This window comes from Vibrio sp. YIC-376 (assembly GCF_052353105.1).
Taxonomy (GTDB): Bacteria; Pseudomonadota; Gammaproteobacteria; order Enterobacterales; family Vibrionaceae; genus Vibrio.
This window is the reverse complement of record NZ_JBBWFK010000005.1, coordinates 288,357-346,027: the sequence shown is the minus strand read 5'-3', so window position 1 is coordinate 346,027 and position 57,671 is coordinate 288,357. Positions and strand designations below refer to the sequence as shown.

The window sequence follows — 57,671 nt, the reverse complement described above, 5'->3', positions numbered from 1 at the left end:
TCATTAATCGTAGTGGTAAAACGTTGCTTTCTATCATCAATGATGTTTTGGATTACTCCAAAATCGAAGCAGGTCATCTCGAAATTCGTCATTTGGGTTTCGATTTACATCAAATGGTACAAGACACATTCCAACTTATGCAAAGCAGAGCCAAAGAGAAAGATTTGTTGTTCTCATACCATTTAGAAAGCGATGTCAGTCAATATTGGAAAGGAGATGCTACCCGGATAGGCCAAGTGCTGAATAATCTAGTAGGGAACGCGATTAAATTTACCGAAAAAGGTGAAATTGATATCTATGTAAGCCTCAATCCAGAAGACGAAACTCAAGTGCTGTTTGAAGTTTCCGATACAGGTATCGGTATTGCAAACAAGGATAAAGCATCGCTCTTTGACGCTTTCACTCAGGGCGAGGGTGGCTTAAGTCAAACTGGTGGTACGGGGCTTGGATTAGCGATCAGTAAACGCATTATTGAAGCGATGGGCGGTGAGTTAGCGTTTGAATCAGAAAAAGATCACGGTAGTCGTTTCTGGTTTTCTGTACCGCTCGAAAAGAGTGAGCCAGTGGAAACGAGTGCGGTTGTGATCACTCAATGCAAAGTGAAAGCTAAAGTACTGTTGGTTGAAGACAATGAAGTCAACCGGGTGGTCGCAGAGGGCTTTCTGCAAAGCATGGGGCACGAGGTAGTGCAGGCTGAAAATGGTATTCAGGCAGAAGCACTCATAGAAGAGCAGGATTTTGATATAGCTCTCGTGGATATAAATTTACCTGATTGCAATGGTGCGGAATTAATGCAGCAACTAAAACGCATTGAACGTAATAAACCTGCCGAACAGGTGCTATCACCTACACCGATGATCGCGGTTTCAGCACATGTATTTGAAGAGGAAGTTGAACGATATTTGACAGCTGGATTTGATGGCTACTTACCAAAGCCATTGGCTAAAGAAGCACTTGGGGCACTGATACAAGAAGTGCTGGATGGTAAACCCTTGTTACTGCCCCAGAGTGAAGATTGTGTACCGTTCGAAAAATTAGGGAAGCGTGAACCGCCTGCTGAAGCTTCAATCATCAAAAGCATGTATTCGCCAGAGAACGACATTGAGCTCATTAACTCTGATGTGGTTTTGTTCGATATGAAGGTTTTAGGCAGGGATAAAATGCTTCACATCATTGATTTGTTTCGTCAAACAAGCGCAAATGTACTAGGGCAGCTAGAAACCTCAATGAATAATCATGATCCGCGCGCGGTGAAGTCGTTAGCTCATAAACTTAAAGGAAGCAGTGGTAGCCTGGGCTTAACTGCACTCATGAATACACTCCAGAGTATAGAAGTAGCTTCTGACCCAGTGGATGCCTATAGACAAAAACAAAATGTCCTTATTGAGCAAGTCGCCGCATCCATTACTGCACTTGATGACCTGATGGTCGAGTAGATCATCTGTCAAGCCAAAAACAAAACCTCCGGTAATAGCCGGAGGTTTTTTCTATTCGGTCGTGTCATCTTCCCACTCGAACCGAGTGTCTAGAGCATAAGGGTCATCGTCTAATGGATGTTCCACTCTACCACGTAAGTATTCGAGTTGATGCTCAAGCATATTGACCGTATCGTAGTCTCCCTCTGAACAAGCGACATAAATCTGTTGTTCCAGAGCGGCAATGTTGTCTCGGATACCCATGAGAACCCCCTTAAATCATCATCGATTCTCAAAACGATTATAGTCAAGTAATCCAAATTCGATCGGTTGATTCGCCTGATACCAATGATGAAGTCGATCGCTAAATGGCCAGAATTTTTCTGAGCTACGACGAATCGCAAAATGATCCAATAACTTAACGTAATCGTCTTCATTTTGAATCGCACTGAATTGATCGACAAAATCTGTAATTTGTTTCTCATTTATCGAGAAAAACGCAGCTGGGTAGCTTCCGACCACGCCATGTACAACGGTCATGTCATCTTCAGCAAAGTTTCGGTTGCTCTCTTCATTAAACAAACTAGAGATGTTGGTATGGGCATTATTGTGAAGCAGAGTAAACAGTTCATCTTTGCCTGATTTGCTACTCACCATCAGCATAGTGATTTGAGGGACTGTTTTTAGCCCTTCACCGCGTACTTCGCCAATACGTTTTATTTGTTGCTCACTCTCAGATGAAAGCACGGTGTCAGTGATTTCATAGCGGGGCAAAAGAACCGAAGTCAGGTGTTCTTGCAACATATTGAGCAGCTCAGACTTAGGGTCATCTGTTGCGTAAACAACACTTGTCGGTTGATTGAACGGCTTAACGTTTCTCAGTAAGAAGTCTCTTAATTGAGGATTTTGATCCTGATACCAGCTCGATTGCAACTCATGACGCATATGTGCTGGTAACAGAGCTATAAAGTTACTTTCACCTTCCATGCGAAGAAAGTCCATAAACATACGTGTGATGAGCTGATGGCCAAAGTTGCCATATACATCAAATCCCGCAACTAGCAGGTAATGAATCCGTTCGAGCAAGGCATAATCCATTACCCATGCTGTTTTTGGTTGGTCACCAACTAAACCTTGTACAACCGAAGCACTGTCAAAATGACGAAAAACTGTCAGCGCTGCGTTTGAATTAGAGCCGTTTCCATCCCAGATTACGTCGGCAGACAGATGCTCTCCATGCTTAAACCATTGGTTGGCAAAATCGGATTTCGCTGCTAGGTAGCGAGCTTGCTGACGTGCGTATTTAACCCAGTTTGCAACAGGTAATGTATTGCTTTCTAACTCGCTTGGTAATTTTAAGTTGTCGGCTTGCGAGCGATAAAACTCATTCACTGCAGGAATATCGCTTTTGTCGGGATCGAGGAAGAATACCCAGAAACGATCATTTATAACGTTCAGCGCTAATTGACCACGGCAAACCGGACCTTTAATGAACGCCATAATCGTGTTTTGCGCGTTATCGAGCATGAACTTAAAACGAGACTTCACAGGGATGTCAGTAAATGAAGTCATCGGGTTAGCGGCAACTTCTGGCTCATAACTCGGCAGTTGGGTAACTGAATATTCTGGTTGAATGAACCACTCCTTCCAACTAGCAATACGCTGCTGATTTAACGCATAAGGCATATGTGTTTTGTCAACAATAGTGCCTTGTTCCGGAATGATTCGGTAATAAACGCGATCCGTACTGGGGTCATCGTATGGACGACGAGTTGAAATGCGTTTTACAGGTTGTCCGGGTGGAGTCGAGGAACGAACCAGTGAGAAAAAGCGTGGCTTGAGCTTTTGGTGCAGCTCGGAAAAGTACAAATGAGACAAGAATAGATGCTCATAGATGTAACGTGCCATGAGCTGATTTTTGAGGCCTGCGTCATTAAGAAACGTCTCATACACATTAATTTGCGATTGTTCATGCTCACTAATTGGTGTGTGAACATTCATTATCGCGCCGTTTTCTAACCAGTTCATCAAAGTAAGGTATTCAGAGTCGGTCAGATTGGGCATTCCAAATGGCATCCCCCACGTCGGATTGTCCTTTTCGTATTGCTCATACTCTTCAATGGTTGGGCATGTCTGTTTGCGGTCTATTGAAAAATCAAACCCTTCTAACTGAACTTGTTCTGGTAACGGGTGGTTCTCTTTTTGTGCCAACAAGCGCGCAATTAATCCTGCATCGAGATTTGCTGCCATGCTTTGTTCCCGCTCGTTTAAAACAGGATGAAAGCCAGCATCGCGCCACTCTTGGGTCGTTTCTGCATCTTCGAATAGGCGGGTTGGTGCGACGGCAGTGAGACGAGTACCTTCGTATACCAAAGCTTTAGTTGCGCCTCTATCAATTCCTTCTACTGAAGATAGTTTCAATTGGCACGGTGCATCGTAGCACGCGTGACAAACCACACAGCGGTTATCCACAATTGGCTTCACTTTGTTCTGAAAAAAATTTGCGTGTTGTGTCTCAACACTGGCAGTACGTTCTCTTACGAATTGCTGACCAAATAGTAGGTCGTAGTTGAGACCGGCATAAGTGGCACAACCGGCAAACAAACTGGTTATGCATAGTATTAAAATTAAGCGTAAATTCATGGGGTTATTTGGAGCGAATTCAATTTACTTTTATTAAAGCAAATTAAAGGATGAAATACCAAAAAACAAAACGAAGTGTTTTCGTCGAGAGTGAAAACATGAAGATTTATTGCCATTCCCTAAGACATCTATGTCAAAAGTGTCGTCTTTACAATGTTAAATTACAGTGTCACAAAAACTGGAGGTTGAGATGTAACCACCTTCTGGTAGTTACTTATTGATTAAAAGCTCTAAATTTTATCTGCGGAGTAATTTTTAATCCTGACTTTGAAAATTCCAAGAAGTCGTTTACCGGTGCAAGTCAATTCTACTGATGGTTCTGTCAACTCTATTTCATTGCAAACCGTTAATTTTCATAATATAAAACCTGTTGCATTGTAATTTGTTTGATTGCGGTTTTATTTATATGTTCGCTAAACATAGGTTTAAGTGCTGTTCAAACAACTTTGTGATGGATTTTATCAACTCACAAAGTAGAAAGTTCGGCAACGGTGTCCTGGGATGAGTATATCTACCACGAAACCGGTTCGTTATGTGCGGCGACAAACAGCTCTTTAATTTTTTGGCGCAGGGCAAGGTGAGCAGGGTTGTCAATTTCACGTTTGTGATAGACGAACTTGTAGGGAATTGTGTGAATTGAAATCGGGCAAGGGAGTACTTGCAGTTTTAGCGTCTTACTCCATTTCTTAGCGAACGATTGAGATACCACTCCCAGGCAGTCTCGATCAGATACATATAATGCCATTCCAGCTAAAGACGAGGTAACCAGATCGATTTTTCGTTCTTGTATATTTTCTTGAGCGAGTTGCTCGAAACCTGTCATGTTTTCCCATTTTCCAGAAAACAAACAATGGCTCTCTTCATAAAATTGTTCTTTAGAAAGCGTTCCGTGAATTCTTGGATGATTTTGGCGGCAGATAACAACGGCTTCTTCCGAGTATGCGTCCTCAATCACAAATGCAGCGTCTTTTGTTATTACAGTATCAATGACCAGATCCACTTTTTGTTGTCTTAAATGTTCAAACAAAAGGTATTTTTCAGGTGGTGACTCATAAAACACCACGTTTGGAATAGGGGGCATGCTATGTAGCAAAATTTCCGAGCAGCATACTTCAAAATGGTTCTTATCGGATATTGCACTATCAATGATTGTTACCGCTTGCTGAAATTTAGGAAGCAATTGATGTGCGGTGGAAGTCAGGGCAATGCCGCGGCCTTTTTTAACGAATAACTGCTTATCGACGACTTGTTCTAAACGCTTTATTGCCGCACTCACCGCGGGTTGCGTCAGCCCGAGTTGTTCTGCCGCTTTTGTATAGGATTGGAACTCTGCGACGACCAGAAAAGTTTGGATAAGGTTTAAGTCCATAATGCTACTCATAAATTGAATTTATAGATTAACTAATTGTGACTGCATTTATCGTCTGAAATTAGTGCTTTATCTTATATCAGTAATGGTATTGGAAAGCGAATGCCATTTTAATGCATCAGCGAACTTTTGGAGACAATATGAAAAATGCGACCAAAACGAGCAGTAAAAAACTCGTACTTAACGCATGTACTTTAGCGCTAGGTGCTGCCTCTGCAACCGCATACGCAGCAGACAAACCAAACATTCTCGTTATCTTCGGCGACGATGTAGGTTATTGGAACCTTAGTACCTATAACCAAGGTATGATGGCTTATAACACACCAAACATTGATACTATTGCTCAAGAGGGTGCGAAGTTTACGAACTTCTACGCTCAGCAAAGTTCAACGGCAGGCCGCTCGGCGTTCATCACCGGTCAGATGCCAAAACGCACTGGTTTAACAAAAGTAGGCTTACCTGGTGCTGCTGAAGGCCTTTCGAAAGAAGATCCAACTATTGCGACCATGCTGAAAGAGTTAGGTTATGCAACGGGTCAGTTCGGTAAAAACCACTTGGGTGACCGAGATGAGCACCTACCGACTAATCATGGTTTCGATGAGTTCTTCGGCAATCTTTACCACTTAAATGCGGAAGAAGAGCCAGAGAATGTTGATTACCCTAAAGATCCAGAGTTCAAGAAAAAGTTCGGCCCTCGTGGCGTAATTCACTCTTATGCTGATGGCAAGATTGAAGATACTGGCCCTCTGACTCGCAAGCGTATGGAAACCGTCGATGGTGAATTCCTAGATGCGGCAGAAAGCTTCATTGAGAAACAAGTAAAAGCAGACAAGCCATTCTTTACGTGGTTCAACGCAACTCGTATGCACAACTTTACCCACGTACCAGAAGAATATCAGGGCAAAACGGGCGCAGGTTTCTACGCTGACGGTGTGAAGCAGCACGACGATGAAATCGGTCACTTACTGAAAAAGATTAAAGAGTTGGGTGTGGATGACAACACCATCATCGTTTACACCACAGATAACGGTCCAATGATCAACTTGTGGCCAGATGCCGGTATGACACCATTCCGCTCAGAGAAAAACACTGGCTGGGAAGGCGGTTTCCGTGTTCCTATGTTGATTAAGTGGCCAGGTCAAATCGAAGCAGGTAAGACATTTAACGGCATTATGTCGCTAGAAGACTTCTTCCCGACACTGGTTGCGGCAGCAGGTAACGATAAAGTGACAGAAGAGCTGCTTAAAGGTAAGAAAATTGGTGACATGAACTACAAAGTTCATATTGACGGTTACAACCAACTGCCTTACCTAACTGGTAAAACAAAAGAATCTGCTCGTACTGAGTTTGTTTACTGGAGTGACGACGGTGACTTGCTCGCTTTACGTGATGGCCGATTTAAGTACCACTTCATGGTTCAAGAGCAAGAAACAGGCCTGGAACTTTGGATGAAACCTTTCACTAAGCTACGTGTACCGTTGATCTTCGACCTAAGTATTGACCCATTTGAACGTGGTGATACGGGTATCGGTTACCACACTTGGATGTACGAACGAGAGTACATGCTGATGCCAGCGATGGAAAAAGTGCAAGAGGTGATGGGCACATTCAAAGAGTTCCCACCACGTATGGAAGCGGGTTCATTTGTTCCTAAGTAACGTTGCACTTAAGCAAAGTCTAGAATAAAAATAAATGGCGCTCTCAGGAGCGCCATACTTAAAAGAAACGAAAAGTAAAAAAGCCACAATTAAAAGAGAGGCTGCATGAGTAAAACTTCACCACGTCATTCTACGGCTATGCCAATTGTTCCTATGAAAACTGCATTCAAATCCGACCAGGGAAACGAACGTCGCTTTCATGTTATGGCTAAACCCGGCGGTGCGAAATGCAACATTGACTGCCAATATTGCTTTTACTTACACAAAGAAAACCTGCTTCATCAACCAAAACAACCCAAGATGGATGATGAAACATTAGAAGCGTTTGTTAAGAGTTATATTGAGAGTCAAGATGGCGAAGAAATTGTATTTTCATGGCAGGGAGGTGAGCCGACGCTGCTTGGCTTAGACTACTTCCGCAAAGTGGTTGAGTTACAAAAGAAATACAAACCTAGCGGCATTCGTATTGAAAACGACTTACAAACGAACGGCATTTTGCTTAATGACGAGTGGTGTGAGTTTTTATTAGCGAATAATTTTTTAGTTGGCTTATCGATTGATGGTCCAGAAGATCTGCATGATAAGTATCGCAAAACCCGCAGTGGTAAGCCGACTTTTTACTTAGTCATGAAGGCTGTTGAGAAACTTCAGCATTACGGTGTGCGATTTAATGCCTTAGTGACGGTTAACCGCCACAATGTTAAGTATCCACTTGAGATTTATCGATTTCTTACCCGAGAGTTGGGTGTAACTTACATTCAGCTTGCACCCGTTGTTGAAGCGAACGACTTCCATACGACCGCCCCACAGTTCTGGAACGAACAGATGATCCCAGTCATGGGGAGTGAACTGGCAAAACCGGGGCACCCTATGTCTGTGGTAACGGATTGGTCGGTTGACCCTGATGACTGGGGCAAGTTCCTTAGTGAAATGTTTGTTGAATGGGTGAACAACGATTTAGGTCGTGTACTCGTGAACCTGTTTGAAACTGCGGTGGCGCAAGTCATGGGTAAACCCGCACAACTCTGTATTACCTCGGAATTTTGTGGCAAAGGATTGGCAATCGAACACAATGGTGATGTGTACAGTTGTGACCATTATGTTTATCCAGAATACAAACTCTCTAATATTCACAAGCACTCATTGAACGAAATGGCGTTTTCAACTCGTCAGTTTAGCTTTGGTATGGCAAAACGTGATTCATTGCCAGATTACTGTAAGCAGTGCCCTTACCTTAAATACTGTTGGGGAGAATGCCCTAAAAACCGCCTGATTAAGACCCCAGATGGTGAAGAAGGATTGAATTATCTTTGCTCTGGTATTCGACGATTCTTTGATGACACGCTTCCGATGCTGGTGGGTTTATCTCAAATACTAAAACAACAGAATTATAAGTAAGGGATCACAATGAACAACGCGCAACAAGCGATCAACAAGTTGATTGAACAGACCGAGAAAAGCGTTATAGGTCAAAGTCATGTCGTTCAGGCTCTGGTTATCGGCTTGCTGACTAACGGGCATATCCTGTTGGAGGGCTTACCGGGCACAGCAAAAACACGTTCTGTGAAATCTTTAGCCAACTTTTTGAACACAAGTTTTGGTCGCATTCAGTTTACGCCAGACTTATTACCATCGGACGTGACTGGTACAGAGGTCTATCAGGAGTTTGAAGGTAAGCCTCAACTGCATTTTCAACGTGGTCCTATTTTCAACAGCATTGTTCTTGCGGATGAAGTGAACCGAGCGCCAGCAAAAGTGCAGGCTGCGCTGCTAGAGGCAATGGCAGAAGGTACGATTACGGTTGGTGATAAAACGCATGTATTGCCGGATCTTTTTATGGTTCTCGCGACACAAAACCCTATAGAGCAGGAAGGGACTTATCCGCTGCCAGAAGCGCAGATGGATCGCTTTATCATGAAGGTCACCGTGGATTATCCGGAAGACGCTGCAGAGCGAGAAATTATTCGTTTGGTGCGCAGTGAAGAGCTCGGGGCCGAAACAAGTTCCGAACTGGTTACGCCACAACATATTGAGCCCGAACTGGTTTTAGAAGCGCGTCGACAATTGCCCGATGTCGCAGTATCAGAATTGGTTGAAGACTACATCGTGGCATTGGTGATGGCGACTCGTAAGCCTGAACGTTATGCAGACTCACAATTATCTAAGTGGATTGAAATTGGTTCGAGTCCGCGAGCTTCAATTGCATTGGATAAATGTGCTCGCGCTTATGCCTGGTTACAAGGTCGTGACCATGTCACCCCCGATGATGTTCGCGCTATGGTTCCGTCAGTATTGGGGCACCGTTTCTCATTGACTTATGACGCTTTGGCAGATGGCGTGGATCATCAACGTATCGTTCAGGAATTACTCGACTACGTTGAAATTGGGTAAGAGGGAGGCAATATGGCAAAGCCGACCCATGCTCCTAAACCTCAGGACATAGATCCTCGTTTATATTGTGATTACGCTCGGCTCGTGCGACTACAAGCGCAAGCTGAATCTTTCAGTTTGCTTCCTCACCTTAGAGCTGGCAGTGTGCTTTCTGGCAGGCACAATTCACTTTTTCGTGGCCGTGGACTCAACTTTGAAGAGTTACGTCATTATCAACTGGGTGATGATATCCGTAATCTGGATTGGAAGGTGACGCTGCGCACTGGAAAACCACATGTGCGCAGTTATACAGAAGAAAAAGATCGCAATGTAATTGTCTGTGTTGATCAACGCAGTGCGATGTTTTTTGCTTCAACGGAGGTGATGAAGTCAGTTGTCGCGGCGGAAATCGCGGCGATGTGTGGTTGGCGAGTATTAAAAGATGGTGACAGAGTTGGGTTTATCATCGCTTCCCATCAGGCATTGTTTCATTCAAAACCGCAGCGTTCGCAAAACGACCTTCTTGCACAACTTAAACAATTATCGCTGGCGAACCAATCACTTAGTGTTGATTCTATTGATTCCGAGAAAGTGACCTTCAGTAAATGGATTGAGCTGATTAAGCGAATGAAGCTCAAACAATCTACCCTGATTTTTATTAGTGACTGGAGTGACTGTGAAGAACATCATCTCGACCACCTAAAACAGCTTCAACAGCACAACGACATTCTTGCGGTGATGGTCAGTGATCCTCTCGAACAAACGCTGCCAGTCGATTTGTCACAATCAAAGTGGGTAGTTGGCGATGGTCGCTATCAACTCAATTTAGACAGTAAAGCGAAAGTTGCGGCAGCAAGTGCGAAGCTCGAAGCCAAAACAGACTTACAACGTCAGTCTCTTGCGCAACTGATGGCAATAAAACATTTGACTTATATTGACCTCGATACAACAGGTGAGCACGTTAAAGAATTTCAAAAATTGGTAGGAGGGCGCTAAATGAGTGACCTGCCTAAGCCTCCTGGTTCTTATATTCTGAGTGAGCTGCATGATGTTACTGTGCCTCCAAGTGTCAGTTGGTATCCGCAAACACTTGGTTGGAAAATCCTTGCTGTCCTGTTTGTACTCACTTTGATTTATGTTTCCTATCGGCTTATTCGAAAGTGGTGGACTAATCGGTATCGAAACGAAGCATTACACGCAATTGCTCAACTTGAGCCACACGAAAGAGATATGCCCAAAACATTATTTTCTATATTGAAAATTGTTCTGATTCATATAGATAGCCGTAATGCAAAGTTGTTTGATGATGCTTTTCTGTGCAAGCTCAACGAGCTTAATCCTAATAGACAAGATTTTAGTGATGAGATTTCCATTTTTTGGCTCAAAAGCATTATTAACCCAAGGATCGAACTGACAAACGAGCAGCGAGTTTCTCTTATTAAGAAAGCAAACTGCTGGGTTAAGGAGCATTCAAAAACGTCTGGTTCGAGTACTTCAGCACCAATAAAAGGTGATGCAAGGAGGTCAGGATGAATGAATTTCTGTCATCAATGGGGCTGTCTGGCTTTGAATTTGTGCACCCTTTATGGCTGGTTATTTTACCATTGCCACTGGTGATCTATTACCTCGTTCCCGCTTATCGAACCAAGCAAACAGCGATTAAAGTGCCGTTCTTTAGCCAACTAGTAGAAGCCATTGGTGAAACACCTTCGGAAGGTGCAAGCCAGCTAACGCCAAGTTGGTGGCAGCGTGCGACTTTAATCCTTTCCTGGATATTGGTTGTCTGCGCGATAGCGAAACCCACCATTTTGGGTGAGCCTCAAGTGCGAGAAAGTCTTGGCAGAGACGTTATGGTTGCAGTGGATCTTTCTGGCTCCATGGCGGAACCTGATTTTACTTCTCGTACGGGCGCGAAAATTTCGCGATTGGCTGCCGCAAAAGAAGTATTGGCGGACTTTGTACAATCACGTCATGGAGATCGGCTCGGTTTGGTATTGTTTGGTGATGCTGCATTCGTCCAGACTCCATTTACTGCAGACCAAAGTGTGTGGCTGGCATTGCTTAATCAAACGGATGTTGCCATGGCAGGACAGAGTACTCACTTGGGTGATGCTATTGGCTTAGCGATTAAAGTATTTGAGCAAAGCGATAAGACTCGTGGCCAGTTTGAACAGTCTCAAAGACGTGAAAAAGTCATCATTGTATTAACCGATGGTAATGATACAGGCAGTTTTGTAGAACCGATAGATGCGGCAAAAGTAGCGAAAGCTAAGGGTGTGCGAGTGCATGTTATTGCGATGGGCGATCCCCAGACCATCGGAGAAACCGCGCTTGATATGAAGACTATCAAAAGAATCGCGTCCGAATCGGGTGGCGAGGCATTTGAAGCACTAAACCGTGACGAATTATCTGCAGCTTACGCTGAAATCAGTAAGCTGGAACCACAACTCTATGAAAGTACCACATATCGTCCGAAGCAAAGTTTGCATCACTACCTGATGGTATTGGTGGTGATTATGCACTTACTCGCGTTCAGTGCCGCGACGATTAGAAGAAGATCTAAAGCACGCTTTTCATCACGGGAAGGTTCGTTAGGAGAAAATGATGTTTGATTCTCTTAGCTTGACGCAATTTTTTACTCAGTTTCATTTTATTCGGCCTTGGTGGCTATTGGCGTTTCTTCCGATGCTTTTCCTTGTTTGGCTACGTTGGCATGAAGAGAGCCAGCCAAGTTGGAAAGATATTCTGCCGGATCATCTACGTGAGGTGCTGACAATCGGCGAGCGTGGCTGGCGTAAACAATTGCCCCTTAAGCTACTTATGGTCAACGTATTCATTGCCATCATTATTTGTGCCGGACCAAGTTGGGAGCGTGAGGCATCTCCTTTCGGTGAAGATAAAGCGTCAATGTTGGTGGTTTTGGATAACAGCGACTCCATGCTGCAAAAGGATCTGCCACCAAGTCGTTTAGACCGTTCTAAGCAAAAAATTCGTGATCTGCTAGCTGCAAGACAAGGCGGTAAAACGGGGTTGGTGGCTTTCGCAGGTACTGCGCACGTGGCTATGCCTGTTACTCAAGATAGTAAAGTTTTCGACCCATTCCTCGCTGCTATTACTCCGGATATTATGCCTGTCAAAGGCAAACTAGCAGAGCAGGCATTACCACTGATAGACCTTCAATTACAAGGATTAGCAGGTTCAACGGTGTTATTGGTGACGGATGGTGTTAACCCAACCACCATCAGTAAGTATGGAGATTATTTTGCCAATAAACCTTATCAGTTGTTGATACTTGCGGCCGGGAATCCAGATATCGTCAGCGACAATCCGATCGATCTCGACTCACTACAAACACTCGCCAGCAAGACTAATGGGCGTTTAGTTGAAGTGAGTGTCGACAACAGTGATATCGAACAGCTAAACCGTTATGTAGAGCGTAATATGCAGCTTAACGGCGAGTCTTCTATGCCGTGGAGAGACATGGGTTATATATTGTTGTTCCCGATCGCACTTATCATGATGTTGTGGTTCAGAAAGGGCTGGCTAGTGCAGTGGTGTCTGATCACGATGATATCGGGCAGTCTGATGATGCCTGCAAAAGCTCTGGCTGAAAATATATCGCTCAAAGCCGAAGAACACCAAGTAGTACAACAGATAGCTACTTTCGACAAAGTCACTCAATGGTGGTGGGACTTATGGCTGACGCCGGATCAACAAGGGCAGAGTCTGTTTAATAAACAAGAGTATTTAGAGGCGGCGAAGCATTTCTCTGACCCACTGCGCAAAGGTACAGCTTATTACTACGCCAGTGAATTTGATTTAGCGTACAGTGTGTTTTTAGAAATGCAGAATGATCCGTCGGGAAACGTTAGAGATTACGGTTTATATAACGCGGCGAGTGCACTTGCACGTCAACGCGAATACTTGGCGGCGAGAGATCTGCTCAAATCGTTGGCGGGCAAGCCTACACTAAACCAGTCATTAAGACCTGATGTCGAACATAATTTAAAGGTGATCAGTGGAATAGTTGATGAGATCAATCAGATGAGTGAAAGTCAGGCTGGGACGGAGCAAGAGTCCTCGGCGGAGCTTGGTGATAATCCTCAAACGGCAGAAGGTGCGGACGAAAAGACTTCTGCAGAATTGATGATTAAAGAGACATTTAGTGCCGCTGACATTCTAGGTAATCAAGATTTGGCTGATAAGTGGCTAAAACGTGTGGAGTCTGATCCTAAAGACTTTCTGCGCGCAAAATTTCAAATTCAATTGCGTTCACCAGTAGACGACGACAGCGCTGGTGAAAATGATGGTCAAAATGAGGAAGCGACGCAATGATGAGTTTACTACAATGCTTCACTTCTCCTCGACCGTCTGATTTGTTCATCTTGTTTGCTAGTTTATGGGTGAGCACCTTAGTTTACGCACAAGACATTCATGACTTACAGCGTAGTAATGATGTAGAGATAAAAGCTTGGGTTGGTAAAGCATCAAGCGAGGAAGAAAATCGCACTCCACCTAACTTCGTTGTTAACGAGCAAGTCATCGTGAGCATAGAGGTGGCAACGCCGCGTTGGTTTACTGGTGGTACTCGAATCGGCACAGTGGAAATTCCTGATGTGATTGCAAAACAGCGCAATCAACTGGCAACCAACTTCACGGAACGTAAGGGTGGGCAAACCTGGTCGCGTCAACGTTGGGAAGTGACGTTATACCCGCAAACATCGGGCGATTTTGTCATTCCCCCCGTTGCAGTAGGAGTGCAGGTCTCAGATCCGGATGGTAAAAATGTGTCGGGTACGCTTTACACCCCGCCTCTTAACTTCACAGCATCGTTACCATCGGGCTTATTGAGTGATAACACTTCCTGGTTTGCTGCGACGAATGTGGATGTGAAACAAGAGTGGGAAACTTCTGGTGAATCACTAAAAGTGGGTGATGCGATCACCCGAAAAATAACGATAACAGCGCAGGACAGTTTGTCTGTGTTACTACCTGACTTACTTAAAGGTGAGTCGACCACAAACTATCAAGCTTACTCGCAGCCTCATCGACTTACAGATAAGCAAACTCGTGGCGATTATCAATCAACCCGAACAGAAGAAAGCGTATACGTGATTCAGCAAGGAGGTGAGTTAACGTTACCTGCGTTTGAGTTCCATTGGTGGAACAGCAAAACGCAGCAGCTAGAAAGTATGGTTATTGAGGGGAAATCATTTCAGGCAAAACATACTTTAAAGTCGTTTGTTAAAGCCTATTCTGCATGGATTCTTAGTTTGAGTGCTGCTGTGGTATTCAGCGCCGTTTTATTTTTCTCGATCAAGCGCTACTACCGCACCAGACCCACGCCACCGTGGCTGACTTTCCATCGATTGCTTAAATCAAATCGTTGGGGCGAGGCTCGAGCAGCACTGTATAAACAACTCCGTGTGAATACTGCGGAACTTGAAATGAGAAAAGCCAACTCTGAAGAGGCTTGGCAGAAGCGCTCTGCGCGGTTACAACAAGGTGAAAAGAACTCGATCCTCATGAAATCCATGTGGCGTGAGATACAGAGTAAGCAAAAGCGGTTTAAGCTAAGAATACCCAAGGCATTGCCTGAGTTGGACAAGTTAAATCGAAGAGATGGCGTTGATTAAATCGCGGCGCTAATATAGCGCCTCGTTTTCATTGAAGAAAAGATTATATATGAGCCAAGAGTTTATGCGCCGCGCGTTAGAAATTTCGCGCAATGCACTTCCTGAGTGTCAACCCAACCCACCTGTTGGTTGTGTTTTAGTTAAAGACAACCAAATCGTCTCCGAGGGTCACACTCAAGCTATCGGTGGAAATCATGCCGAAGTTGAAGCGTTGAATGGATACAAGGGATCATTAGATCAAGTCACCGCTTATGTGACACTTGAACCATGTTCGTTCGTTGGACGTACTCCCGCTTGTGCGGTCACGCTGGTTAACTCTGGAATTAAAAAAGTTGTAGTTGCAATGCTTGACCCTGACCCTCGCAATAGTGGTCGTGGTATCGATATCCTAAAGCAGGCTGGCGTCGAAGTAGAAGTCGGTGTTTGCGGTGATGAAGTGAGTGCGTTTTTGACGCCGTATTTAGGTAAGTCTTAAAGTTATTGTAAAACAGAGAGTTTTGCCTGTCTTACGGATAGGCAACTTGTCTAAACTCTCGAGAGTGCCGATAAATACACTGACAGCAAACTTAGGGACGGTTAGAAATGAAAACTATACGAGCGATCCTAAACGGTAAAAGGCTAAATTCCTTTCTAAACCTTGTTATGCGTCGGTTATCGCGGTCACATAGCAGACTGAAAATGGTACATCAAGGCGGTTAAACTCTTTAATCCAGCGCAATTGGTTATCCTGTAACTTGTCACCCGGGCCTTTCACTTCAATCCATTCAAATTGTTCGCCCTTAAACGCAATCAAATCTGGCATTCCATTACGGTAGAGTTTGAGATCACTCAGCTGCACTTTGAACAGTTCTATTAGCATTGAAGTAGGAATGGTGCTTAGCGCGTGCTCAATTAAGTCTTTATTCACTACACCCCAATGTACAAAGGGATTACTGATCCCAAACTTAGTATCGTATTTTTCAAGTAAAGAACTTGTGTATCCAGCAGCGAGTTCTGTTAATGCCGATGTGATTAACTTTTCCCGTTTAGAGGTAAAATCACTGTGGTACAAATCGAGTGGTCGATGTTGGTATCCATTAATGAAAGCCCCTTCAATAGGAGAGAAAATAGCATCCCAAAAGGTTAGACCTAACAGAGAATTGAGCAGGGCGTTCTCCGCATAAAACACTTTCCAACCTAAGTGTTCGAAATACGCTTTGGTGGCAAGTTCGACGCGCTGTTGGGATAAATCTAACTCTATGCGATATTCGTTGCACTTAGGTTTCGCAGCCCTTGATACTTTTTGCCCAAGCTTGCGTTTTACACGCTGCTCCAGCTTTTGAGCCACTTCCCATTCGGATACGTCGGTAGGTGACATTAGCATTTCAGTGACAATGTCACTAAATAAAACATCTTTGTCCAACTTATCATAGATGCGCGCGCGACGTTCTTTGCTCGGTGGGAGATGGGTTTGTTCAAATAATGACAGGGCTATTTCAAGCTCATTGATACGCTCGTAGTCTCTAGCGATGTCATTTAGCATGTGTTCGCGCTTTCTATCTACGTAGTCATGTTTGACTGGCTCAGGCAGAGCCTTAATCAGAAGGTCAAGGTTGGTTTTGTCTTTCCTGTCACACTGCCAATAAACGTTGGCTAGTTGGCCGAGTTCAATCAATCTGTCAATTTGTACACGCGACTCGAAGAATCTAAGCTCTTTGCTTAATTGATATTTTTCGAACTGATGTAAACCTAGATCATCAAGTACAAATTGGCTCAAGTCTTGATGAGTATTAGCGAAGAACAACGTGAGTAGAACATCAATCATATGGGCCGAATTCAACCTGATAATGGCAAACTCAAGCAAGTGCAATAAGTCGAATTCGGTATTGCTCAGACGCTCTACCAAGGCTTCTTTTTTTAAGGATTTAGGCAGGTCGGGATACAGTAACAAGATCTCTGGTTTAGTCAGTAAGTTTGCGGCTAACTCTTGATGAGATAGTGTCGGAGAGATCTCGATAAGCTCGCGGTGGCTAAGCTCTGCAAGAGCTTCATCTATGGATGGTATTTCCTGATAATTGAGCTTATCGCTGCGAAACCAGCATCCTTTACGGCTGTATAAGCGCACTAAAAGGCATTGAACAGGTCTACTCAAATTTTGAAACGTGCAAAGCCACTTGTGTTCTTCTTCTATGAGTAAATCGCTGTACCACATTGTTGCATGTTGGGTAAGCTTTAAGAAATTCTCTAAATAATAATCTGGTGCGAGTTCGACAGGGTATTCCATCATATGGATATAATACCAATAACAAAAAAGGCTTAACCCATAGGTTAAGCCTTTTCGTTGTCAAATCAATTCGAAATTATGCGTTTTTTAACTGAATGACTTTTGCTTCAGTTAGTGGCTTAGTGATGAACGCTAAAACGATACATACTGCCATCATTGCAGCTGAAATCGTGTAAGCAAGCGTATAACCTTCGCCATTAGTCATTGAGTAACCAACAACCGCTGCACCGATAGCTCCACCAATACCCCATGCTGTGTATAGCACGCCGTAGTTAGTGCCGTAGTTTTTCAGGCCGTAGAATTCTGCTGTCAGAGTAGGGAACACCGCTAAAAGTGTGCCGTAACCTACTGCCGCGATCGCAGTACCAATGATTAGCGTGAACTCTGAGTTGAATGTTGCAAACAACACCATATTGATGCCTTGCAGAACGAAAGCAAGCAGAAGCGTGCGAACGCCACCAATCTTATCCGCAAGCATACCGGCAGCAACACGGCCACCTGAGTTGAATACCGCAAGGATAGAAGCTAAGTAAACTGCGTTTGGCAGATTTGCCTGAACACTTGCGATTGTCGTGATGTTACCGATGATCATCAGACCAACAGAAGCAGCAAACGCGTACATGATCCATAGTGCGTAGAACTGTGGCGTTTTTAGCATTGCCTTCCAGTTTAGATCGTCAGACTTCTTAAGCGCTTTAGGTGTTTGGCCTTCTTTTACTTTAGGCTCCGCAGGCGTGTAATCCGCAGGCGGATTGTTAATGGTTGCTGCTAGTGGAACTGCAATCGCAAGTACGCCCACACCAAGAATCAAGAAGCTTGTTTGAATGCCCATGCTTTCGATCAGCGCAGCCGTAACCGGCGCTAGGTAAATAGCTGCCAAACCAAAACCTGCAGCGATAATGCCGTTAACCATACCTTTCTTAGAAGCGTGGAACCACTTCATTGCAGAAGGTGACAAACACGCGTAACCGAAACCGATGCCTGCGCCAGTGATCACACCAAAAGTGATGTTCAACATAAGTGGAGAGTCAACAAAGCCAGATGCGATCATGCCCAGACCAGTTAAGGCCGTACCCAGGATAAGGATCAAACGTGGACCCATACGGTCCTGTAGGATACCTGCAACAAGAAGACAGATAGAGAAAGTGATGGTTGCAGTTGCGTACGGTGCGGAAGCTTCAGCAGCGGTCCAGCCTGATTCAGTTACCAGTGCCTTGTTAAAGACACTCCAGGCATACAGGATGCCAAGACAAAGGTTGATGCAGAAACCTGCTAGCAGGATACGCATTGCTTTATCAATCTTGCTCATTTTTTTTCTCGGTTATACCTCTTGGCGGAACCTGTAACCGTTTCGCTGTTGAACAGCGTAGGGAAAGGTAGATAGCCCGACATCAAAGAGGGGTTGGTTTAAAGGTGTTTTTTGTAAAAATTAGTTTGCGTTTTTCAACACATAACGCAATGAGCGCGGATTATAACCAATAAAGATGTGATTGGAATCTCTTTTTAACTTCCGGATTAAAAATAATTTGAATGTTTTAAATTATTTGTACATCCATCTTTGTGGAGATAGACAAAATGTAAAGAAACAACGGTCGTTTTGTTTTTTTTTAAAATTTGCCGTGGAATTATACGAACTTACGTGCTTAGTTCACATTTCCAGATAAATAATGCGGGATATTTTCATGTTAAAACATTGTGACAAAAGTTTATTAAATAAGCGCTTTCCATGCTAAGTATTGGATATAAAGGATTTATGAAATTTAAGTTGTTAACCTTTTGTAATGTGGTTGTTTGGTGGGTTTGCTTGTACACAAAACAAACAAAAAATGTGCTTGTAATTGCACACGAGAAGAGCAAAAATTAGCGAAAAATGAGTTTTCATTTATGAAGGGATGCTTTTTTCGATTTATTGTGAGGTAACTTATGAAACTGTTCCTAGTGCTTATGGCTTCTGTTTCTGCAGGTGTGGCATCGGCAGAGCATTTCCATTCATTTATGTTAGGTCTATCAATCGCTTCTTTAGCTGTAGGTAGTTGCTACTTTTTTGCTTTTCGTAGCTCTCGCTTCCCGCAACTTGCACTGTTCCTGCTGATATGTGGCATGCTGTCGAAATTAGCGATTACCGTCACTGGCGTACTATGGGGTATGTCAGCAGAGATAATTACTTCTCCAATCGTTTTTGCTATGTCTTATTTCTTCTTCTCTCTTGTGGTGACTTATTTGTGGTTCTCTTACCGTGAAAGTATTACGAAAATACCAGCGCGCTTTAAGACCGCGTAATAAAAAGAGATAAATGCAAAAACGCCAGTGATAATTCACTGGCGTTTTCGTTTCGTGATAAAAATGAAATGTATCGTCTGGACTTTATGCCGCTAAACAGACACCGTTAGTGGCGGTTCTGGCACCTCAAGGAAGCAAGCAACAACTCGATAAAGTTCTCCTTCAGCGACTGTGATTTTCCCATCAGATTCGATCGCGAGCCTGCATGCCTTCACAAACATCTCCTTCTCTTTTGATTTCAGTTGTAGCAGCAGTTCTAATGCCGCAAGGCTTAAGCTCCAGTTATTATTTGCTTGTTCCAACTCTTGTTCTGGAAAGCCCAGAGAAGTAAGGGCAGAGTTAAATGCGCGCTTTGCACTTTCTGGTTGAGAGTGGCTAACCCATGCAAGTTCCCGGAGTAACCAAAGCACGCTTTGTTTAAGTTGTTTTAAAGATTTATGTTGTTTGGTGTTTGCAAAAGAGGTGAGCAATTGTTTTTCTACCAGATTAATGACACACCACTCTGCGAGAGAGTAACGATTATCGGTCTGCGAAAGCTCACGAAGCACCTCACAAAGTCGATTTCTCTGACCTTCACTGAGAGATTTGAGTGCTGGTATTGCTAATTCAAGCAGTGGAAAGCGGAGATGAAGCGATAGCTCGTAATCCAGCCATGGGAGCAATGTGGCCTGAGAGGAAGGAGGCACGTGATTTTTTATCATCTCTCGTTGAATGTCACTACCATCGAAGATGATGAGGAGGGTAATAAAGCGTGCACTGTAGGGCTCTCGCGCAAGAGCAACCAGTTCTAAGGGCAATTGCTTGATGAGCTGTTGGCCTGCGTCACTCAACTGTGTAGGCAATGAGTCTGGTTCATTGGAAGTAAAGTTTGCACTTTCAGCAAATCCGCTTACTTGCTCATGCCCAAACGTCGAACTGCTATTTTGAAACCGCTGGACATAACTTCCATCCCAGCTAGGTTCTATGCGGCGAATTCTTTCATCAAGAGGAGGGTGAGTGGCAAATAAACCGGAAAAGCCGGAGAGTTTGCTTTGTCCAAACATCATATGGCTCATATCGTCGGTTGCTTTTGTATCCAGTATAGAGCCGTGAGAATGGCTGCCTATTTTCTTGAGTGCACCTGCAATGCCCTGATCGTTACGAGTAAATTGCACTGCGCTCGCGTCTGCTAAAAACTCACGCTGACGAGAAATAGCGGCTTTTATCATGGACCCAAAAAGCGTACCCAACCATCCAAGCACAAGACAGACGATCGCGATCAGGATAATGACTGCATAACCTTTACTGGAATCAGAAGATCTACGAGAAATTCCCCGAGTAGTATGGCGTGAATGATTCAGTACTAAATGGCCGAAATGAGCAATAGAGGTAATGCCGAACAAGACACCAATAAGTCGAGTGTTGAGGCGCATGTCTCCATTCAGAATATGGCTAAACTCATGAGCGATGACGCCTTGAAGCTCATCTCGATTGAAACTATCGAGCGCACCTTGTGTCACGCCAATGACGGCGTCGTCGATACTCATCCCTGCAGCAAAAGCGTTAATTCCACGTTCTTCCGTCATCAAGTAGACGGGAGGTACTGGGATACCTGACGCGATTGCCATCTCTTCAACAACATTAAGCAATTGCCTGTGTTTGGAGTCTAATGTATCAGGAGAAATAAGTTTGCCACCAATACTCTCTGCCACACCTCGTCCGCCATTTGAGCTAAGTTCGTTGAGGCGAATCAATGAGCTAATCGAAACAACCAAGACGACACCAACAAAACTCAACAGACTGTAGTTTATGACGCTTTGAGTATCGAAAGGCTTCCCTGTGGATCCAAAATAGATGCCAATCGATATAACGCTAACCAAGCCTGTTATTGCGAATACTGCCAGAACGAACAGCATCACTAAAAGCCCGGTTCGCTGGCGAGCGGTATCTTGATGGTGAAAAAAATCCATTAGAATTCAACCTTCGGCGCTTCTTGGATGGCTTCAGTGTCTGCAAATTCCAGCAATTTGCCATCCTGGAATCCAAGCATGTTGGCAAAAATGACTGGAGGGAAGGTTTGCTTGTAGGTGTTATAGCTTGTTACTGAGTCATTAAATGCCTGACGCGCAAACGCAACTTTGTTTTCAGTACTGGTTAGCTCTTCTTGAAGTTGACTGATTGTTTCGTTGGCTTTCAATTCTGGGTAAGCTTCGACAACGACATTGAGTTTGCCTAATGCGCTTTGCAACATACCTTCAGCTTGGCCTAATTGGCTTATTGCAGCATCGCTATCCGGTGCTTCACTGGCTGCCTTAAGGCCAGATATTGCTTGGTTACGAGCTTGAATTACTCGCTCAAATGTCTCTTTCTCATGCTCCATGTATCCTTTGGCTGTGTTGACTAAATTTGGAATCAGGTCGTATCGGCGTTTAAGTTGAACTTCGATTTGAGCAAAGCTGTTTTTGAAGCGATTTCGCAGGGTCACAAGCTTGTTGTAGATGCTGATGGCGTACGCCGCGACAAGTAGAACAATAACAATAAAGACAATCAGTGCAGTCATAATGAATTCCAATTTTAGAATGAGACAGATTTTTTATATAAATTGTTGAGATAGTAAGCAAACTCTAACGCAGATACTGTCTTACATTCGCGAAATATGTCACGTGTTGCGTAATGTTCTGAAGGTAAAAAGTGATATTTAGTAGGGCAGGAAGAAAGTAAAAGAAGAGGGGATGCTTAGATTGCTACCAATAAAAAGACCCAACTTTAAGTCGGGTCTTTAATGCATGATGAAAAAAGAGATTTAGATGCGTATTACGCACTCATTGGTACGAGAACCATTGTGCCTAAAATCACCGTTATTAATCCTGCTAAAACAGGAACTGAGGTACGTTTAACTACCTCGAATGGACTGATTTTAGCCATACCAGAAGTTGCTACAACCACGCCCGAAACTGGAGAAATTGTACGACCTAAGTTCGATGCTTGAAGCATTGGGATGATTAGGAACGCAGGGTTTAGTCCCATTTTCGCTGCCAGAGACGGGGCAAGCTCAACGAAGGCATAGAAAGGCGCATTACCAGAACCAGTTGCAATCGCTGCGGCAACCGTCAAAGCAGTCAAGATAAGCATGAGCGCCACACCGCCTGCACCAGCTTGGTCAGCTAGGTGAAGTAGGTTGTCGATTGCGCCAATTGACATAAGACCTTGGGCAAATACACCAGCGGCAACTAATAGCATGACCACGCCTTTAAATGCATCCGCCATACCTTCATAGCAAGCATCCAAATCTTCAAGAGACTTTTTGCCGTCAAACTTATTCACAGCGTAATGAATAATCGCGCCCAAGAAAATAGAACCAACAACGATGGTGTAGATATCGAGACTTAATCCAGGGATGGTGCGACCGTTGAATAGGAATACACCGAAGATTGGCAAGAATGGCAGTGCCGCATAAAACGCTGGAGCATCAGCTTTGATTTCTGATACGTCAATTTTTTCCATTGGCGTATTTTCTTTCTTATCTAGATATTTGTTCCAGAAAAACGCCGCTACCGCCATAACGATGATTGCACAAATAGAAACAGGTAAAACCGTTTGAACGGCAAAGACGTCAAGCGCGAGTCCTGATTTCTCAGCTGCGATAACAACGTCTCCGGAAGTTGGAGAAAGGATGATTGCTGCAGGAGAAGCACAAACTGCAACTGCCGCTGGGCGTGAAATACCCATCGCGACCATCATTGGGAATAATGTCGCCATCAAAAGCACACCCAAACCAGTCGCTGAGCTTACGGCTAAAGACATTAGACAGGCTACGATATAAGCCGCAACTAAAAGGACATAAGGAGACTTAATAACAGAAAGTGGTTTAGAGAACTGTTTTACCACAACATTGTTTGCACCAATGTGTGTCATGTAAGAAGCAAAACCGCACAGCAACATAATCTGCATGCCTAGGCCGCCACCACGGTACTGAAGCATATACTTAACGTATTCCAATGAATCTGTCACAAGGTTACCAGTTGAGGTGATGCTTGATGGCAAAACTTGGTGGCCTAAAACGCCAGTCATGAGAAGCAAAGCAATACCTGCGGTTAAAAGTACGCCGGCAGCCTTGTAGCCTTTGACAATAAAATAGCCCACAGCAATGGTTACTACTAAGCCAATTAAGAGCTCTAGCATAGGGGTCTCCAGATGTTATGAAAAAAAGAAAAAATCCGTATCAATTTATGTCAGGGAATTTACAGAAATCTTTTCTGTGGCACGAGTTGAATCTGGGGCTTGCATGATCTAAAACAAATAATAATTTAATAAATAATCACGTTAGAATATTTTGTTTAACTTTCTATTATTAGGTGATATGTGCTGGTAACTAATGGTTGGATTGAAATTAAATGTCGGGCTAAATTCGAGGTGTTAAGCCGATTGCGGATGAAAAATGTTCAAATTGAACTGTTGGAATAAAATTATTATGCAGATGCATTGAATAAAAAGAAAAGCTGCGAAATATCGCAGCTTTTCTTTTACTTCATCATCAATGTTAAGCGTATCGTCGAACCATCTGATTCCAGTTGCGTTCTTGCTTTTCAAACTCGGCTTTGATCTGTTGGTACTTCACTTTGCAGATCGAATATTCATACTTTTTAACAACATCTGCGGTCTTTTCGCCTAAGAGTGCTTTGCGAGCTTCATAATATTCCTGCATATGATGAACAAGTGAATCAAATTCCTGCTGAAGCTGTTCGAGGATAGTTTGCGTATTTGGTTTCGATTCGAGCTTTTCTTTCGTTTTTTTCAACAATTGTGTGGCGCGTGCTTTTTCGATTCTGAACGTCGAGGTGGTACGTAGCTTTGATGTTAATCCCAACCACGTGCAGGTTTTTATCAACCATTTCGTTGGGTCGTATTGCCACCAGTAAACGCCATTACGGTAATCGTTCTCGAAGATGTGGTGAAAATTATGGTAACCCTCGCCAAAAGTGAAAAAGGCTAAGATTCCGTTATCGCGTGCGGTATTTTTGTCGGTAAACGTCTGCTTACCCCAAACATGAGCTAATGAATTGATAAAGAAAGTAGTGTGGTGACTCATGAACAGACGAACCGCTCCAACAATCAACAACATACCCCAAACATCACCATAAATCAGACCTAATGCTACCGGAAATCCGATATTAGTAGCGAGCGCGAGCGGTACATAGTACTTGTGTTGCCACATTACGACGTTGTCACGTTTCAAGTCACGACAGTTTGTATATTCGTTTTCTTTCGACTTGTTGTAATCCCGTAACATCCAACCAATGTGGGAATACCAGAATCCGCGTTTAGCCGAGTAAGGATCAATGTCGTTATTGTCCACGTGTTTATGGTGTACTCGGTGATCAGAAGACCAATGTAATGCGCTATTTTGCAGTGAAAATGCGCCACCGAGAGCAAATATATAACGGAGAAACGAATGAGCCTCATACGTTTTATGACTCCAGAGGCGATGGTAACCTGCGGTAATGGATAAGTTGGTAAAGCTGAACGCAATGATACACCATACCAAGTGTTCCCAACCCAGTCCAAAATGGTTGGCGTACCAAGGTGTCACGATAAACGTAAGAATGAAGCTGGAAGAAAATATCAGTATATTCAACCAGATAAAAGGTGGCTTGCTTTGATTCACAACGTGTCCCTAACTTTAAGCTAACAACTGTGCGCTAGAATATCAGCGTACACGTGTAAGTCAAATTAAAGTTAGATAAATGTGATAATTCTTGTTGGTTATAGCGCATAATGTGGATGGTACATTTTGCTTTTAATTAAATAATGAGTAGTATTAAAAAATAGGCTTTGGCGTTAGATATGGAAAATCCACCAATAAACTAGGTTTCTGATGGTGGAAAATGCCAAGGATCTGCACAGAAACAAAAAATGTAAGAAAATAGGAATACGTAATGGATTTACGATCAGCAGAATATAGGGATTTCGAACGCATCGCACATTTGCATGCAGAGAGTTGGAAACGTCATTACCGAGGCATTTTGAGTAACAGATATCTGGATAAAGAAGTTCTGGATGATAAGTTATTGATTTGGCAAACCCGTCTAACCAATCCTCCTTTTAACCAACACATCGTACTTGCAGAAGAAGGGGGACTTTTACTTGGCTTCGTCTGCATGTTTGGTAACCACGACTTTGAGCGCGGTACTTTTATTGATGCGTTACATGTTGATGAGAGTTATCGTGGACGAGGCATTGGCAAGCAACTTTTACTAGCTGTAGCCGAGTGGCACCAGCACTACTTCAAAGATAGTGGCTTGTATCTGGAAGTGGTTTCGCAAAATACGTCAGCAATTGAGTTTTATCGTCATATTGGTGGCCAAGAGTGCCATGAACGTATGTGGCAAGCGCCAGGTGGGACCGAAGTGATGGAAAAAGTGTTCCGTTGGTCTAATGCACAATCGCTGGTGAATGGCATTGAATCACATGTGGTTTATTCTTAGCCACAGCATCTTAAAGTGATATTTGTATCAGAAGAGCAGCTAAGGCTGCTCTTTTTTGTTAGATAACAGTAAAGCTATTTAGCATTTATAAGAATTGATACTTTTTATCGCTAGTGACTTCTATATAATCAGCACCCCGGATGAGAATAACAATGATAGCTAGTCATGGTCATAGGAACTCAAGCTAAAACAGGCAAGTTGGATAAAGTGGATGCGGTGCGTAAAGTTTATCAATATGCAGAACCAAACCTGACACTTGTTGGTTGGATGGGGTTTATTGGTTATCCGATCTATTACATGGTTTGGGCATTCCTGTTTCCGCAACCGTATGAAAATGTATCTTTGCGTTTATTCTGTTCTCTTCTATTTTTGGGGATTATTTGCCGAGATCGTTTAGCATTCCCGTTGCGTCGCTACATTCATATTTATTACCAACTCACAATTACGCTCTGTCTACCATTTTTCTTTTTCTTCATGCTACTGATGAACAATTGGAACGAAGTATGGGTGATGTCATTTATGTGCGCTATTTTTCTGCACATCTTGTTGGTATATAAAACAAGGGTGATGTTTGCTCAGACGCTTGTAGGAATTGGACTCGCAACACTGTTTGCCTGGATTTCTAAAGGGTTTCAGCTAGAAATAACAATGGAATGGGCGCATCTACCTATCTTTTTGTTTATCTATGTTTTCGGTAATCTTTTTTGTGTTAGGAATCAGGAAGAACATGAGTCAAAGGTGTCTCTGGCTAAATGTTTTGGTGCGGGAATTGCTCACGAAATGCGTAATCCTCTCAGTGGTCTTTCAGCATCAATTGAACTGATTCAGTCTGTTTTACCACCTAAGCAGATGACAAATAAACAGCAACATATACTGAGTGACGCGAACATCGCGTTATTGAGAGATGTTAGTTCAGATGCCATGACCATCATCCATTCTGCGAATGAGACGATTGATTTACTCCTGACGTCTCTGGATGAAAATCGAATTTCTCGTTATACGTTCAAAAAGCACTCGGCTCAAACCGCAATAGCACAGGCTATTGATAGCTTTAGCGACAAGCGAGCCACAGACAATCGTGCCATATCGTTAGATGTTAGGGATGAGTTTTATTTCTTGGGGAGTGATACGTTGCTTCAGTATGTCATGTATAACCTCTTCAAAAACTCATTCCACCATCGTAGCTCCGATGATTTTCATATCCTTGTAGAGCTAAAGAGTGAAGAATCCGCTAATAAAATAGTGGTAACAGATAATGGATGTGGCATATCGTCTGACGCGATTCGAAATATATTTGAAGACTTTTACACCACAGGAAAGTCCGGTAGCTATGGTTTAGGGTTGCCGTTCTGTAAAAAGGTGATGCATTCATTTGGCGGCAATATAGAGGCTCAGTCTGTTCTGGGCGAATGGTCTCAATTTACTTTGACGTTTCCTTCTTTTCACTCTGATGTTGTCAAAAGCATTAAAGAAGACCTGACCAAGTCGAAGAAAGTACTTTTCGTGACCAATCAGGGTATTCTGGCGTCGAAAGTGTCAGAGAGTAGTTGCAGTATGGGTTTCTCACTAGACTGTCTGCAAGTACATGAAGTGCTCAGAAGAAAACAGCATGAATTTAGCTATGATGCGATATTCGTTGATGTCCAAAGCCTCGATATCAGTGATGGTCATCTCGATGAACTCGAATCTCTGCTCGCCTTTAGTCAAGCTCGTATCGTCTACCTGTTTGAGCGTCATCCTGCTCCTCGTGTAATACAAGCGGGTAGTGAACCTTTGTGGATTGAGACTCAAGCGTGGCTGCTTAATACCGAGCAAACTATTGACCAAATACTCTATGATTCATGTGATTCGAGTTTTACATCAACGATCAGTCCAGTAGTGAAGTTAGATCCTTCAAATAAGCGCAAAATCATGGTGGTAGACGACAATGCGTCACTGCGTAAATTTACTGCGATTCTTTTGGAAAAGCATGGATTTGAAGTTATACAGAGAGAAGATGGTCAGCAAGCGGTAGAGGCATTAGAACAAGAAAACATCGACGTTATTCTGATGGATATTGAAATGCCTGTGATGGATGGGATTGAAGCTTCAAGAATGATTCGAAACTCTGATAAGCGTTATTCATCAGTACCTATCATTGCCTATACAGGGGATAGTACGGCAGTCACTTTGGATAAAATAGGTTCTTCTGGTATGTCAGATTTTATTGTGAAACCTGCGGATAAGAACCGATTGTTCGACAAAATAGCGAACTGGATATAAAAATCACAGTATCGATATAAAAAAGCTCAGTATTTCACTGAGCTTTTTGATGTTCGTTTGTACCGAAACTTAACGTTTGTTACGCAAGTAACGCTTACGTCGTTCTTCCTTACGTTTTGCTTTTTCTTCTTCTTTACGAGTAGTTTCGATTTCCACTTCGATAAGCTCTTGAGTGATCATTTCAGGACGCTCTAACGTGATCTGTCCCAATGTACCCTGACGAAGCTCGTGAAGCAGAATCTCTGATACTTTATGCAGGTCAACACGTCCGCCCGCGCGCAATGCACCGCGACGACGACCAATTTCTTCCATAATCTCGATATCGGATTCTGGAAGCTCTTCGATCTGGTAACGCTTTTTAAGATTTTCTGGGTATTGAGCCGCTAAGTATTCAATGGTGTAAAACGCCACTTCATCATATTCCATTGCGGTATCTTTCACTGCACCTGTCGCCGCGAGACGAAAACCACTGTGCGGGTTCTCTACTTTTGGCCACAGAATTCCAGGTGTATCCGATAGCACAATGCCGTTTTGAAGATTAATACGTTGCTGACGACGAGTAACCGCAGGTTGGTTACCTGTAATGGCAATGGTACGACCCGCAAGTGTATTGATGATGGTTGATTTTCCTACGTTTGGAATACCCATGATCATAGTACGAATGTTTTTGCCGATCTCTTCACGGTGAGGAGCAAGCTTACGGCAAAGTTCCATGATTTTATGAACTTCCTGAGGCTCAGAAGTCGTGATCGCCATGGCTTTAACGTTTTGCTCTTTCTCAAGATGGTCAATCCATAGTTGAGTGAGCTCAGGATCAGCCAAATCGCGCTTGTTTAATACTTTAACGACGGGTTTGTCGCCACGAATTTGAGAAATCAAAGGGTTTTCGCTACTAAAAGGAATACGAGCATCCAGTACTTCAATGATCACATCCACTTGCGGGATGGCTTCTTCGATCTCTTTACGTGCTTTGTGCATGTGGCCAGGAAACCACTGGATTGAGTTGTTAACCATTTGAAATGTTTACCTTTATTTTTCTAAATTTAAGTTGAACAACAAAATTTAGACTTTATTGAGTGTTTTAATCGCCCATATTGTACTGAAGAATAGGTGCGGTATCCATTCTGATAACTTCGTTACATGTTGGGGGAATTCTGGTGGAAGCGAATTTTAATGGCGTTTACGGCTAAATCTCGTTCTTACGCTTGCTCTTTAGGTGATACTTTTCTTCGGCGAAAGTGCTTAAACAGGGGCATATTTGTGGCAAAGGCATCAAGAACGTCTGAAGGATTTATTTTACGTTGTCTAATCGTTCGTCTTATATTTGTGAATGTGAGTGAAAGCGTCGATGAAACAAATATTATTTGCTGAGATTTAGAGCGCAAATAACATGTAGTCTAAGGTGGAAGATTCTGTAGGAATCTGCTTACGTAATATAAATTAATCTTTATAAATCAGTAATATATTTGGAATTTTCTTAAGGGCTGAAATTTGACATTTGAGCTGTTCAGATTAGTCTGACTTCCCAATCAGAGGAAGTCTTTATGTTCAGCATTCTAAGAAAACTATTTCTGCTAGCCGTTGCGTTTATCAGCGTCGCGGTTTCTTTAAATGCATCTGCAATCGAAGAACCAAAAGACACGATCGTGGTGGGTGTGATCACACAACGCGATTCATCAGATTCTCTTCAAGATAGTATTGGTCCGTTTTACGGTATTAATCTCGATTACTTAGCCAACATTGCTAAAGTACTCAATCTAAAGCTTGAATTTCGTGCCTACAGCCATATTCCACCAATGTTACAGGATGTAGAAAATGGTGTAATTGACGGTGCGGTAGGTTTTAGTAAAACAACAGAAAGAGAAAAGCGTTTTCTATTTTCACAGCCTTTCTTTTCCAGCACGATTGCGGTTTGGTACAGAGATGCCAACCAAAAGCAGCGAGATCACAAAGACATCAAGTGGGTGTGTGTTGAAGGCAGCTCCTACTGTGACAACCTTATAGCCCATGGTTTCGATAATATTCACTTTGTAAAAACACGTTTAGACGCTTTCGACGAAGTCCGCAGTGGTCGCGCTAATGCACTGATTTCTACGTACGTTGCGATCAACCAGTACTTGGACCAGCACAATATTATAAAAGGCGTGTTGGACGTTCCTGAATGGCTTAATCATGAGCAGGTGAGTTTCATCACCTCACATGGTAATCAGAATCTGGTCAATCAGATAAACAAGATTCTGAATTGGGAAAAAAGCGGTAAAAATATTCGCTCTGTTGCTTCTCAAAACCCTTACCACATTAACGACAAGATGTTGGTGGAGTATCGCCGCAGCATCGGAACTGACCACAAAATTACCTACAGCAGTAGCGAAGAAGCATACCCGTTTCTATTTAAGAATGAACATTCAGGTCTTTTAGACGGCTTTCTTCCTGACTTCATAGAGTTAATTCAGTCCCGAACCGGGCTGGCGTTCGAATTTATTAAGCCTAACGCGAGTCTAAGCAGCGGACTTACATCATTTAATTCTGATCTCGTTCCAGTGGCTTTTGTGGATGAAGTTCCAGTATCCGATTGGCTCGTGACAAAACCCTTTATGCGCAACAACTTCGTTTCTATCCGCTCGGAGGAGCGAAATGTTGACGTGACTGAAAACTCAAAGCTCGGCATTTTGATCAGTTTAAAAAGGCAGGGGCTAGTGCATCTGGACTCTTGGCAGCATGATCGTTTCTCTCGTTACGATGACGTAAAACAGCTACTGCTGGACTTGAAATCCGGCAAGTTGGATATCGCTTATCTTCCCGAGGACGTCGTCCACAGTTTGATAGCGCAGGATCAGGTGGATGGTTTTGTCGTTAATGAGCATGATGTACTGACATTTTCTATCGCTTTTGCCGTATCGAACCACAACACGCAGCTTAAAAATATGCTCGACAGCGTTATAGATACGATTGATTCAAATGAGATAGAAAAGCTTCTTCGCTCACATAGAAACTTTAACCTTGTATATGGCTATGACAACGAACACATGACAAAAGTCTTTGTGTCTGCGGCTGTCGCTTTCGCCGTGCTATTAGTGGTGGCTTACCTCGTATTGGAACGCATGAGATTAAAGGTGAAGCTCGCAGAGCTAAATGCGAATAACGAAGAAAAAGAAAAACAATGGTTAGTGGAGATCATGCAGGAAATCAATAGCCTGGTATTTATCCATGATGAAGATAACCAACTTGAGATGAGCAACTGCGCGCGCTACAAAAATCAGCAATGTAAAGAGTGCTGTCTTAAAAACTGTGCAACTGGAATAGGCCTTGTTGATAACGAAGATGAACTAGAGAAGGTAATCGGTGGGCGACGGATCGTGGAGGAAGTGGCGTCATCGGGCTGTAAATTAGGCATCAATCATGTTTCCCGGGAGCGTAAAACTATTTCGTCCCCCAGTGGTAAGAAAAAGTTTGTATTAACGGTAATTCAAGACATTACGCAGCAAAAAGAGCGCGAGCAAGCCCTCATTGAAGCGCAAGAAAAGGCTCAAACAGCAGTACGTGCACGTGAAAATTTTTTGGCGACGATGAGTCACGAGTTGAGAACACCACTGGCTGCTGCGCATGGCATTCTCGATCTGCTCGATCGCCAGATTGACGATGAATCTAATCGAGCGCTGATCGCTCAGGCGATGCGCTCACTCAATCACTTAAATGCTCTTGTTGATGAAGTTCTGGATTATTCAAAACTCGAATCAGGACAGTTAAACATAGTTCCAGTAAAAACAGATTTGCTTTTAACGCTTTGTGATGTTTTCCGTAGCTTTGAGCCTAAAGCCGTTGATAAAGGATTGGACTACAAGGTGATGATTAAGCCCTTAAGTAACCGACTGGTGGAAATCGATTCGTTAAGGTTAATCCAGATCATCACTAATTTAATGTCGAACGCGGTCAAGTTTACCTTAGAAGGGGAAATAGGCATCAGTGTGATGATGCATGATAATCAGCTGATTCTAAAAGTAGCAGATACCGGTATCGGGATGACAGAAAGCCAACTTGCTGGTGTTTTAGATCCTTTTGTCCAAGCGGATGACACTATCACTCGTAAGTTTGGCGGTACTGGTTTAGGGCTAAGTATTGTTGACCGCCTGATTCAATGCATGGGCGGCGAGCTTTCGATTGATTCGCAATACGGATTGGGCACCTCAATAGTTGTGAAGTTACCTGTGACGTTGTGCCAGTATAACAGCGAACACTACCCACAATGGACTTACAGTCACGAGCTTCCGTTGAATGTACGTCAGTGGTGCGATCTCTGGAAGATGCAGCCTTTAGTTGGGGAGTCAAATGTATCTGCAAATCTAACCCCAGAACTTGATCTGAAAGGGCGTTGCAAAGGTGTGAAGTTTAGTCAGCACGGTATGCCGCCAGTCTGTCTGGACCTGCGTGAGATACATTACCCTGACGCTCTCCAAAGATTGTTAGACCTAAGCCATCAGGATGTTACTCCAGTTGACATGCAACAAGATAACGTCTCTTGGGTGCAAGGAACCGTTTTAATAGCAGAAGATAATCCTATAAACCAGAGCATCATGGCTATGCAGTTGCATGAGCTAGGCATCGAAGCAGTTATCGTCAATAACGGTTGTGAGGCTTGGGAATATATTCAGCATAACGATCAGGTTGTTGCTCTTCTTACCGATTTCCACATGCCAGAGATGGATGGCTATGAGCTCGTCAAGCGCGTGAAGTCTTCATCTAAGTCTTGCGCTTTACCAGTGATTGGCGTAACGGCAGAAGACTCTCGATTGGCAAGTGAAAAAGCGAAAGCGTGCGGAATGGATGATGTACTTTTTAAACCGTACGACTTAAGTAGATTGAAATCCGTATTGATTCCGTTCATCGGCCGGAAAGATAAAGCGTTATCTACTAGCTGGCTAGAGAAGTTTACCTCACAGGATGCCAAAGAGATTGCTCAGGTTTTCCGCCAGTCAATGGCGGCGGATGTTACCAAGTTGAAGAATGCTTCAAGTGATAAAGATAAAAAACGCGTGATTCATGGAATTAAGGGCGCGGTAGGAGCCATCGGTATTTCGATGTTGACCAACCTCTGCATAGAAGCAGAGAAGGTCACTGCTGAGGACCTTGATAATTATGCGGCAGAGCTGATTTTACACATCGAGAAGGAGATCGAAGAGATAGAGAGTTGGGCAGAAATAAATGAACAGACAGTTTAATGCGATGGTGATCGATGATCATCCTCTTCAAACTACCTTGCTAACACATGCTTTGCGCAGGCATGGCGCTCATGTCGCGTCTTTTAATTGTGTTGATGAAGCAATAATATGCGCGAACACAGCACATTTTGATGTGATATTTTGCGACATCATGATGCCGGGAAGAGACGGGGTCGACATGATGGATCTACTTAATCACATCCAGTACAAAGGTAAAGTAGTGATTGTCAGTGCGATGGATCTCACGATTATCTCTGCGGTAAAAGCCATGTGTAATGATTTCAGTTTTGAGGTGGTTGGGAAACTACAGAAGCCTTACGACCAACTTGAAGTCGCTGACATCATTCGCAAGATGCAGAAAGAGACTCAAAAGAAAGTGACGTTTTCTCGACCGATTGATGTTGAAGATCATGAGTTTATCTCTGCTTTAGCTGAAGGACGTATAAAAAACTATTATCAGCCACTGGTCGATACAAAAAGTGGTGAAGTGTCAGGCTATGAGGCACTGGCTCGCTGGATTCACCCGACTCATGGTGTACTGTCTCCTTATCATTTTTTATCCATCGTCGAGCGCTGTCGTCTGTCTACTGAGCTGTTTAATGCTGTTTTCAGTAATGTCATCGACGACATCAAACATCGTGGTTTCACAAAGAAAGTTTCGGTCAATGTTGATCATGCGAACCTAGGAGATGGTCTCTTTGCTAACCGTTTTTTTGAGCAATGTCATGAGCACGGTATTGAACCGGAACAAATCAAAATCGAAATTACTGAGCGGGATACGTATCAAGCCAGTTCTTCTATTTATAAGAACTTACTAAAGCTTCGTATGAACGGCGTCACTGTATCGATCGATGATTTTGGAACTGGTTCATCGACTTTTGAAAAGTTAGCGCAATTGCCTTTCAATGAACTGAAAATCGACCGTTCATTTGTGCATGGTATCGACAGCGACCCGAAAAAAAGAAATATCGTTGGTGCAATTCGTGCGTTAGCCAAAAGTTTGAATATTCATGTTGTTGCTGAAGGGGTTGAAGACGAGGCAACGCTGAAAGTCATGCGCGAGTACGGAATCGATCTTTGCCAAGGTTTCTACATCAACAAACCAATGCCCTTAGAAGCAATAACCATACTGAATTAAATTATGAATAAATTGAACTGTTTAATCTTTGACGATCACCCACTCGTCTGCGTTGCTATTAAATATCTGCTTGAAGACTTAGGAGTAGCAGATGAAGTGGTGACAGCGACTTCTTCAAAATCCGCACTGACAGCGATAAAAGAGGGAAGTATTGAATTACTTATATTAGATGTCAATTTATCAGACTGTGACGGCTTTGATTTCTATAAACGAATTAAATCACATGGTTACGAAGGGAAAGTTATCTTTTTCTCTGCAGAAACGAGCCAAATATACAGCCAGATGGCTTTTCGCTCGGGCGCCGACGGTTATGTCTGCAAGTCAGAAAATCACGAGATTCTCAAAGATGCTATCGAGGCAGTGTCAAAAGGTTACTCTTTCTTCAAATTCAAGCAAGTATCGAGCGGAACCATAGAAACACCTCAGCTATCGAGCAGAGAAAGTTCCGTTATGAAGTACTTGCTGCAGGGGAAATCTAATCGCGATATTGCTGAGGTATTATCGATAAGTGACAAAACGGTAAGTACTTATAAGCGACGTGTACTCGATAAATTTAATGTTAACAACATTGTTGAATTAACAAGAGTTGCGGGAGACATAAAGGACGCGATATGAGCGTGAATCTAAGAAATCTCTCGTTGTCGTTGTTTATTGCAACTACATTGTTTGTTACCTCAGTGGTTACGATTGGCGCAGTGCTTCTGTCTTATGAGACAAAGCAGTTCAACTCTTATGTGGAAGGGGTGTCAAAAGTAAAACAGCAGGTGATTTTACTGGGGTTACTCACGGAGTCACAACTCAAGCAATATGAAGGATGGCCTGTAGAAGAACTTGAATCTATAACGGATTTTAGTTTTCAGGACGCGATTTATTCATTAAACCCTAATGAAAAACTGAATTATGTAGAAACCGTCGCGCGTAAAGTATTCCATCAAGCGGAAGAGTATTTATCGAATGTTTATAAGGAGCACTCTTCAATACTTTATTTTCGATCCTATACAGGAAATAAACTCATATTGGAACGCCCGATAGAAGGTCTGGAAAACAACAAAAGTGCGTTTGACGTAGAAGTATGCAAAGTCACCATCTCTTGTTTATTGACCGCTTGGAAGGGGCAATTATCGGATCGAGTATTGTTCTCTAAGCCTTTTAAAAGCCCTGCGACCAATGAATTCGCAGTAAGTATTATGAGTCCGATCTATTACAACGATGAGTTGGTTGGAGAGTTCTCTAGTCAAATGCATCTGACTGAGCTTTATAAAGAAGGTAAAGCGGTTGAGTCTGTCATTGATAATGGTAACAAACAACTCATCATTTACTTCCCAGATTATCCCTGGTCTAACATTGCATATACCCAGTCTTTTATGGCAGACAACAATAACTTAATTGTTTATCAGTATCCTTTTAGCAAAGTGTTGGTGGATTATAGCTATCTTTTCTTTATCTTTTTTATTGTTAGCTTGGCCTACTTATCTAAGGCTCATGAGTCGAAAGAGAGCCGAACGCTGTTAAAAGATGCGCTGAATGAATCAACAACAGATGAGTTAACCGGGCTATCTAATCGAAAACTGTTTAAGGATGATTGTTTCCATAATCGACTAAACGAAGGTTCTTACACTGTAATTGCGATAGATGGTAACCGAATTAAGAGAATTAATGATCGATATGGGCACCATGTGGGTGATGACGCCATTGCAATTATTGCTGAATCAATGCAAAAGGTTTTCCGAAATAGTGATTATCTTGTTAGAACCGGAGGAGATGAGTTTCTCGCCATCTTGCAGCCTAACTCAGGCCTCTGTTCTGGCAAATAAACTACAGGGAGTGGTAAAGGATAGCCGTTTAAAGACACTGGATATCGAAATTAGTGTCAGTACCGGCTTAGCATCCAATTTGGAGTATGAAACTCTTGAAGAGGTGATCATCAGAGCGGATGAAGAGTTGTATGAAATGAAAAAAAGGCGAGATTGAGGCACCAAAGTAAGCGTATATAAAACAGTCATCGAAGCGTTGTTAATTTAAACGGTTACATAACCATTTGATAAATTTGACCTAACGGTAACTTTAGTCTTTTATATTAGGGCAGCCGCTTATTTGCAAAGGTGGCTGCCTTACTTTTTCTGCTTAAGAATATTTGACGTAAGTGGTGTCTCATTTTGAATAAAGAACTCGACCTGAATTTATTAAAAATACTGGTGCTGTTAGAAAAACATCGTCAGCTAAAGCCTGTTGCAAAAGCATTAGGGAAAAGTGAAGCGTCAATCAGTAAGTACCTTACTCGATTGAGACTTCAGCTTAACGACGAGCTTTTTATTCGCCATCCTCACCATCTGGAGCCCACAGACTTCCTTAAAAGACAATTACCTGAAATCGCTGAATCTCTTGATCAGTTAGACAGGTGTTTAATTCGTTCTGAATTCCAACCAGAAAATTACGATAAAGAGATTACAATTTCCTTACCGCAAGTCGCTCAGTATTCATTTGGCCACCATCTGGCTAAAGAACTCATGACGCTGTTTCCCAAAGCTCATATTACGATGATGACCAACAATGATCATACCGTTGAAGATATATTACTCGGCAAAGTAGATATGCAATTGCATTACTTTAATGATGAGTTGCCGAAATCCATTTATCAGCACTTTATCGGTTATGCACCGGTTGTAGTGGTGGTGCCAGAAGAGTTGGATGTTACTACAGTGGAGCAAGCGACACAGTTATCCTTTGTCATGCTAGGGATGCTAGGGTGGAAAGACAAGGATCCCATTATCCAGCGAGTAATGGTAGATAAGGGCATACCTATCAATCGCGTTGCCACGTTTGATAATGTGAGTACCGTTTTGAAATTAGTAAAAGAGATGGGAGCTGCAACGGTTCTTCACGAGTTTCAATCTCCAATAGACGGGTATCGTTTTATACGTGTTCCTGAATCGTATTATCCACATGGTCGGCCGAAGGTGGTTTTACAGATGAAACAAAGCCACCGTTATGATGCAATGCACCAACTGTTAGCTGGTGCAATTGCCAAATATATGCCTATTCAACCGTAAACCTGAGCAATCTCTGACTTTGGAAGGGTATGCAGTAATTCGATAAGTGAAGTTGCATGGTACTTTTTCAAAATTCGTGTTTTGTAAGTACTGATGGTTTTTGCACTCAAAGATAGCTGTTCAGAGATTCGCTTGTTCGAGTAGCCTTGAGCGAGATAGTGAAACACCATGGCTTCTCTTTTCGACAAGGCGATACTGTTTGAAGATTGTGTGTGTCTTAGTTTAAACATCGAGTAGCCACGAGCAACGCTGACAATAGCGTCCATGATCGTTTGCTTAGCCTCGTTTTTGTTCAAAAAGCCATTCGCACCAAGCTCATAAGCGGCTTTAGAAAGGCTCGAATAGTCTTTTGAAGAAATGAAAAGGATCTTACCCTGGAAGCCAGTAGCCAAAATATTTTTGGCTAGTCGCATGCCATCCCGGTTACCTATCACGACGTCTAATATAATTAAATCAATCCGTTGATTTCGAACTAACTCCATGACTTCTGAACCATTTGTTGACTGTGTGACGTCAGCATTGTTCATGACACTGTTAACCAGAGAAGCAAGTGCTTCACTGTATAGTGGTTGAGCATCAATAATAAGTACGTTTTTCACTCTGGACCTCATTTAATTTTTTAACTTAATTGTCTGTCCGGATACAACCTCATCGGATTGATTAGGATTGTAGGAAAAATCTGGTTCAAGTGAAGGAAAATGACATTTTCAAAACATGAAATTCACCTGTAAGAGGATTTCAATATGTTGGGGAGACTTGTAATACCTCTTGCAGAATGGCGAGCTCTTGTCCCATGGTTTCGAGGTGCTAGTTTGCCATCTGAATTCTCATATCTTTAGGGAAATTGAATCATCATCGGGTATTTAAGCAAGGGCAGCTAAGTCACTTAAGAAGTTATAAATACATTGTCTTTTCATTGACTTTAATGAATGCTACGCATAGTTAAGTAAGCCATATACAACTAAGTATGTGGTTAGCTTTTTTTGTCTCGTTAAATTAAGATTGATCTCGATGGAATTCGACTCTATAAACCTGGTAGCGATAGGACTCATTTTCTTGGGCTCCTATGTTCAAACGGCGATTGGCTTTGGCTTGGCGATTGTTGCCGCACCTTTACTGATTATCTGGTCTCCAGAATATGTCCCCGCACCAATCTGTTTGGTTGCACTGTTTATTTCACTGATGAATGCCATGAAGCATCGCAGCAGCGTTGAAATTGGCGGTTTAAAAATGGCGTTGGTAGGTCGTATTCCTGGCTCTATTGCTGGTGGAGTAATGCTGTTCTTCGTGTCTACGGAAGCTCTGACATTATGGATTGGTGCACTGGTGCTGTTTGCCGTTATAGTGAGTGTACTTCCATTTCGAATTGAACCAACGCCACAACGAATGACTTTAGCCGGTTTCTTTTCCGGGCTTTTTGGTACTAGTTCTGCGATTGGTGGCCCGCCAATGGCATTATTGCTACAACATCAAGAAGCCAATCAGTTACGTGGTAACTTATCGGCATTCTTTGTCTTTAGTTCGATCATCTCACTTATCGTCCAGATTCCAGCAGGTTTTTTTACGCTTCACCATCTGATTCTTACGGTTCCACTTTTACCTGCTGCCGCTCTTGGTTACTGGCTAGCGATAAAAACTACCCAGTCATTGCCTAAAGAAAAAATCCGTGTTGGTGCGCTTTTGCTGTGTTTTGTCAGCGGTTTTACAGCGGTCGTTCAAGGACTGAGTCAATAACGTTTACGAGCAGCAGAGAAATGTAACTTGAGTATACTTAGGTTACATTTTGTTAGGCTCATCAAAAGGAATAGATATGATCACCGCGCTCTATGCCTGTGTCTTAGCTGTACTGCTTGTTTGGCTGGCTATTCAAGTGATAAAGCAGCGACGAATTAATAAGGTCGCCTATGCTGACGGTGGGGTGGAAGCACTTCAAATAGTGCGTACCGCACAAAGTAATGCCAGTGAATATATCCCAATTACTCTGATCTTAATGGCTTTATTGGAGTTTAATGGAGCAAAACCAGTATGGATTCACCTCACTGGTGTCATATTCGTTATTGGACGAATGAGTCACGCTAGAGGCATTCTTAAAGAGAGTTTTAAAGGGCGGGTGAAGGGTATGCAATTGACTTTTCTTATTATCGTCGCCCTAGTGGTTTTAAATTTGATTTACCTTCCGTATGGGAAGCTATGGTAAGTGGCTCAAAATGAATATCAGCCACCGTGTAATTCGTTCTTAACACTCTTAACGATAACAAAGCTAAGTTTGCTAATTGCTAAGTTTGATTTGCAATTTGCAACAAAATGCTTAAGCAAGTTATCTCTATTGATGAAGATTCAATAAACTTAGTTGAATATCAAGCACATGTTGCATGAGCAATAATTGGCATAGATAGTGCTTTATTTAAAGTGACCCTTTTTAAGCCGAGGGTCACCTAGCCAACTGACGTTGTTAGTGAACCCGATTGTTCACATATACATACCGCCAATCACAACATTGTGGTTGGCATTTTTTTGCCTGTCATTCAGTACTTACGAGTTTTGTCTTTATCTCATTTACTAAGCGCTTCTGCGTACAAATGGTAATCGTAGGTGTCGACCAAACGCGTTAATAAGTGCACCTGTCACAATCAAACCAGCGCCAATATAAGTCCATACTGAAGGCAATTCTTTGAAGATGACAATACCTATGAGTCCCGAGAAGATAATTTGAATATAAGAGTACGCTGACGCTTTGCCTGCTTCCTGAGTTTGCATGGCTTTAGTCATACCCAACTGACCGATTTGTGTGAAGATACCGATCAAAACCAGCATGACAGTCAGGTAAAGGTCTGGCATAACGAAGTTATCTCCCATTAAAAAGATGGATGTAGGCAGAGCCACCAATGGGAAGTAGAAAATAATAACTGAACTGTCTTCTGTTTGACTCAGTTTTCTCACAATCACGTAAGCGACAGAACTGCCCAACGCACCTGTAATCGCAGCGATCACACTCAGTGTTGGGAGCGCATGTTCTGCCGAGGCTCCTGTCTCTGGACGTATCATTACGTAGACGCCGAGTAAACATAACGCGATACAGACGAATGTAGAGGGTTGAATGCGCTCTTTTAAGAAAAACACAGCAAGTAAAGCAGTAAAGGCAGGGTGAATATATTGGAAGATGGTTGCTTCTGCCAAAGGTAACGTAGTCACTGAATAGTAGACACATATCAGTGCTACAGTGCCGACAGCACCGCGTGTTAGTAACAAGCCTTTGTCGTTTCCCCAGATTGAAATACGCTTACGTTTTACATCTAAGTAACTGATTATCAGAGAAACTAATGCCCTTGCTGCCACGATCTCAAAGACTGGAATACCATATTGGCCGACATGCTTCACTGTCGCAGACATAAGTGCAAAACCAAAGGCAGAAAGAACCATAAAGCGCACACCAATAGGAATCATGGTGCTTGATGAATTAGACATGCGAATGCTCATTTGTTGCGTTAGGTCTCATTTTAACATACTAAATGATCAAATTAATCTACTAGATAAAAACATATCCACCGATAAAATAAGAATGTATTTACATAATCAATTAACCATTAATTACTGATAAATTTGTTTACTGACTTTTGAGTAGTACAACAAGGTGTGAACTTAGCGTTGAAGGTATAGCCATGATCCCAATACAAGCTTCTCATGTATCAGGCGTAGTCATCTCTGAAATCGACGGCAGTCAGAAGATGCTGCTATTAAAACGCGTCAAAGGTGGTTACTGGTGTCATGTCGCCGGAGGTATCGAAGAGGGAGAAAAAGGGTGGCAAACTATTCTCAGAGAACTCAAAGAAGAGACGCAAATTGAGGGTGTAGAACTGCACACGGCTGACTTTCTGGAGCAGTTTTATGAAGCTAAAAAGAACCGAATTATGGTTATCCCTTGCTTTGTGATGTTCTGTGCTCCCAACCAAAGCGTGACGCTGAATCATGAGCATACGGAATATCGCTGGTGCTCTCTCGCTGAAGCCAAACAATTGGCGCCCTTTGCTAATCAACATCAACTATACGAACATGTGTGGATGCACTATGTGGATAAAACACAGTTGACACCATTTACGCTTATAGAACAAAAATAGAGGGACCTATGTTTCAAGCTGATCAATTACAACAACGTTTTTGGGTCTCAGACAGAATATCGATAGAACCATTGTCCAAAAAACACGCTTCGGTGATGTTAGAGGTGGTGAATGCAAATCGAAAGAGACTCGCTGGTTACTTGCCTTGGACCGATTTTGTAACAAGCAGACGAGAAGCTTGTCACTACATATCTCAGAGAGTTAATACTGATGCTGTTGATGCATACTGGTCTGCAATTTACTTTGATGGCCGTTTTGCTGGTGTTATTGGTTCAAAAGGGGTCCACCCAGAAACTCGAGTAACAGAAATCGGTTACTGGTTAGCTGATCAGGGTCGAGGGCATAATGTTATTGATCAGGTTCTATGTGTCCTCATTCATTACCTTAAAGAAAAAGGAAACGCTGAGTCGATCCAATTCCACTGCTTAGAAGAGAATCGGGCAAGCATTAAAATAGCGGAGCGAGCCGGAGCGAAATTCAAACATTTCGTAGATCATGATTATGATATGTTGGATCGAGCCCAGAGAATTGGTGTTTATGAGTTGCCGTTAAACGTGAATGAATAAAAACCGCCAATTACGGCGGTTTTACTTTTTAGGGTCAAACTAAGGCTTTACCAAAGACCGAGTAGTTTCCACCATGCGCCGCCCACGAAGATAAATACCGGGATGACGATGAGTGAAAAGATGAAGCCAATTTTCCACCAGTTTTGCAGAGTGTGGAAACCAGCACCAAACAGAATCGGCGCAGGGCCTGATGAATAGTGTGTCGTTGACATGTAAAGGTTACTGAATATAGCCAATACGATAGCGGCGAGCATAGGTGGAGCACCAGCAGAAATTGCGATGGCCAGGAAAGCAGAATACATAGCGCTGATATGAGCCATTGCACTTGCCATTAGGTAGTGGCTGTAATAGTAAACCAGCAAGAGAATGACGACTGTCGTGACCCAACCGAACCCAGATAAAGACTCGCCCATTGATTGGCCGAACCAGCCGATAAAGCCAAGGCTGTTCAGTTGAGCTGCCATCATCACCAATACAGCGAACCAAGTAATGGTGTGCCACGCTTCTTTTTCTCCAAGTACTGCGTCCCATGTGATGGTACGAGTAAGCAAGAGGAACACAAGACCTAATAACGCGGTTACGGTTGCGTGAATATTGAGTGTTGGACCAAGCACCCACAGCATTACCATACCGATGAAAGTAATGCCTACCATGATCTCATCCCGCGTCATTTTGCCCATTTCTGCAAGCTTTTGACGAGCAATCTCCCGCATTTCCGGAGTTTTCTTTAACTCAGGTGGGAAGACAAAATACATGACCAGCGGGATAAGGAATAAACACAGTAGTCCTGGTACGATCGCAGCTGTTGCCCAGCCTGCCCACGTAATCTCAACACCTTGTTCCTTTGCAAAGTTAGCTGCCAGTGGGTTACCTGCCATTGAGGTCAGGAACATCGCACAAGTAATCGCATTACATTGGAATATACATTGAACCAGAAATGCACCAATTCGATTCTCTGTGCCTTTTTCAGGGTCAGAGTCATACGCATTGGCAACAGAACGGAAAAGAGGAGAAATAATGCCACCACAACGTGCTGTTGTACTTGGAGTCGCAGGTGCGAAAAGCAAATCGGTTAGTACCAAACCGTATGCAAGACCGAGTGAATTATGGCCTAATCGTGAGATAAACCAGTATCCAACTCGACGCCCGAATCCTGTGGTGATAAACCCACGGGAGATGAAGAACGCTGCTGCAATCATCCATATAGTAGGGTGAGCAAAACCGGTCAGTGCAGTTTTAATCGGTAATACACCAAGTAGTGTTGCAACCGTTAAACCAGTTAACGCCATCGCGCCAAGTGGTAAAGGGGCAAGGATCAAACTGAGAACCGTAGTGACGAATATCGCCATCATCTGCCAAGCCTGATCGGTAAGTCCTTCTGGTGTCGGCATAAACCACAATATACAGCCTATCGCCACCAGTAGGAGCATCTTCATTTTGGAATTATTCATACATCCATCTCCAAGTTAAATTTTGTTTCATCATAGTGTTTGGATGTATAAAAAAACTGAGAAAAATCAATTTCATGAGAGAGTTGATAGAGTGCTTATTTAACTTGCATGTCAAGGCAACTTATTGCTGAAAATTTACTGTGAAAAAAAGCATTAAATTAATAAAAATCATAAAAGTCATCACTGAGATGTGGATCAAGTTTTGTTGTGCGTGAACCGATAATTCTTGGTACTTTGCGGTAAGCTTGCACCACGCTACCTTTAGGAATCCCATCGTGTCGTTCACATCTTTTTCTTTCACCAAACAACTGGCCGCATTACTCAGTGGCGTAATGCTTTTCGGCATGTTGAGCTGGTGGAGTTACAGCGCTTACCAGTTGGATGAAATACTTACACAGCAAATCAGTTTGCGTGCTCAAGTGCAGTCTCAGCAGTTGTCTCAGTTACCAAGCCTCGTAGCCGCGGTTCAGTCCGGCAGTGCTGACGCGGTTTCTGAGATTATTAATGCCGTCCAAGCGGTGAGTGACGCAGATTTTATTACCGTTAGCGATCGCGAAGGCATTAGGCTGGCCCACCCGGTAGAAAACAGAATTGGTTTGCATGTCACTGGTGGGGATATTGAAAAAGCACTAGAGAGTGGCGAGTCTTATCTGTCTTATGGCGTCGGTTCATTAGGTCCATCCATTCGTTATATTTCACCGATTTTTTCCAGTGATGGCGTTGTTATTGGCATGATCAAAGTCGGATACCTGATTGATACACTCGATCTATGGACGAGTGAGCGACTCATTCCCTTACTTTTGTGTGGATTCGGCGCTATTTGTATCTGTATTTGGTTGTCCTGGAAGTTCTCACACTATGTAAGAAAGCAAATGCAAGAGATGGAACCATGGCAGCTTAAACAGGCATTAAAGACCTATCAGGGGGTTCTAGAGGCCACCTATGAAGGATTGGTTGCGATAAACTCTGAAGGCCATTTGTACCTCATTAATGATTCCGCTCGTTCAATGCTGAACTATAACGATATGCGGGGTGAGGTATTTATGGACCGTGTTGATAATCCGAGCAGCTTCTCGCTTGAAGGAGAAGATTACATCAATGGCTTAATTCGTGTGAATGGGAAAAACTTGGTGGTTAACCGAGTGACATTACGCACCTCTACTGGCGAGCCTTATGGTGCGGTGTTTAGTTTGCGCGACCAAAATGAAATGCATGTACTCTCAGAGAAAATAAGTCAGGTAAACCAATACATGGAGAACATGCGAGTCACTCGGCACGAATATCAAAATAAACTATCAACCATTTCAGGTTTATTGCAAATGGGGGCATACGAAAAGGCATTGGCCGTTTGTTTGTCTCAAGCCAAAGCCAGTCAGTCACAGCTCGACTCATTAAATGCGCTTCATAATAGACCTGCGTTATCTGCTTTGATGTTGGCTAAAGCAAGCAAAGCAAATGAACTAGGCGTTGCGTTTAGCATCAATTGCCAAAGCGATTTAGGTCGCCTTTTGAAACGTTTGTCAGAAGAGCAATTGTGTGGCTTGATAGGTAACTTAGCGCAAAATTCATTAGATGCTGTGAAAGGTCGAGATAGTGGTCGTGTAGATATTCATATTTCAGAATGTGCGATGGAATATACTATTCAAGTTGTCAACAATGGGCCGATGGTCAAAAGTGACCTCAACATGCTGTGTGAACTTGGTTATACCACCAAACCAATTAAATCTGAACATGGCGTTGGCATGCATATCGTCCGCTCAATTGTTGAACAAGGCCTTGGTCATATGGAACTTGATAGCGACGAGCTAGAAACCGCATTCACCGTGTATTTTCCCAAGGAGATCGCATGATCAAAGTTGTCATCGTAGAAGATGATCCTATTATTGCTGAGCTTCATCACCACTTTGTCGAACTCGCTGATCAATATCAGGTGGTGGGTATCGCTGCCAGTATCCATATTGCACAACAATTGGTTGAAAGGATTCAGCCTGATTTAGTCATCGTCGACAATTATCTTCCTGATGGCCAAGGTGTTGACTTGGTTTATCGCTGGCTCAATAGCGATCACAGGCCAGAATGCATTTTAGTGACGGCTGCAAATGACGCTGCTACTGTTCAAAAAGCGCATCGATTCGGTGCGTTCGATTATTTGGTTAAGCCCGTTGACTATTCGCGTTTGACAGAAAGCTTAGAGAGATTTGCAAAAGTTAAAATTCACATGAGAAGCCAAGAGACTTTTCGTCAGTCTCAGTTAGATGATCTTTTTCATTCAGGAAAAACGACGCAAATTGATTTGGCTGGGCTTGACCCATTTATGTATCGTCAGGTTGTTGAATTATTTACTCATGTTCATATTGAACATACCGCCGCCAGTATTTCTGAACGGCTGCCTATCAGTAAAAGTACAGCTCGCCGTTACTTGGACAAAGCGGTTGAACAAGGTGAGTTAGTGGCGTTCTTAGAACACGGGAAAGTAGGGCGGCCAACGCGGGTTTATCGAAATAAACATCTATTAGAAAATTAGAATGAAGAGAAACTAAGGCATTCGTGTTAACTCAAAGCAATGTTAGGCTTGCGGTACATAAAATAAGGCTCTTAATGAATATTCAATAAGAGCCTTTTTCACTCTAACAACGACAGGCTTTGAGGTTACTTTAGTGAAGAACCTCGCTACTAAACCTTAGGTATTTGCAGTCGTTCATCAGTTCTCTAAACGATTGCCTGTCGAGTTTGATCAATGTTTCATGATCGCCCGCTTCGAGATAGACGTGATCCAGATTAGCTAATCTTTCATCGCAGACAGTTGCCATGTGATATGGGCTACCAACTGGCGGAACCGCACCGTGTTCACAATCCCTAAATAGCCGGTACACCATACTTTCTTTAACCAGATGGAAGGTAGCGTTGAATTCGTCATTTAATCTCGACAAACTAACTTTGTTATTAGCAGGTAATACAGCCATCATGTGATGACCTTCGTGATCCTCAAGAATGACTGCTTTCGCCAAGTTCATCAAAGGTATACCTGCTGATACACCACTTTGAAGCGAGCTATGACTATGGCTGTGATTCACTATTTGAAAGTGAATATTGTGATCAGTCAGATATTGATCTAATCGGGTTGCGATTGTCATAAAGCCTCCACGAGTATAAAACCCATAAGAAGTATAGGTGAGAAGTCGGGTAATATCTTATTTTCCCGGAGGTCAATGACGCTGATATGCACCTGTTCTACGCTTACGTTAAAGCTTGTGATAGCGACAAGCAAAACAGAACAGGAGGCAACATGAGTAAGCCAATTATCGCCGACAATAAACCGATTAAAGTCGAACTTGTTGAGGGGCAAGAATATTATTTTTGTCGTTGTGGTCGTTCGAAAAGTCAGCCGTATTGTGATGGTTCACATTCCGGAACAGGCATAAAGCCGATGAGATTTGTGGCGGAAAAAGATGAAGAAGCGTACTTATGCCGCTGTAAACAGACCTCCAACGCCCCATTTTGCGATGGTACTCATAAACAATTTACCGCGGAGCAGATAGGGCACGAAGCGCCTGAATCGAAGAAAGAGAAAAGCGGACAACCGATGGCGGTGTCGACACAAGAAGAGCCCACTTTAGAATTTATTCATCAATTAGCCAGAGAAGGCTTGTCTAAGTTAGGTCATCATGGACCTATGGCTGCGATGGGCGTACCAAGGCATCTTCTACCACATTGGGATGCGATACAGATCATGGTGGCGCAGATGGCAACTCAACCGCTGATGGAAGATATACCCGTGGCAACCGAGTTAGTTGTTGGTCCAAATGCTCGCAAACCACTCAAACTTGATATCCCTTTATTGGTGTCAGACATGAGTTTTGGGTCATTATCTCAAGAGGCTAAAATCGCGCTTGCTAAAGGTGCTGAGTTGGCAGGAACAGGAATCTGTTCTGGTGAAGGAGGCATGTTACCTGAAGAGCAGGCCGCCAATTCAAGATATTTTTATGAATTGGCCAGTGCAAAATTCGGCTATACAGAGTCGAAATTACATAATGTACAGGCATTTCATTTCAAAGGTGGTCAAGGGGCTAAAACCGGTACAGGCGGACATCTCCCTGCCAGTAAAAACGTAGGAAAAATATCCGAAATCCGCGGTATTCCGGAAGGGCAGCCTGCAATTTCACCACCGACATTCAAAGACCTTCATACAGTACGTGATTTTCGAAAGTTTGCCGACAGAGTTCGCGACATCACTGGAGGTATACCCATCGGTTTTAAACTCAGTGCCAACCATATTGAGCAAGATATTCAGTTTGCCCTGGATGCCAGTGCTGACTATATCATTCTCGATGGTCGTGGTGGTGGTACAGGTTCTGCACCAGCTATGTTCCGTGATCATATCAGCGTACCGACGATTCCTGCTCTAGCTAGAGCTCGTAAATACTTAGATGAAAAAGGCATGAGTGACAATGTCACGTTAATCATCACTGGTGGATTGAGAGTACCGATGGATTTCGTAAAAGCCATGGCGTTAGGGGCAGACGGTGTCGCTATTGCCAATAGTGCAATGCAGTCGATCGGTTGCGTAGCCGCACGAATTTGTAACACCAACAATTGTCCGGCGGGTATCGCGACACAAAAAGCAGATTTAAGGCAGCGTCTTGATATTGATAAATCTGCCTATCAATTAAAGAACTTTTTTGATGCATCGGTTGAGCTAATGCAAGTGATGGCAAGAGCATGTGGGCATGATACTTTGAGCCGCTTTAACATTAATGACTTAGCAACTTGGGACCGGAATATGGCGCACTTATCGGGGGTTAAGTATTCGGGTGTTCTCGATATCGGCGGGTAATGTTTCTTCAACATAATCATTACACGTTTGGCAATACTTTCAGTGTAGTTACCAATCAAAATCGTTGGTCAAAAAGTCAACAGCAATCTAGCGTATGAACTACGCTGTTATAAATGAATATTTTCTATTCATTTGATGGAGTGAACATTTTATTGGCGGCTTCTGTGCCCCTAACAAAGGAGTACTTTATGAGCGACACAAGTGGCGGTTTGGTAGGTAAATGCCCGGTTATGCATGGTGGGCAAACATCTACAGACAAGTCAGTGATGGATTGGTGGCCGAATGCCTTGAATTTAGACATCCTGCATCAACATGACACCAAAACAAACCCATATGGAAAGGAATTCGATTACAAAGAAGAATTGAAAACGTTAGATTTTGATGCGTTGAAAACAGATTTAAAAGCCCTCATGACAGACAGCCAAGACTGGTGGCCAGCAGACTGGGGTCATTACGGCGGTTTAATGATTCGAATGGCATGGCATGCTGCTGGTAGCTATCGTATTGCAGATGGTCGTGGTGGTGGTTCAACCGGTAATCAACGTTTTGCTCCTCTCAATTCCTGGCCAGATAACGCTAACCTCGATAAAGCACGACGACTACTTTGGCCAATTAAGAGAAAATACGGTAATAAAATTAGTTGGGCTGATCTGATTCTCCTTGCCGGTAATATGGCATATGAATCGATGGGCTTCAAAACGTTTGGTTTTGGTTTCGGCCGGGAAGATATCTGGCATCCTGAAAAAGACACTTATTGGGGCTCAGAAAAAGAATGGCTCGCACCGAGTGGTGGTGAAGGAAGTCGCTACTCTGGCCAACGTGATTTGGAAAACCCTCTTGCAGCGGTAATGATGGGTCTTATTTACGTAAATCCAGAAGGTGTGGATGGCAATCCTGATCCATTGAAAACTGCAGCAGATATGCGCGTCACTTTCTCGCGTATGGCGATGAATGATGAAGAAACGGTTGCGCTTACTGCTGGTGGACATACTGTTGGCAAATGTCACGGTAATGGCGATGCAGGAAACCTTGGGCCAGATCCGGAAGGTGCTGACCTTGAAGAGCAAGGTCTTGGCTGGATGAATAACAAGGCTCGTGGTGTTGGCCGAGACGCTGTGACCAGTGGCCTTGAAGGCGCGTGGACAACCAATCCTACTAAGTGGGATAACGGTTACTTCCATATGTTGTTTAAGTACGATTGGGAACAAAAAATGAGCCCAGCTGGCGCTCATCAATGGGAACCGGTCAACATTGCTGAAGAAGATAAGCCTGTTGATGTTGAAGACAGCTCGAAACGTTACAACCCAATCATGACAGATGCCGATATGGCACTGAAAATGGATCCGGATTACCGCAAAATCTCAGAGCGATTCCAAAACGATCAAGCGGCTTTCGAAGATGCCTTTGCTCGCGCATGGTTCAAGCTTACTCACCGTGATTTAGGACCTAAATCTTGCTACTTGGGCCCTGACGTTCCAAGTGAAGATTTGATTTGGCAAGATCCTACTCCAGCAGGTAGTACTGGCTATGATGTTAACGCGGTCAAAACCAAGATTGAAGCCAGCGGCTTATCCATCGCTGATATGGTCAGTACTGCTTGGGACAGTGCACGTACCTTCCGTGGTTCGGATCGTCGTGGCGGTGCTAATGGCGCGCGAATCCGCCTTGCTCCTCAGAAAGATTGGGAAGGCAACGAGCCACAGCGTTTAAGTCGAGTCTTATCTATTCTTGAAAATATCGCATCAGAATCAGGCTGCAGCGTCGCAGATGCTATCGTATTGGCTGGTAATGTTGGTGTTGAATTGGCTGCTCGTGCTGCTGGTTACAACGTCACGGTTTCTTTCTCACCGGGTCGTGGTGACGCGAGCCAAGAGATGACTGACGTGGATTCTTTCGACGTCCTGGAACCATTGGCAGATGGATACCGAAACTGGTTGAAGAAAGATTATGTGGTTAAACCGGAAGAATTGATGCTCGACCGTACTCAACTCATGGGACTGACTGCGCCAGAAATGACGGTGCTTGTTGGTGGTATGCGTGTAATGGGAACCAACTATGGCGGTAGTGCAGATGGTGTATTTACCGACCGAGTTGGCACCTTGTCGAATGACTTCTTCGTCAACTTAACTGATATGGCATACAAGTGGGTACCGACAGGTGAGAATAAGTATGAAATCCGCGACCGTAAAACGGGTGCTGTGAAGTGGACCGCAACAAGAATCGATCTTGTCTTTGGCTCAAACTCCATTTTACGCTCGTACGCGGAAGTTTATGCACAAGATGATAATCAGGAAAAATTCGTTCTTGATTTCATCGCCGCATGGTCAAAAGTGATGAGTGCTGACCGCTTTGATCTGTAATCGAGCAAACGCACAATCGCTTTAAACAATCGCGTTAATTGTCACACAATAAAAGCAGGCGGGCATGATGTCCGCCTGTTTCTTTATTATTCCTAATTGATCGTTAAGCTCATCTGGACCATAATTGTAAGGCCACATGGACCAAAGGAGCGCAATATGGCAAGTGCAGCATTGAAAAGTTTTAAACCAAAGCAGCCTGACAAGGCAAACTTTTGGTTTATGCTGGGCATTGAAGATGCCGAAACTGGTCGTACTGATGCGGTTCACAAAGGCTTTGAGCCAAAAGTTTATCGCAATATTGTTGATCGGGTTAAGCTCTCTCAGAATGAGTTTCAACACGTTACCCTTATTCCTGTCAGCACGATTAAGCGCCGTTTAAAAAATGATGAGCGTTTCAATACTCAGGAAAGTGATGCGATCTATCGTTTAGCTATGTTACTCAAACTTGCCACTGAGTTGTTTGACGATGAAGATCGGGCACTCAAGTGGATGAAAGAAAATGTCTACGGTTTAGGCGGTAAAAGACCGTTAGATATGGTTTCGACGACGGTTGATTTTGAAATCGTAAAAGATTTGATAGGGCGTTTAGAACACGGGGTGTTCTCTTAGTATGAAGCTCTACCGACTGACACAAAAGAAGTTTTCGGATTCCCCATTCAGCCCGATTGGCGCAAAATTGTTTGGTGGTCGATGGAACTCAAAAGGGACTGAAGCGCTTTACTTTTCTGAATCGGAATCACTGTGCTCACTCGAGGTATTTGTCCACGTCAACAACGATCCAGCGATCACAAGACTATATGATTTGTATCGTATCGAAATGCCAGACTATTTAGTCGCCACACTGGACGATGAAGACCTTCCTATTTCCTGGCGAGCGATACCAGCCAGTGAATCGACACAATTCATCGGTGACCAGTTCTTAAATGATCCTCACCCTGAGTTTGCTGCGTTACAAGTGCCATCGACCATATCACCACGTGATAAAAATTACGTTGTAAACCCTAATCATCCAAAGATGAAAGACATTCTTAAGAAAGCCGAAAAACTTGAATTCGCGTTCGATCCACGTATCTTCAAGTAGTCAGCTTTAAATAAGAAACTAAAAATTAAAGAAAGCATGTCCAAGAGCAACTAGACTGCGATTAATTAGCCAACCGAGGCGCAGAGCAATGACCCAAACTGCTATTCAAGACAAAATCGCCAGTTTTGCATGCATTGAAGAGGCACTTAACTATTTCGAGATAGAATTCGATAGCCAGTTTATTGAGAACAATCGTACTGACTTAGTGAAGCGATTTAACGGTTACTTAATCTTAACTAAACCCGATGATTGGTTCTCAGCACGTCGGGCATTAAAAAACGCTTACTGTAAAGTTCAACGTAGTTTACTGGATCAAACGACGCGCTCTGCCTGCAGAGGTTGTACGTCGTGTCAAAGAAGATAAGCATTGTGCTTTAGTACTTGTGTATCTACCCAAGTTACTATGTCTTGCAAGCCACTATTCCATGGAGGGAATATGAAAGAATTCGATGAATTGCTTTCAATAGCAACAAGAAAGTCTGAGTTTGACCTGACGAACACATGGTTTAAAGGTGTAGAGACTTATCTGGTTGCGATTGGAAAAGAAGTGGAAGAGGTACGTGAAGAGATTGCGGAAGATCGTCTCTGTTATCTTGAGGATGAACTTGGTGACGTACTCTGGAACTATCTCAACGTGTTAAAGGCGCTGGAAAGAGAGAAAGGCATTGACCCTCGCAAAGTGCTAGATAGAGCTTGTAAGAAATACGAAGAGCGGGTGTCTGCTATCGAGTCCGGTAGTAGCTGGGAAGCGGTCAAGTCAAAACAGAAAGAAGTGTTAAGTGCGGAACTGGCTGCACAGCAAGAGTGACCGCTAGAAGCAGAGGGTCATTCTGCCAAAAGGCGCTAACGGTAATAGGTATAGTCTTTGACAAGTCTTACTATAAACAGACAAAACCAAATGGTAGACTACGCGTCTGTTTTACTTAGTGTTTAAAGGTAATTTGATGAACCCAATTCTTGCAATGTTGAAAGAGAACAATATCAGTGACGCTCAGGTTAACGAGCTTTTCCAGACGTTGACACAAAACCCTCTGGCAGCAATGGCAACCATCAGCCAGCTAGGCCTTCCTCAAGAACAGCTTCAAGCGTTGATGGCGCAGGTAATGCAAAGCCCTGTATTGATTAAAGAAGCCGTTGAAGAGCTAGGCTTGGACTTCTCAAAAGTGGTAGAAGCAAAAGAGAAGCTTCAGAAATAAATGCAATCTCAATTAATTATAAAAACCGCCTGAACATCCAGAGTGTTCTGGCGGTTTTTATTTTCACCCATAGGCTACGCTAGGGAACCACAGAACCAATTGTGGCCACATGACCAAACAAACTAACGCGATGAGCTGGATCGCAATAAATGGAATCACGCCGCGATAGATGTCTTTCAGTGATACACCTTCAGGACAAACACCTTTCAGGTAGAATAGGGCAAAGCCAACTGGTGGTGTAAGGAAACTGGTTTGCAGCGCCATTGCTACGAGCATAACGAACCAGACCAGACTTGGGTTATCAACCACCCCATGCCCATCAAGCTCAATACCCAAACTAGCCACTACCGGTGCTAATAGCGGTAGCGCAATAAGGGTGATCTCTATCCAATCCAAAAAGAATCCAAGCAGAAACACAATCATCAATATGAAGGCAATGATGCCGTATTGACCGAATGGTAAGCCGCTAAGGAAGGATTCAATCAATTCGTCACCGCCTAATTCACGTAACACCAGTGCAAAGCAGGAAGCACCGAGGAAGATCATAAAAATATAGGCCGTGGTTCCGTAGGATGAGAGCAGTACCTCTTTAAGCACCGTCATATTGAGCTTTTTATTGTAAGCAGCAAGCAGTGTGGCACCTAAAGCACCGATACCGGATGCTTCTGTTGGCGTGGCTATCCCTGCGAAAATAGATCCCAATACACAGAAGATGAGGAGCACCGTCGGGGTGATATCTTTAAATACTTGTAAGATGAGATTCCAATCCACAGGCTCGACATTTTCTGGAATAGGCGCTTTGTGAGGGGTTAATTTCCCCACGGTGAGGATATAAATAATGTACAGAGCACCCAAAAGCAGACCCGGAATGATGGCGCCCATAAACAGGTCACCGACAGATAACCCTAACTGATCCGCCATGATAACCAGCATGATTGATGGAGGAAGAAGAATCCCCAACGTACCTGCTGATGCAACCGTTCCGAGCGCCAAAGGAAGGTGGTAGCCCTGACGCATCATACTTGGCAGAGACATTACCGTAAGTAGTACGACTGACGCACCGATAATGCCAGTTGAAGCGGCGAGGATAATACCGATTGCCATCACGGTAATCGCCAATCCACCGTGAACCTTACCAAATAACGCCTGCATTGATGACATCAGTTTTTCAGCGATGCCTGATTTGTCGAGCATATTGCCCATAAATATAAACATCGGCAGGGCAACTAAGATCCAGTTGTCCATGACCTTATAAATACGGTTAACCACGAGCCCTATACTCGTGTAATCCAGCCCGGTGAATGTACCTAAATACAGATCGGCAAAGTAGCCGATGGCTGCGAAGACGACTCCGATTCCACCGAGTACATACGCTACGGGAATGCCGGTGAATAACAACAAGATGAATGAGCCAAACATGGCGAGAACAATCCATTCATTAGCTTCCATGGCTGTCTCCTTTAAATAAGGTTTCAAGGTCGCGTAATACTTTCGCCACGATAGAGAGCAACAACAGACTGAAGCTCAGTGTGATGACACTCTTGATCATCCATCGGTATGGTAAGCCAGACGGCGAAGCCGAACTCTCATTGACTCGCCATGATTCGTAAGCGAAGTCATAAGAATGCAGAATCACGACAACGACAAACGGCACAGCAAGAAAAATCATACCTAGCAGATCGACCAACGCTTTTTTACGAGCTGAAAATTTGTGATAGAACAGGTCGACGCGAACATGTAAATCGGTCACCTGTGCGTAGGCGGTTCCGAACATTACAGCGGTGGCGTAGAGATGCCACTGCAACTCTTCAAGAGCAATTTGGCCATTTGAAAAGACTTTGCGAAGTACAACCTGGATGATGATCACCGCGATTAATGCGAGATTTGTCCAGGCTAACGCTTTACTCGCGGAAATAACCAGTCTCTCGATCTGAAAATAGAGTGGGACGGTAGGGGAAGAATACAGCACTTTGCTCATTGACTACTCCTTACATTAAAAGGCCAGCGAGCTACGCTGGCCTTTTATTACATCGACTATTGTTTCTGAGTTTCACGAGGTAAGAAGCCGTTCGCCGACCACAATGCGTATCCTTTACGGAAGTTGCTCAGGTCAGTCCACACTTTGTCAAAGAATGGATCTTCAGCTTTCTTCTCTTCCACGACTTCCATCCAAGTATTCTTGAACAGGTTCAACATCTCTGGGCTCCAGTAGCGAATCTCTACACCGTTGCTTTTTGCTTTTTCCATTGCGGCGTATTGCATCGCTTCACCTTCCGCAATTGAGTAAGTCATTGCCGCCATACAGGTGGTTTCGATAGCTGACTGTTGAGCTGTGCTCATGCCATTCCAGGTGTCTTTGTTGATGAGCAGTTCAAAGACCGTTGATTGCTGATGCCAGCCTGGGAAGTAGTTGTATTTAGCAACTTTATGGAAACCTAAGCGGTCATCAACTGCAGGTTGAGAGAACTCAGAAGCGTCAATCGCGCCTTTTTCAAGTGCGCCAAAAATCTCGCCACCGGGAATTTGAACGGTGCCTACCCCCAATTTTTCCATAACAGAAGCGCCGAGACCGTAGAAGCGCATATTTAGACCTTTTAGATCCTCCGGTTTATCGATCGGCTTACGGAACCAGCCTGATGTTTCAGGAGAATTCATCGCACAAGGCATTACTTTGACGTTAAAGCCGCCCTGGTCATACATTTCCTGATAGAGTTTTAAGCCGTTACCAAAGAATAACCATGCCATGAACTCAGGGGCTTCTGGGCCAAAAGGAATCGAAGAAAAAATCGCTGACGCAGGAAGTTTACCTTGCCAGTAACCTGAGATGGCATAGCCAGAGTTCACTTTACCCGTAGATACCGCATCAAGAATCTCTGGCGGATTGACCAATTTACCCGGCTCGTAGATTTTCATTTTGATGGTGCCGCCAGACGTTTGTGAGATTCGGTCTGCGAACCATTGGATAGGTGTGCCCAGAGCGGGAAGGTGGCTACCAAAGGCGATAGGGGTTTTAAGTAATACATTCTTATCAGCGGCTTGTGCACTAATAGAAAGACCAGCAGCAGAGAGCGATAACGCAGTAGCAATGGCAACTTTCTTAAGATTCATGGAGATCTCCTTGTTGGGTATTCCTTGTTAATATTGCTAAATGTGAACAGTGCGTATTAAATAATGTTAACGTGATGTTACATTGAGCTTTAGTGTAGGAAGGAGATTGGATACTCTCTATTAGCAAAATTGCGCAAATTGTGTCAGTACTAAAGGCAAAAATTAGCACCAAAATTAAGTAGAACTACGTACTAGATTGGAATGAAAAATGGGATTGCTTAGTAACAGCCGACTTACAATAAACATTATTTTGCTCTCTATTGTTCCTCTGATTGTGGTCGTAGTGACTGTGGCGAGTATCTTATTTAGTCAGGCAAAGCAGTTAGTTGAAGATCAGGTTGCGTTAACTCGACAAAATGTTTTGTCGGTAAAAAAGCAAGAGCTTAAGCAGTACGTAGAAATGGCAGTGAAAAGTATTCAACCGTACTACGAAGATGACTCGTTATCTCAAGACGCTGCTAAGCAATTTGTTGCTGAAAAGTTGAGCCAACTCACGTATGGGGAGGACGGGTACTTTTTTGTATACACTTGGCAGGGTGATGCCTTAGTTCTGCCTTATCAACCTGAAAGGGTTGGTCGAAACTGGTGGGAAGTAGAAGATCTTACGGGCAAAAAGTTGCTTCAGGAGTTGATTCAAGCAGGGAGAGCGGGTGGTGGGTTTGTTAACTATCTTTGGCATAAACCATCGACAAAAGAACCATTACCTAAGCTGAGCTATGCGATATCTCTCGATAAGTGGCAATGGATGGTTGGAACCGGTGTTTATATAGACGATATCGAAAAACAAGTGGCACAAATGGAAAATGGCTTCGACCAGAATGTAGGGAAAACCAGCAGTGCCCTGTTTGTGTTGATGTTTGTCGCAATATCGGTGATCGCAGCTCTGGGGGCTTCACTGAACCTTAACATGCGTCGTTTAGCCAATGAACAACTCAGTGTCCTAAACCAGCAGATTATTGATTCACAAGAAAACGAGCGTCATCGAGTTTCACGCGAATTACATGACGGTGTAAACCAATTGCTGGTGGCGGCCAAATATCGATTAGACAACGTCACCAAAGAGCGTGATGAAGCAAAGAAAGAGCTCGAATTAGACGCCAGTAAAAATGCAATGGAGCAGGCAATTATAGAGGTTAGACGTATCTCGAAAGACTTGCGTCCGCCTCAGTTAGATGACTTAGGTTTGGTAGCGGGCA

The 57,671-nt window shown here is 43.4% G+C and carries 48 protein-coding genes and 1 pseudogene (2 of these 49 cut by a window edge); 32 read left to right on the top strand and 17 right to left on the bottom strand.

The window, feature by feature from the left end:
* A protein-coding gene (gene torS, locus WJM94_RS12305; RefSeq protein WP_444494502.1) for a TMAO reductase system sensor histidine kinase/response regulator TorS crosses the window boundary here: on the top strand, positions 1-1,436 show its end. The gene continues 1,528 nt to the left of window position 1, outside the view; only the last 1,436 of its 2,964 coding nucleotides appear in the window; the start codon falls outside the window, past its left edge; it ends in the stop codon at positions 1,434-1,436.
* A 51-nt stretch (positions 1,437-1,487) separates the two neighbouring features.
* Here the strand turns inward: torS and WJM94_RS12300 are convergent, their stop codons facing one another.
* From WJM94_RS12300 to WJM94_RS12290, 3 genes are all read right to left on the bottom strand, one after another.
* Complete coding sequence (locus WJM94_RS12300; protein ID WP_444494501.1) at positions 1,488-1,679, bottom strand: hypothetical protein; 192 nt, start codon at positions 1,677-1,679, stop codon at positions 1,488-1,490.
* Between the two features lie 18 nt (positions 1,680-1,697).
* Positions 1,698-4,058, bottom strand: a complete 2,361-nt coding sequence (locus WJM94_RS12295) for a fatty acid cis/trans isomerase (RefSeq protein ID WP_444494500.1) — start codon at positions 4,056-4,058, stop codon at positions 1,698-1,700.
* A gap of 511 nt (positions 4,059-4,569) precedes the next feature.
* Positions 4,570-5,427, bottom strand: coding sequence for a LysR family transcriptional regulator (locus WJM94_RS12290; RefSeq protein WP_444494499.1), 858 nt, complete (start codon positions 5,425-5,427; stop codon positions 4,570-4,572).
* Between the two features lie 140 nt (positions 5,428-5,567).
* Here WJM94_RS12290 and WJM94_RS12285 point away from each other — a divergent pair, with 140 nt between their 5' ends.
* The 9 genes from WJM94_RS12285 to WJM94_RS12245 all read left to right on the top strand — a co-directional run bounded on the left by WJM94_RS12285 (position 5,568) and on the right by WJM94_RS12245 (position 15,566).
* The gene (locus tag WJM94_RS12285; protein ID WP_444494498.1) at positions 5,568-7,085 is read left to right on the top strand and encodes an arylsulfatase; all 1,518 of its coding nucleotides are present in this window, start codon (positions 5,568-5,570) and stop codon (positions 7,083-7,085) included.
* A 105-nt stretch (positions 7,086-7,190) separates the two neighbouring features.
* Positions 7,191-8,483: an anaerobic sulfatase maturase gene (locus tag WJM94_RS12280; RefSeq protein WP_444494497.1), complete on the top strand. Its 1,293-nt coding sequence runs from the start codon at positions 7,191-7,193 to the stop codon at positions 8,481-8,483.
* A 9-nt stretch (positions 8,484-8,492) separates the two neighbouring features.
* Complete coding sequence (locus WJM94_RS12275; protein WP_444494496.1) at positions 8,493-9,476, top strand: AAA family ATPase; 984 nt, start codon at positions 8,493-8,495, stop codon at positions 9,474-9,476.
* A 12-nt stretch (positions 9,477-9,488) separates the two neighbouring features.
* Positions 9,489-10,451: a DUF58 domain-containing protein gene (locus WJM94_RS12270; RefSeq protein ID WP_444494495.1), complete on the top strand. Its 963-nt coding sequence runs from the start codon at positions 9,489-9,491 to the stop codon at positions 10,449-10,451.
* Entirely contained in the window at positions 10,452-10,988 is a 537-nt protein-coding gene (locus tag WJM94_RS12265) for a DUF4381 domain-containing protein (RefSeq protein ID WP_444494494.1), read from the top strand.
* Positions 10,985-12,067, top strand: coding sequence for a vWA domain-containing protein (locus WJM94_RS12260; protein WP_444494493.1), 1,083 nt, complete (start codon positions 10,985-10,987; stop codon positions 12,065-12,067). Before WJM94_RS12265 ends, WJM94_RS12260 begins: the two co-directional genes overlap by 4 nt.
* A complete protein-coding gene (locus tag WJM94_RS12255; RefSeq protein WP_444494492.1) occupies positions 12,060-13,790 on the top strand; it encodes a VWA domain-containing protein in 1,731 nt (576 codons plus the stop codon). The genes WJM94_RS12260 and WJM94_RS12255 overlap by 8 nt, the downstream gene beginning before the upstream one ends.
* Positions 13,787-15,091, top strand: coding sequence for a BatD family protein (locus WJM94_RS12250; RefSeq protein ID WP_444494491.1), 1,305 nt, complete (start codon positions 13,787-13,789; stop codon positions 15,089-15,091). The genes WJM94_RS12255 and WJM94_RS12250 overlap by 4 nt, the downstream gene beginning before the upstream one ends.
* 49 nt (positions 15,092-15,140) lie before the next feature.
* Complete coding sequence (locus tag WJM94_RS12245) at positions 15,141-15,566, top strand: bifunctional diaminohydroxyphosphoribosylaminopyrimidine deaminase/5-amino-6-(5-phosphoribosylamino)uracil reductase RibD (protein WP_444494490.1); 426 nt, start codon at positions 15,141-15,143, stop codon at positions 15,564-15,566.
* Between the two features lie 165 nt (positions 15,567-15,731).
* Here the strand turns inward: WJM94_RS12245 and WJM94_RS12240 are convergent, their stop codons facing one another.
* Entirely contained in the window at positions 15,732-17,354 is a 1,623-nt protein-coding gene (locus tag WJM94_RS12240; protein ID WP_444494527.1) for a VRR-NUC domain-containing protein, read from the bottom strand.
* Positions 17,355-17,430: 76 nt separating this feature from the next.
* Complete coding sequence (locus WJM94_RS12235) at positions 17,431-18,663, bottom strand: L-lactate MFS transporter (protein ID WP_444494489.1); 1,233 nt, start codon at positions 18,661-18,663, stop codon at positions 17,431-17,433.
* 614 nt (positions 18,664-19,277) lie between these two features.
* Here WJM94_RS12235 and WJM94_RS12230 point away from each other — a divergent pair.
* The gene (locus WJM94_RS12230; protein ID WP_444494488.1) at positions 19,278-19,634 is read left to right on the top strand and encodes an NADH:ubiquinone oxidoreductase; all 357 of its coding nucleotides are present in this window, start codon (positions 19,278-19,280) and stop codon (positions 19,632-19,634) included.
* A gap of 92 nt (positions 19,635-19,726) precedes the next feature.
* On the opposite strand, the gene WJM94_RS12225 is transcribed toward WJM94_RS12230, so the two are convergent.
* The 4 genes from WJM94_RS12225 to WJM94_RS12210 all read right to left on the bottom strand — a co-directional run bounded on the left by WJM94_RS12225 (position 19,727) and on the right by WJM94_RS12210 (position 25,278).
* Positions 19,727-21,583 (bottom strand): M48 family metallopeptidase, encoded by a 1,857-nt coding sequence (locus WJM94_RS12225; protein ID WP_444494487.1) that lies wholly within the window; start codon positions 21,581-21,583, stop codon positions 19,727-19,729.
* The gene (locus WJM94_RS12220; protein ID WP_444494486.1) at positions 21,583-22,173 is read right to left on the bottom strand and encodes a LemA family protein; all 591 of its coding nucleotides are present in this window, start codon (positions 22,171-22,173) and stop codon (positions 21,583-21,585) included. The genes WJM94_RS12225 and WJM94_RS12220 overlap by 1 nt, the downstream gene beginning before the upstream one ends.
* A 254-nt stretch (positions 22,174-22,427) precedes the next feature.
* The gene (gene dcuC, locus WJM94_RS12215; protein WP_444494485.1) at positions 22,428-23,795 is read right to left on the bottom strand and encodes an anaerobic C4-dicarboxylate transporter DcuC; all 1,368 of its coding nucleotides are present in this window, start codon (positions 23,793-23,795) and stop codon (positions 22,428-22,430) included.
* A 358-nt stretch (positions 23,796-24,153) separates the two neighbouring features.
* Positions 24,154-25,278, bottom strand: a complete 1,125-nt coding sequence (locus WJM94_RS12210) for an acyl-CoA desaturase (RefSeq protein WP_444494484.1) — start codon at positions 25,276-25,278, stop codon at positions 24,154-24,156.
* A 271-nt stretch (positions 25,279-25,549) separates the two neighbouring features.
* On the opposite strand from WJM94_RS12210, the gene WJM94_RS12205 reads away from it, so the two are divergent.
* The gene (locus WJM94_RS12205; protein ID WP_444494483.1) at positions 25,550-26,098 is read left to right on the top strand and encodes a GNAT family N-acetyltransferase; all 549 of its coding nucleotides are present in this window, start codon (positions 25,550-25,552) and stop codon (positions 26,096-26,098) included.
* A gap of 207 nt (positions 26,099-26,305) precedes the next feature.
* A complete protein-coding gene (locus tag WJM94_RS12200) occupies positions 26,306-28,360 on the top strand; it encodes a response regulator (RefSeq protein ID WP_444494526.1) in 2,055 nt (684 codons plus the stop codon).
* A 69-nt stretch (positions 28,361-28,429) separates the two neighbouring features.
* Here the strand turns inward: WJM94_RS12200 and ylqF are convergent, their stop codons facing one another.
* Positions 28,430-29,374 carry a ribosome biogenesis GTPase YlqF gene (ylqF, locus tag WJM94_RS12195; RefSeq protein WP_444494482.1) on the bottom strand — a complete coding sequence of 315 codons (945 nt, stop codon included), beginning with the start codon at positions 29,372-29,374 and terminating at the stop codon, positions 28,430-28,432.
* A 530-nt stretch (positions 29,375-29,904) separates the two neighbouring features.
* On the opposite strand from ylqF, the gene WJM94_RS12190 reads away from it, so the two are divergent.
* The 5 genes and pseudogenes from WJM94_RS12190 to WJM94_RS12170 all read left to right on the top strand — a co-directional run bounded on the left by WJM94_RS12190 (position 29,905) and on the right by WJM94_RS12170 (position 37,764).
* On the top strand, positions 29,905-33,576 hold the full coding sequence (locus tag WJM94_RS12190) for an ATP-binding protein (RefSeq protein ID WP_444494481.1): 3,672 nt from the start codon (positions 29,905-29,907) through the stop codon (positions 33,574-33,576).
* Positions 33,560-34,714 (top strand): EAL domain-containing protein, encoded by a 1,155-nt coding sequence (locus tag WJM94_RS12185; RefSeq protein WP_444494480.1) that lies wholly within the window; start codon positions 33,560-33,562, stop codon positions 34,712-34,714. Before WJM94_RS12190 ends, WJM94_RS12185 begins: the two co-directional genes overlap by 17 nt.
* Before the next feature lie 3 nt (positions 34,715-34,717).
* Positions 34,718-35,329, top strand: a complete 612-nt coding sequence (locus WJM94_RS12180) for a response regulator (RefSeq protein ID WP_444494479.1) — start codon at positions 34,718-34,720, stop codon at positions 35,327-35,329.
* Positions 35,330-35,331: 2 nt separating this feature from the next.
* Positions 35,332-36,685, top strand: a pseudogene (locus WJM94_RS12175) (GGDEF domain-containing protein).
* A gap of 185 nt (positions 36,686-36,870) precedes the next feature.
* Positions 36,871-37,764, top strand: a complete 894-nt coding sequence (locus WJM94_RS12170; RefSeq protein WP_444494478.1) for a LysR family transcriptional regulator — start codon at positions 36,871-36,873, stop codon at positions 37,762-37,764.
* On the opposite strand, the gene WJM94_RS12165 is transcribed toward WJM94_RS12170, so the two are convergent.
* Positions 37,755-38,363: a response regulator gene (locus WJM94_RS12165; protein WP_444494477.1), complete on the bottom strand. Its 609-nt coding sequence runs from the start codon at positions 38,361-38,363 to the stop codon at positions 37,755-37,757. The two genes, WJM94_RS12170 and WJM94_RS12165, sit on opposite strands and share 10 nt — an antisense overlap.
* A 412-nt stretch (positions 38,364-38,775) precedes the next feature.
* Here WJM94_RS12165 and WJM94_RS12160 point away from each other — a divergent pair, with 412 nt between their 5' ends.
* Together WJM94_RS12160 and WJM94_RS12155 are read left to right on the top strand one after the other, a co-directional pair.
* Complete coding sequence (locus tag WJM94_RS12160) at positions 38,776-39,498, top strand: sulfite exporter TauE/SafE family protein (protein WP_444494476.1); 723 nt, start codon at positions 38,776-38,778, stop codon at positions 39,496-39,498.
* Between the two features lie 76 nt (positions 39,499-39,574).
* Entirely contained in the window at positions 39,575-39,961 is a 387-nt protein-coding gene (locus WJM94_RS12155) for an MAPEG family protein (RefSeq protein ID WP_444494475.1), read from the top strand.
* Between the two features lie 362 nt (positions 39,962-40,323).
* Here the strand turns inward: WJM94_RS12155 and WJM94_RS12150 are convergent, their stop codons facing one another.
* Complete coding sequence (locus WJM94_RS12150) at positions 40,324-41,229, bottom strand: DMT family transporter (RefSeq protein WP_444494474.1); 906 nt, start codon at positions 41,227-41,229, stop codon at positions 40,324-40,326.
* A 194-nt stretch (positions 41,230-41,423) separates the two neighbouring features.
* On the opposite strand from WJM94_RS12150, the gene WJM94_RS12145 reads away from it, so the two are divergent.
* Both WJM94_RS12145 and WJM94_RS12140 read left to right on the top strand, forming a co-directional pair.
* Positions 41,424-41,879 (top strand): NUDIX hydrolase, encoded by a 456-nt coding sequence (locus tag WJM94_RS12145; protein WP_444494473.1) that lies wholly within the window; start codon positions 41,424-41,426, stop codon positions 41,877-41,879.
* Between the two features lie 8 nt (positions 41,880-41,887).
* Complete coding sequence (locus WJM94_RS12140) at positions 41,888-42,445, top strand: GNAT family N-acetyltransferase (RefSeq protein WP_444494472.1); 558 nt, start codon at positions 41,888-41,890, stop codon at positions 42,443-42,445.
* 47 nt (positions 42,446-42,492) lie between these two features.
* Here the strand turns inward: WJM94_RS12140 and WJM94_RS12135 are convergent, their stop codons facing one another.
* Positions 42,493-43,896 (bottom strand): anion permease, encoded by a 1,404-nt coding sequence (locus WJM94_RS12135; RefSeq protein ID WP_444494471.1) that lies wholly within the window; start codon positions 43,894-43,896, stop codon positions 42,493-42,495.
* A 275-nt stretch (positions 43,897-44,171) separates the two neighbouring features.
* On the opposite strand from WJM94_RS12135, the gene WJM94_RS12130 reads away from it, so the two are divergent.
* Positions 44,172-45,746, top strand: coding sequence for an ATP-binding protein (locus WJM94_RS12130; protein WP_444494470.1), 1,575 nt, complete (start codon positions 44,172-44,174; stop codon positions 45,744-45,746).
* Complete coding sequence (locus WJM94_RS12125; protein ID WP_444494469.1) at positions 45,743-46,420, top strand: response regulator; 678 nt, start codon at positions 45,743-45,745, stop codon at positions 46,418-46,420. The genes WJM94_RS12130 and WJM94_RS12125 overlap by 4 nt, the downstream gene beginning before the upstream one ends.
* Positions 46,421-46,550: 130 nt before the next feature.
* On the opposite strand, the gene WJM94_RS12120 is transcribed toward WJM94_RS12125, so the two are convergent.
* The gene (locus WJM94_RS12120; RefSeq protein WP_444494468.1) at positions 46,551-47,030 is read right to left on the bottom strand and encodes an aminoacyl-tRNA deacylase; all 480 of its coding nucleotides are present in this window, start codon (positions 47,028-47,030) and stop codon (positions 46,551-46,553) included.
* Between the two features lie 152 nt (positions 47,031-47,182).
* On the opposite strand from WJM94_RS12120, the gene WJM94_RS12115 reads away from it, so the two are divergent.
* The 7 genes from WJM94_RS12115 to WJM94_RS12085 all read left to right on the top strand — a co-directional run bounded on the left by WJM94_RS12115 (position 47,183) and on the right by WJM94_RS12085 (position 53,367).
* The gene (locus tag WJM94_RS12115; protein ID WP_444494467.1) at positions 47,183-48,730 is read left to right on the top strand and encodes a glutamate synthase-related protein; all 1,548 of its coding nucleotides are present in this window, start codon (positions 47,183-47,185) and stop codon (positions 48,728-48,730) included.
* A 188-nt stretch (positions 48,731-48,918) separates the two neighbouring features.
* Entirely contained in the window at positions 48,919-51,090 is a 2,172-nt protein-coding gene (katG, locus tag WJM94_RS12110) for a catalase/peroxidase HPI (protein ID WP_444494466.1), read from the top strand.
* Between the two features lie 156 nt (positions 51,091-51,246).
* Positions 51,247-51,699 carry a type II RES/Xre toxin-antitoxin system antitoxin gene (parS, locus tag WJM94_RS12105; protein WP_444494465.1) on the top strand — a complete coding sequence of 151 codons (453 nt, stop codon included), beginning with the start codon at positions 51,247-51,249 and terminating at the stop codon, positions 51,697-51,699.
* Position 51,700: 1 nt separating this feature from the next.
* Positions 51,701-52,171, top strand: a complete 471-nt coding sequence (locus WJM94_RS12100) for an RES family NAD+ phosphorylase (protein ID WP_444494464.1) — start codon at positions 51,701-51,703, stop codon at positions 52,169-52,171.
* Between the two features lie 88 nt (positions 52,172-52,259).
* Positions 52,260-52,535, top strand: a complete 276-nt coding sequence (locus WJM94_RS12095; protein ID WP_444494463.1) for a nitrogenase-stabilizing/protective protein NifW — start codon at positions 52,260-52,262, stop codon at positions 52,533-52,535.
* A gap of 72 nt (positions 52,536-52,607) precedes the next feature.
* The gene (locus WJM94_RS12090; protein ID WP_444494462.1) at positions 52,608-52,979 is read left to right on the top strand and encodes a MazG nucleotide pyrophosphohydrolase domain-containing protein; all 372 of its coding nucleotides are present in this window, start codon (positions 52,608-52,610) and stop codon (positions 52,977-52,979) included.
* A gap of 136 nt (positions 52,980-53,115) precedes the next feature.
* Positions 53,116-53,367: a DUF2999 family protein gene (locus WJM94_RS12085; RefSeq protein WP_444494461.1), complete on the top strand. Its 252-nt coding sequence runs from the start codon at positions 53,116-53,118 to the stop codon at positions 53,365-53,367.
* A 63-nt stretch (positions 53,368-53,430) separates the two neighbouring features.
* Here WJM94_RS12085 and WJM94_RS12080 read toward each other — a convergent pair whose 3' ends face one another.
* Genes WJM94_RS12080 through WJM94_RS12070 form a run of 3 tightly spaced genes read right to left on the bottom strand, consistent with a single transcriptional unit; the run spans position 53,431 to position 56,475 of the window.
* A complete protein-coding gene (locus WJM94_RS12080) occupies positions 53,431-54,816 on the bottom strand; it encodes a TRAP transporter large permease (RefSeq protein ID WP_444494460.1) in 1,386 nt (461 codons plus the stop codon).
* Positions 54,806-55,345, bottom strand: coding sequence for a TRAP transporter small permease subunit (locus tag WJM94_RS12075; RefSeq protein ID WP_444494459.1), 540 nt, complete (start codon positions 55,343-55,345; stop codon positions 54,806-54,808). The genes WJM94_RS12080 and WJM94_RS12075 overlap by 11 nt, the downstream gene beginning before the upstream one ends.
* Before the next feature lie 56 nt (positions 55,346-55,401).
* Entirely contained in the window at positions 55,402-56,475 is a 1,074-nt protein-coding gene (locus WJM94_RS12070; RefSeq protein ID WP_444494458.1) for a TRAP transporter substrate-binding protein, read from the bottom strand.
* A gap of 208 nt (positions 56,476-56,683) precedes the next feature.
* Between WJM94_RS12070 and WJM94_RS12065 the strand changes: the two genes are divergently transcribed.
* Positions 56,684-57,671, top strand: partial view of a cache domain-containing protein gene (locus WJM94_RS12065; RefSeq protein ID WP_444494457.1) — the 5' portion only. Its footprint extends 398 nt past the window's final position; the window shows 988 of its 1,386 coding nt (coding positions 1-988); the start codon lies at positions 56,684-56,686; its stop codon lies beyond the right edge, outside the window.

Excerpts from the sequence above, each read along its gene's own strand:
- WJM94_RS12300 (WP_444494501.1), bottom strand. The coding sequence starts at position 1,679 with ATGGGTATCCGAGACAACATTGCCGCTCTGGAACAACAGATTTATGTC.
- WJM94_RS12295 (WP_444494500.1), bottom strand. The coding sequence starts at position 4,058 with ATGAATTTACGCTTAATTTTAATACTATGCATAACCAGTTTGTTTGCC.
- WJM94_RS12290 (WP_444494499.1), bottom strand. The coding sequence starts at position 5,427 with ATGGACTTAAACCTTATCCAAACTTTTCTGGTCGTCGCAGAGTTCCAA.
- WJM94_RS12285 (WP_444494498.1), top strand. The coding sequence starts at position 5,568 with ATGAAAAATGCGACCAAAACGAGCAGTAAAAAACTCGTACTTAACGCA.
- WJM94_RS12280 (WP_444494497.1), top strand. The coding sequence starts at position 7,191 with ATGAGTAAAACTTCACCACGTCATTCTACGGCTATGCCAATTGTTCCT.
- WJM94_RS12275 (WP_444494496.1), top strand. The coding sequence starts at position 8,493 with ATGAACAACGCGCAACAAGCGATCAACAAGTTGATTGAACAGACCGAG.
- WJM94_RS12270 (WP_444494495.1), top strand. The coding sequence starts at position 9,489 with ATGGCAAAGCCGACCCATGCTCCTAAACCTCAGGACATAGATCCTCGT.
- WJM94_RS12265 (WP_444494494.1), top strand. The coding sequence starts at position 10,452 with ATGAGTGACCTGCCTAAGCCTCCTGGTTCTTATATTCTGAGTGAGCTG.
- WJM94_RS12260 (WP_444494493.1), top strand. The coding sequence starts at position 10,985 with ATGAATGAATTTCTGTCATCAATGGGGCTGTCTGGCTTTGAATTTGTG.
- WJM94_RS12255 (WP_444494492.1), top strand. The coding sequence starts at position 12,060 with ATGTTTGATTCTCTTAGCTTGACGCAATTTTTTACTCAGTTTCATTTT.
- WJM94_RS12250 (WP_444494491.1), top strand. The coding sequence starts at position 13,787 with ATGATGAGTTTACTACAATGCTTCACTTCTCCTCGACCGTCTGATTTG.
- WJM94_RS12245 (WP_444494490.1), top strand. The coding sequence starts at position 15,141 with ATGAGCCAAGAGTTTATGCGCCGCGCGTTAGAAATTTCGCGCAATGCA.
- WJM94_RS12240 (WP_444494527.1), bottom strand. The coding sequence starts at position 17,354 with ATGGAATACCCTGTCGAACTCGCACCAGATTATTATTTAGAGAATTTC.
- WJM94_RS12235 (WP_444494489.1), bottom strand. The coding sequence starts at position 18,663 with ATGAGCAAGATTGATAAAGCAATGCGTATCCTGCTAGCAGGTTTCTGC.
- WJM94_RS12230 (WP_444494488.1), top strand. The coding sequence starts at position 19,278 with ATGAAACTGTTCCTAGTGCTTATGGCTTCTGTTTCTGCAGGTGTGGCA.
- WJM94_RS12225 (WP_444494487.1), bottom strand. The coding sequence starts at position 21,583 with ATGGATTTTTTTCACCATCAAGATACCGCTCGCCAGCGAACCGGGCTT.
- WJM94_RS12220 (WP_444494486.1), bottom strand. The coding sequence starts at position 22,173 with ATGACTGCACTGATTGTCTTTATTGTTATTGTTCTACTTGTCGCGGCG.
- dcuC (WP_444494485.1), bottom strand. The coding sequence starts at position 23,795 with ATGCTAGAGCTCTTAATTGGCTTAGTAGTAACCATTGCTGTGGGCTAT.
- WJM94_RS12205 (WP_444494483.1), top strand. The coding sequence starts at position 25,550 with ATGGATTTACGATCAGCAGAATATAGGGATTTCGAACGCATCGCACAT.
- ylqF (WP_444494482.1), bottom strand. The coding sequence starts at position 29,374 with ATGGTTAACAACTCAATCCAGTGGTTTCCTGGCCACATGCACAAAGCA.
- WJM94_RS12190 (WP_444494481.1), top strand. The coding sequence starts at position 29,905 with ATGTTCAGCATTCTAAGAAAACTATTTCTGCTAGCCGTTGCGTTTATC.
- WJM94_RS12185 (WP_444494480.1), top strand. The coding sequence starts at position 33,560 with ATGAACAGACAGTTTAATGCGATGGTGATCGATGATCATCCTCTTCAA.
- WJM94_RS12180 (WP_444494479.1), top strand. The coding sequence starts at position 34,718 with ATGAATAAATTGAACTGTTTAATCTTTGACGATCACCCACTCGTCTGC.
- WJM94_RS12160 (WP_444494476.1), top strand. The coding sequence starts at position 38,776 with ATGGAATTCGACTCTATAAACCTGGTAGCGATAGGACTCATTTTCTTG.
- WJM94_RS12155 (WP_444494475.1), top strand. The coding sequence starts at position 39,575 with ATGATCACCGCGCTCTATGCCTGTGTCTTAGCTGTACTGCTTGTTTGG.
- WJM94_RS12150 (WP_444494474.1), bottom strand. The coding sequence starts at position 41,229 with ATGTCTAATTCATCAAGCACCATGATTCCTATTGGTGTGCGCTTTATG.
- WJM94_RS12145 (WP_444494473.1), top strand. The coding sequence starts at position 41,424 with ATGATCCCAATACAAGCTTCTCATGTATCAGGCGTAGTCATCTCTGAA.
- WJM94_RS12140 (WP_444494472.1), top strand. The coding sequence starts at position 41,888 with ATGTTTCAAGCTGATCAATTACAACAACGTTTTTGGGTCTCAGACAGA.
- WJM94_RS12135 (WP_444494471.1), bottom strand. The coding sequence starts at position 43,896 with ATGAATAATTCCAAAATGAAGATGCTCCTACTGGTGGCGATAGGCTGT.
- WJM94_RS12125 (WP_444494469.1), top strand. The coding sequence starts at position 45,743 with ATGATCAAAGTTGTCATCGTAGAAGATGATCCTATTATTGCTGAGCTT.
- WJM94_RS12120 (WP_444494468.1), bottom strand. The coding sequence starts at position 47,030 with ATGACAATCGCAACCCGATTAGATCAATATCTGACTGATCACAATATT.
- WJM94_RS12115 (WP_444494467.1), top strand. The coding sequence starts at position 47,183 with ATGAGTAAGCCAATTATCGCCGACAATAAACCGATTAAAGTCGAACTT.
- katG (WP_444494466.1), top strand. The coding sequence starts at position 48,919 with ATGAGCGACACAAGTGGCGGTTTGGTAGGTAAATGCCCGGTTATGCAT.
- parS (WP_444494465.1), top strand. The coding sequence starts at position 51,247 with ATGGCAAGTGCAGCATTGAAAAGTTTTAAACCAAAGCAGCCTGACAAG.
- WJM94_RS12100 (WP_444494464.1), top strand. The coding sequence starts at position 51,701 with ATGAAGCTCTACCGACTGACACAAAAGAAGTTTTCGGATTCCCCATTC.
- WJM94_RS12095 (WP_444494463.1), top strand. The coding sequence starts at position 52,260 with ATGACCCAAACTGCTATTCAAGACAAAATCGCCAGTTTTGCATGCATT.
- WJM94_RS12090 (WP_444494462.1), top strand. The coding sequence starts at position 52,608 with ATGAAAGAATTCGATGAATTGCTTTCAATAGCAACAAGAAAGTCTGAG.
- WJM94_RS12085 (WP_444494461.1), top strand. The coding sequence starts at position 53,116 with ATGAACCCAATTCTTGCAATGTTGAAAGAGAACAATATCAGTGACGCT.
- WJM94_RS12080 (WP_444494460.1), bottom strand. The coding sequence starts at position 54,816 with ATGGAAGCTAATGAATGGATTGTTCTCGCCATGTTTGGCTCATTCATC.
- WJM94_RS12075 (WP_444494459.1), bottom strand. The coding sequence starts at position 55,345 with ATGAGCAAAGTGCTGTATTCTTCCCCTACCGTCCCACTCTATTTTCAG.
- WJM94_RS12070 (WP_444494458.1), bottom strand. The coding sequence starts at position 56,475 with ATGAATCTTAAGAAAGTTGCCATTGCTACTGCGTTATCGCTCTCTGCT.